Annotated in this window: 48 protein-coding genes; 17 read left to right on the plus strand and 31 right to left on the minus strand. The window is 41.4% G+C overall.

The window, feature by feature from the left end; genetic code table 11:
• Window positions 1–336: 336 nt before the first annotated feature.
• The 3 genes from LMH66_RS17705 to cydD all read right to left on the minus strand — a co-directional run bounded on the left by LMH66_RS17705 (window position 337) and on the right by cydD (window position 5,043).
• Window positions 337–1,143: a hypothetical protein gene (locus LMH66_RS17705; RefSeq protein ID WP_229371978.1), complete on the minus strand. Its 807-nt coding sequence runs from the start codon at window positions 1,141–1,143 to the stop codon at window positions 337–339.
• Between the two features lie 268 nt (window positions 1,144–1,411).
• Window positions 1,412–3,190, minus strand: a complete 1,779-nt coding sequence (cydC, locus tag LMH66_RS17710) for a heme ABC transporter ATP-binding protein/permease CydC (protein ID WP_229371980.1) — start codon at window positions 3,188–3,190, stop codon at window positions 1,412–1,414.
• A complete protein-coding gene (gene cydD, locus LMH66_RS17715) occupies window positions 3,190–5,043 on the minus strand; it encodes a heme ABC transporter permease/ATP-binding protein CydD (protein WP_229371982.1) in 1,854 nt (617 codons plus the stop codon). The genes cydC and cydD overlap by 1 nt, the downstream gene beginning before the upstream one ends.
• A gap of 425 nt (window positions 5,044–5,468) precedes the next feature.
• On the opposite strand from cydD, the gene LMH66_RS17720 reads away from it, so the two are divergent.
• On the plus strand, window positions 5,469–6,350 hold the full coding sequence (locus LMH66_RS17720; protein WP_229371984.1) for a sensor domain-containing diguanylate cyclase: 882 nt from the start codon (window positions 5,469–5,471) through the stop codon (window positions 6,348–6,350).
• Between the two features lie 104 nt (window positions 6,351–6,454).
• Here the strand turns inward: LMH66_RS17720 and LMH66_RS17725 are convergent, their stop codons facing one another.
• On the minus strand, window positions 6,455–7,507 hold the full coding sequence (locus tag LMH66_RS17725; RefSeq protein WP_229371986.1) for a DUF3626 domain-containing protein: 1,053 nt from the start codon (window positions 7,505–7,507) through the stop codon (window positions 6,455–6,457).
• Window positions 7,508–7,817: 310 nt separating this feature from the next.
• Window positions 7,818–8,048 (minus strand): hypothetical protein, encoded by a 231-nt coding sequence (locus LMH66_RS17730; protein ID WP_229371988.1) that lies wholly within the window; start codon window positions 8,046–8,048, stop codon window positions 7,818–7,820.
• Window positions 8,049–8,185: 137 nt separating this feature from the next.
• On the opposite strand from LMH66_RS17730, the gene LMH66_RS17735 reads away from it, so the two are divergent.
• The 4 genes from LMH66_RS17735 (at window position 8,186) to LMH66_RS17750 (ending at window position 12,203) form a co-directional block, all read left to right on the plus strand.
• Window positions 8,186–9,628: a DEAD/DEAH box helicase gene (locus LMH66_RS17735; RefSeq protein WP_102526476.1), complete on the plus strand. Its 1,443-nt coding sequence runs from the start codon at window positions 8,186–8,188 to the stop codon at window positions 9,626–9,628.
• A 226-nt stretch (window positions 9,629–9,854) separates the two neighbouring features.
• Entirely contained in the window at window positions 9,855–10,625 is a 771-nt protein-coding gene (locus LMH66_RS17740) for a hypothetical protein (RefSeq protein WP_229371990.1), read from the plus strand.
• Between the two features lie 256 nt (window positions 10,626–10,881).
• Entirely contained in the window at window positions 10,882–11,643 is a 762-nt protein-coding gene (locus LMH66_RS17745) for a DUF6445 family protein (RefSeq protein ID WP_229371992.1), read from the plus strand.
• A 155-nt stretch (window positions 11,644–11,798) separates the two neighbouring features.
• Window positions 11,799–12,203, plus strand: coding sequence for a hypothetical protein (locus LMH66_RS17750; RefSeq protein WP_229371994.1), 405 nt, complete (start codon window positions 11,799–11,801; stop codon window positions 12,201–12,203).
• Between the two features lie 117 nt (window positions 12,204–12,320).
• Here LMH66_RS17750 and dbpA read toward each other — a convergent pair whose 3' ends face one another.
• The 10 genes from dbpA to mpl form a co-directional block, all read right to left on the minus strand.
• Window positions 12,321–13,724, minus strand: coding sequence for an ATP-dependent RNA helicase DbpA (gene dbpA / locus LMH66_RS17755; RefSeq protein WP_102526473.1), 1,404 nt, complete (start codon window positions 13,722–13,724; stop codon window positions 12,321–12,323).
• Between the two features lie 430 nt (window positions 13,725–14,154).
• Entirely contained in the window at window positions 14,155–15,021 is an 867-nt protein-coding gene (locus LMH66_RS17765; protein WP_229371996.1) for a pirin family protein, read from the minus strand.
• A gap of 272 nt (window positions 15,022–15,293) precedes the next feature.
• Window positions 15,294–15,743, minus strand: a complete 450-nt coding sequence (locus LMH66_RS17770; protein ID WP_102526471.1) for an SMI1/KNR4 family protein — start codon at window positions 15,741–15,743, stop codon at window positions 15,294–15,296.
• Between the two features lie 254 nt (window positions 15,744–15,997).
• Window positions 15,998–16,300, minus strand: coding sequence for a MerC domain-containing protein (locus LMH66_RS17775; RefSeq protein WP_229371998.1), 303 nt, complete (start codon window positions 16,298–16,300; stop codon window positions 15,998–16,000).
• Window positions 16,270–16,404 carry a hypothetical protein gene (locus tag LMH66_RS20430; protein WP_267869213.1) on the minus strand — a complete coding sequence of 45 codons (135 nt, stop codon included), beginning with the start codon at window positions 16,402–16,404 and terminating at the stop codon, window positions 16,270–16,272. Before LMH66_RS20430 ends, LMH66_RS17775 begins: the two co-directional genes overlap by 31 nt.
• A 235-nt stretch (window positions 16,405–16,639) precedes the next feature.
• A complete protein-coding gene (locus tag LMH66_RS17780; protein WP_229372000.1) occupies window positions 16,640–17,410 on the minus strand; it encodes an ABC transporter permease in 771 nt (256 codons plus the stop codon).
• Window positions 17,410–18,345 (minus strand): ABC transporter ATP-binding protein, encoded by a 936-nt coding sequence (locus tag LMH66_RS17785; protein WP_102526468.1) that lies wholly within the window; start codon window positions 18,343–18,345, stop codon window positions 17,410–17,412. The genes LMH66_RS17780 and LMH66_RS17785 overlap by 1 nt, the downstream gene beginning before the upstream one ends.
• 175 nt (window positions 18,346–18,520) lie before the next feature.
• Window positions 18,521–19,051: a hypoxanthine phosphoribosyltransferase gene (gene hpt / locus LMH66_RS17790; RefSeq protein WP_229372001.1), complete on the minus strand. Its 531-nt coding sequence runs from the start codon at window positions 19,049–19,051 to the stop codon at window positions 18,521–18,523.
• Between the two features lie 39 nt (window positions 19,052–19,090).
• The gene (locus tag LMH66_RS17795; protein WP_153916177.1) at window positions 19,091–19,762 is read right to left on the minus strand and encodes a flavin prenyltransferase UbiX; all 672 of its coding nucleotides are present in this window, start codon (window positions 19,760–19,762) and stop codon (window positions 19,091–19,093) included.
• Between the two features lie 88 nt (window positions 19,763–19,850).
• Complete coding sequence (gene mpl / locus LMH66_RS17800; RefSeq protein ID WP_229372002.1) at window positions 19,851–21,251, minus strand: UDP-N-acetylmuramate:L-alanyl-gamma-D-glutamyl-meso-diaminopimelate ligase; 1,401 nt, start codon at window positions 21,249–21,251, stop codon at window positions 19,851–19,853.
• A gap of 275 nt (window positions 21,252–21,526) precedes the next feature.
• Here mpl and LMH66_RS17805 point away from each other — a divergent pair, with 275 nt between their 5' ends.
• A complete protein-coding gene (locus LMH66_RS17805) occupies window positions 21,527–23,326 on the plus strand; it encodes a glycoside hydrolase family 9 protein (RefSeq protein WP_229372003.1) in 1,800 nt (599 codons plus the stop codon).
• A 104-nt stretch (window positions 23,327–23,430) separates the two neighbouring features.
• Here LMH66_RS17805 and LMH66_RS17810 read toward each other — a convergent pair whose 3' ends face one another.
• From LMH66_RS17810 to LMH66_RS17820, 3 genes are all read right to left on the minus strand, one after another.
• Window positions 23,431–23,733: an AzlD domain-containing protein gene (locus tag LMH66_RS17810; RefSeq protein WP_102526463.1), complete on the minus strand. Its 303-nt coding sequence runs from the start codon at window positions 23,731–23,733 to the stop codon at window positions 23,431–23,433.
• Window positions 23,730–24,578, minus strand: coding sequence for an AzlC family ABC transporter permease (locus tag LMH66_RS17815; RefSeq protein WP_229372050.1), 849 nt, complete (start codon window positions 24,576–24,578; stop codon window positions 23,730–23,732). The genes LMH66_RS17810 and LMH66_RS17815 overlap by 4 nt, the downstream gene beginning before the upstream one ends.
• A 380-nt stretch (window positions 24,579–24,958) precedes the next feature.
• Entirely contained in the window at window positions 24,959–25,780 is an 822-nt protein-coding gene (locus LMH66_RS17820) for an ion transporter (RefSeq protein WP_229372004.1), read from the minus strand.
• A gap of 360 nt (window positions 25,781–26,140) precedes the next feature.
• On the opposite strand from LMH66_RS17820, the gene LMH66_RS17825 reads away from it, so the two are divergent.
• Window positions 26,141–26,554, plus strand: a complete 414-nt coding sequence (locus tag LMH66_RS17825; protein ID WP_229372005.1) for a MarR family winged helix-turn-helix transcriptional regulator — start codon at window positions 26,141–26,143, stop codon at window positions 26,552–26,554.
• 128 nt (window positions 26,555–26,682) lie between these two features.
• On the opposite strand, the gene LMH66_RS17830 is transcribed toward LMH66_RS17825, so the two are convergent.
• From LMH66_RS17830 to LMH66_RS17845, 4 genes are all read right to left on the minus strand, one after another.
• Window positions 26,683–27,363 (minus strand): Fe2+-dependent dioxygenase, encoded by a 681-nt coding sequence (locus tag LMH66_RS17830; protein WP_102526460.1) that lies wholly within the window; start codon window positions 27,361–27,363, stop codon window positions 26,683–26,685.
• A gap of 20 nt (window positions 27,364–27,383) precedes the next feature.
• Window positions 27,384–29,711, minus strand: a complete 2,328-nt coding sequence (locus LMH66_RS17835) for a TonB-dependent receptor (RefSeq protein WP_229372006.1) — start codon at window positions 29,709–29,711, stop codon at window positions 27,384–27,386.
• 252 nt (window positions 29,712–29,963) lie between these two features.
• Window positions 29,964–30,347 carry a VOC family protein gene (locus LMH66_RS17840; protein WP_229372008.1) on the minus strand — a complete coding sequence of 128 codons (384 nt, stop codon included), beginning with the start codon at window positions 30,345–30,347 and terminating at the stop codon, window positions 29,964–29,966.
• A gap of 67 nt (window positions 30,348–30,414) precedes the next feature.
• Window positions 30,415–31,671 carry a DEAD/DEAH box helicase gene (locus LMH66_RS17845; RefSeq protein WP_229372011.1) on the minus strand — a complete coding sequence of 419 codons (1,257 nt, stop codon included), beginning with the start codon at window positions 31,669–31,671 and terminating at the stop codon, window positions 30,415–30,417.
• Between the two features lie 398 nt (window positions 31,672–32,069).
• Between LMH66_RS17845 and LMH66_RS17850 the strand changes: the two genes are divergently transcribed.
• From LMH66_RS17850 to LMH66_RS17865, 4 genes are all read left to right on the plus strand, one after another.
• Complete coding sequence (locus tag LMH66_RS17850; RefSeq protein ID WP_229372013.1) at window positions 32,070–33,653, plus strand: alkaline phosphatase; 1,584 nt, start codon at window positions 32,070–32,072, stop codon at window positions 33,651–33,653.
• A gap of 13 nt (window positions 33,654–33,666) precedes the next feature.
• Window positions 33,667–35,595 (plus strand): alkaline phosphatase, encoded by a 1,929-nt coding sequence (locus LMH66_RS17855; RefSeq protein WP_229372015.1) that lies wholly within the window; start codon window positions 33,667–33,669, stop codon window positions 35,593–35,595.
• Between the two features lie 202 nt (window positions 35,596–35,797).
• Window positions 35,798–36,574: a hypothetical protein gene (locus tag LMH66_RS17860; protein ID WP_229372019.1), complete on the plus strand. Its 777-nt coding sequence runs from the start codon at window positions 35,798–35,800 to the stop codon at window positions 36,572–36,574.
• Window positions 36,575–37,288: 714 nt separating this feature from the next.
• Window positions 37,289–37,831, plus strand: a complete 543-nt coding sequence (locus LMH66_RS17865; protein ID WP_229372021.1) for a DUF4287 domain-containing protein — start codon at window positions 37,289–37,291, stop codon at window positions 37,829–37,831.
• Between the two features lie 158 nt (window positions 37,832–37,989).
• Here LMH66_RS17865 and LMH66_RS17870 read toward each other — a convergent pair whose 3' ends face one another.
• Both LMH66_RS17870 and LMH66_RS17875 read right to left on the minus strand, forming a co-directional pair.
• Window positions 37,990–38,739 carry a hypothetical protein gene (locus LMH66_RS17870; RefSeq protein WP_229372023.1) on the minus strand — a complete coding sequence of 250 codons (750 nt, stop codon included), beginning with the start codon at window positions 38,737–38,739 and terminating at the stop codon, window positions 37,990–37,992.
• A 182-nt stretch (window positions 38,740–38,921) separates the two neighbouring features.
• Entirely contained in the window at window positions 38,922–39,821 is a 900-nt protein-coding gene (locus LMH66_RS17875; RefSeq protein WP_229372025.1) for a LysR family transcriptional regulator, read from the minus strand.
• A 212-nt stretch (window positions 39,822–40,033) separates the two neighbouring features.
• Between LMH66_RS17875 and LMH66_RS17880 the strand changes: the two genes are divergently transcribed.
• Window positions 40,034–40,900 (plus strand): hypothetical protein, encoded by an 867-nt coding sequence (locus tag LMH66_RS17880; protein ID WP_102529641.1) that lies wholly within the window; start codon window positions 40,034–40,036, stop codon window positions 40,898–40,900.
• 89 nt (window positions 40,901–40,989) lie between these two features.
• Here the strand turns inward: LMH66_RS17880 and LMH66_RS17885 are convergent, their stop codons facing one another.
• Window positions 40,990–41,475 (minus strand): GNAT family N-acetyltransferase, encoded by a 486-nt coding sequence (locus tag LMH66_RS17885; protein WP_229372027.1) that lies wholly within the window; start codon window positions 41,473–41,475, stop codon window positions 40,990–40,992.
• 203 nt (window positions 41,476–41,678) lie between these two features.
• Here LMH66_RS17885 and rluF point away from each other — a divergent pair, with 203 nt between their 5' ends.
• Window positions 41,679–42,629, plus strand: a complete 951-nt coding sequence (rluF, locus tag LMH66_RS17890; RefSeq protein WP_324295188.1) for a 23S rRNA pseudouridine(2604) synthase RluF — start codon at window positions 41,679–41,681, stop codon at window positions 42,627–42,629.
• 76 nt (window positions 42,630–42,705) lie between these two features.
• Here the strand turns inward: rluF and LMH66_RS17895 are convergent, their stop codons facing one another.
• The 4 genes from LMH66_RS17895 to LMH66_RS17910 form a co-directional block, all read right to left on the minus strand.
• Window positions 42,706–43,338: an alpha/beta hydrolase gene (locus tag LMH66_RS17895; RefSeq protein WP_420709437.1), complete on the minus strand. Its 633-nt coding sequence runs from the start codon at window positions 43,336–43,338 to the stop codon at window positions 42,706–42,708.
• 42 nt (window positions 43,339–43,380) lie between these two features.
• Complete coding sequence (locus LMH66_RS17900) at window positions 43,381–43,722, minus strand: hypothetical protein (RefSeq protein WP_229372032.1); 342 nt, start codon at window positions 43,720–43,722, stop codon at window positions 43,381–43,383.
• 31 nt (window positions 43,723–43,753) lie between these two features.
• Window positions 43,754–44,314 carry a hypothetical protein gene (locus LMH66_RS17905; RefSeq protein ID WP_229372034.1) on the minus strand — a complete coding sequence of 187 codons (561 nt, stop codon included), beginning with the start codon at window positions 44,312–44,314 and terminating at the stop codon, window positions 43,754–43,756.
• A 210-nt stretch (window positions 44,315–44,524) separates the two neighbouring features.
• Window positions 44,525–45,739, minus strand: coding sequence for an MFS transporter (locus LMH66_RS17910; protein ID WP_229372054.1), 1,215 nt, complete (start codon window positions 45,737–45,739; stop codon window positions 44,525–44,527).
• A 150-nt stretch (window positions 45,740–45,889) separates the two neighbouring features.
• On the opposite strand from LMH66_RS17910, the gene LMH66_RS17915 reads away from it, so the two are divergent.
• Window positions 45,890–46,684: an AraC family transcriptional regulator gene (locus LMH66_RS17915; protein WP_229372036.1), complete on the plus strand. Its 795-nt coding sequence runs from the start codon at window positions 45,890–45,892 to the stop codon at window positions 46,682–46,684.
• Window positions 46,685–46,933: 249 nt separating this feature from the next.
• Here the strand turns inward: LMH66_RS17915 and LMH66_RS17920 are convergent, their stop codons facing one another.
• Complete coding sequence (locus tag LMH66_RS17920) at window positions 46,934–47,527, minus strand: hypothetical protein (RefSeq protein ID WP_229372039.1); 594 nt, start codon at window positions 47,525–47,527, stop codon at window positions 46,934–46,936.
• Window positions 47,528–47,880: 353 nt separating this feature from the next.
• On the opposite strand from LMH66_RS17920, the gene LMH66_RS17925 reads away from it, so the two are divergent.
• Window positions 47,881–50,397 (plus strand): putative Ig domain-containing protein, encoded by a 2,517-nt coding sequence (locus LMH66_RS17925; protein ID WP_229372041.1) that lies wholly within the window; start codon window positions 47,881–47,883, stop codon window positions 50,395–50,397.
• Between the two features lie 159 nt (window positions 50,398–50,556).
• Window positions 50,557–52,017, plus strand: coding sequence for an OmpA family protein (locus LMH66_RS17930; RefSeq protein ID WP_229372044.1), 1,461 nt, complete (start codon window positions 50,557–50,559; stop codon window positions 52,015–52,017).
• Window positions 52,018–52,107: 90 nt separating this feature from the next.
• Here the strand turns inward: LMH66_RS17930 and pyrC are convergent, their stop codons facing one another.
• A complete protein-coding gene (gene pyrC, locus LMH66_RS17935) occupies window positions 52,108–53,145 on the minus strand; it encodes a dihydroorotase (protein WP_229372046.1) in 1,038 nt (345 codons plus the stop codon).
• Between the two features lie 279 nt (window positions 53,146–53,424).
• Between pyrC and LMH66_RS17940 the strand changes: the two genes are divergently transcribed.
• Window positions 53,425–54,612 carry a BamA/TamA family outer membrane protein gene (locus LMH66_RS17940; protein ID WP_229372048.1) on the plus strand — a complete coding sequence of 396 codons (1,188 nt, stop codon included), beginning with the start codon at window positions 53,425–53,427 and terminating at the stop codon, window positions 54,610–54,612.
• The last annotated feature ends 180 nt before the right edge of the window (window positions 54,613–54,792 follow it).

The following is a 54,792-nucleotide window of genomic DNA, read 5'->3' on the forward strand; positions in this document are numbered from 1 at the left end:
CCGGAGCTGCGGGGTGTTCTAAGAGGGAGTCGCAGTTCACTCCCTTTTAGTCTGGGGTGGGCGAAGCGCCACGACTTTGACCTTAATCCAAACGAAGTTTGAAAATGAATTAAGGAGTGTAATTGTGCAATAATTAAGATTCTTTGTTTCACTCAAGCAGAGAAACTCAAATTAAGTTCTTTCAATAATATAACTCACTTCTAAGACTATAGCTTACTGTTAGTCTTCAACCATTAATGTACTGGCTTTCTGTTCTTATAAAGACCGTTATTATTCGTAAAGTTTACTCTGACCTAACTAAATTTTGCCTTAACTTTAGTTAGGATAATCTAACCTTTAGCTTGGATTGGAAAGGGGTTGGGATTCGTTCATATAAAGATTAGCTTCATCAATAATATATTGAAGATCTTTATCCTCAATTAATTTTTGTAAACTACAAGCCCACTCATTAACCTGCAAAAAATAAGTGAATGCTATGAAAGAAATTCTTTGCTCTGAAACGCGACTTTCATCTGCATAATGCTTAACTAGCTGACTTATTCTCAATAGTAACTCTACGCTCTTTGGCCAATAAGGAGCCGTACCTTCTTTAAGTTTTATGCAGACTTGTTCTCTAAGCTTATTCAAATCTTCTTCATGCCTTGTTCCAGAGTCTGATTCAATCAAATTCAAAATATAGTTAATCGTTTCTGGGTGCCCTTTAATCGGGTAAAGATAAAAAAACTCTTGTGCTAAATCAAATGAACGGCTATTGATATGTTCATCATACATTCTTATATGCTCATTTAAAGCTCGTGTTATTTCCTTCATTTTAAAATCTTTTTGAGCTAACTTAACTTGCTCAGCTAAAGCTGTAGCACTGTTTGCGGCTTCAATTCTACTAGCCTTTAGCTCTTGACGGGTTAACCTTAACTCAGACAATTGTATTTGCACTGACCATACTAATAATCCAATGGTTGCAAAACCTAAAATGGGATTTAAGGTCCCACCAACAAAGTCACCAAATTGAGCAAATGTTTCTTGTGTAGCTAAGGCATTATGAAAGAGAGCACTAAAAACAACTAGTATAAGAATTGCCAAGATGATTACAGATATTAAGCCTATTTTGAGAATGGTAGGTAATTTTTCATTTGTTTCTTGCATTGATAAAAGCCTTTATTATTTTAAAAGAATTCTAATTAGCAATAAAATCAGCTGCATCCCAATGATAAATTAGGTCATGGCCCAGAGTAAACTTTATTGCCTACCTAATTACCAGCCTAATAATACACTGCTCAAATTTAAAACAAAAAACGCTAATCGCTTGGTTTAATCCCAAGTCGATTAGCGTTTTTTGTTGCCATCATCATTTCAAAAGTGTTTTCCAGCCCCTTTCAAACGATAACAATCCTCTCTAGCGATAACCGTTCGATTAAACTTCTTTACCTAAATGCTTGTACAGACTTTGGTAATCAACACTGTCAGCCATTAATTGTTGATGGTTACCACTGTCAGTGATTTGTCCGTTATGAATCATATGAATGCAATCCATTTCAGCCATGGCGGTTAAACGATGGCTTATCATTAACATGGTTTTGCCTTTTGCTAAGGTAAATAATAAACGTAAGATTTCACGTTCTGTGCGCTTATCTAATCCTTCGGTTGGCTCATCTAATAACAAGATTGGCGCATCACGTAATAAAGCTCTGGCAACACCGATTCGGCGCTGCTCGCCACCTGATAGCTGACGTCCGCCTTCACCTATCCAGCTGTCTAGACCAACTTCTTCACCGCGATCTGTGGTGGTTTTTGAACTAAGAAGCACCTCTAAGCCGACTTGCTTTAACACTGCTGTTAATTGCTCGTCATTGGCGCGTCTTTTTTGCCCTTCAACGTATGGCAAAGCAATAGCTAAGTTGTCACGTACTGTGCCTGCAAATAAATGAATACGTTGGCTAACAACGGTCATTGAGCTGCGTAATGTCGCTTCATCAAACTCACTAATATCACGACCGCCTAAGCTGATTTGACCTTGCTGAGGTTGCCATTCTCGGGTGATTAAGCTTAATAAGCTCGATTTACCGCAGCCTGTTGCACCTAATAGCGCGACTTTACTGCCCTGAGGTAAATCTAAATTCAACCCCGTTAACACCTGCGAGTCAGCCTGATAACCGAAGTGAATATTACTGAGGCTAATCTCGGTACGCTCAAGCTGAGTTTCTTGACCAAATACGACATCAGGCGTTTGCTCGGTGACTTCTGAAATACGTTTTGCCGCTAACACACAACCTGATAAATGCTGGAATGCTCCTGAAATTGGCATCATCATTTCAATGGTGGCCATAGTGGCAAATACCATCATTGCCATTAGCGGGCCTGGTGGCACACTGTCACCCACGCCATGACCTGCAAAATACATCATCATCACAACTGCGGCGCCATTGACCATGATCAATAATGCCTGGCTTAAACCGGTCACATGCGCCATTGCGGTTTGGCTAGTAAATAGCGATAACTCAGCTTCACGTAGCTTTTGGCGGTAGCGATCATTTGCTGAAAATAATGTCAGCTCTGCCTGACCTTGGATCACATCTAAGATCAACACTCGAAAACGGCGTTTACTGTCTACCACCGCTTCACCCGGTTTTCTACCTAAGCGATAAAATACGAGCGGTAAAATCAGCCATGCTGCAATTAACAAAGCACACAGGCTTAATGCCAGTGATGCGTCAAACCAAGACAAGAATGCATAAAGGGCAACAACGGTCAGCAATGAGGCTGCCATTGGCACTAATAAACGTAAATAAAGATGATCCAGCGTATCAATATCGGCCACTAACCGATTGAGCATGTCGCCTTGTCTAAGGCCTTGCAGGTTACTGGCACTTAACGGCAGTAGCTTTTTCCACGACCAAACGCGAAGTTCTGTTAGCAGTTTAAACGTGGCTTCGTGGGTTGCTAATCGCTCACCATATCGGCTTGCTGTTCGTGCGATTGATAAAAAACGCACCCCACCAGCAGGAGTGAAAAAGTTAAACGCAAGCGCAGTTGCTGCTGTTAACCCTGCAATAGCCGTGGCCGATAAAAACCAACCAGACAACGACAATAAACCAATGCCAGCAATGATCGTTGTGCAGGTTAGCAATAAGCCAACCGACATCATTAGCCACTGACGTTTAAATAACTTAATGAAAGGCAGTAATAGTTTCATTACACATCCTCCCTTTGAGTTTGTTCATCGGTCTTTATTGGCTCTTGCTCATCAATATACAGCGACAAACCGTCATCATCTTGTTGCTGCATGTTTTTAAACAAGCCAGCTTGAGTGCTCAGCAAACCATAATCTCCTTGCTGCACAATTTGACCATGATCAACCACTAAAATGTTATCCAGGCTTTGTAACTGATCAAGTCGATGAGTCACCATCACACAAGTCTGTTGCTGCATCGCTTGTTTAAGGGAGTCTGATACCAGTTTTTCACTGTGGCTATCAAGGCTGGCTGTGGGTTCATCAAGTAAGAATAAACTCGCTGGTTGTGCTAACGCTCTTGCGAGGGCAATACGTTGAGCTTGGCCAACAGAGACGCCGGCTGCTTGATCGCTAATGACAGTATCTAAGCCTTGGGGGTGTTGATTAACAAATTCGGCAATGTTGGCTTGTTCAAGTAAGGCCATCACTTGTGCATCAGTTAATTCAGGATTAGCTAAGCAGACGTTTTCACGAATACTGCCATGGAATAGTTGAGGATCTTGCCCAAGCCAAGCTAAGTGTTCACGCCACTGTTTTTTATCCAGCACACTTAACTCAACACCATTGATTTTGAGCGAGCCTTTGTAGGGTAGAAAACCTAATAATGCATTGAGTAAACTGGTTTTACCCGCGCCGCTTGGGCCAACCACCGCGACTTTTTGCCCCGCTTGCACCTCAAAAGAAATCGGCCCAAGTAAAGCGGTTCCTTCCAATGTCAGCACTTCGAGCTCTGTCGCTGAAATGGCAATGTTATCTAACGAAACCTCATGCTGTTGCGCGGTTTGTTCACTGAACTTACCGTCGACCTGCTTTAAAGGGTTTGGATGCTCTAGTAATTCAACTAACGCCTCTGCTGCGCCAATGGCTTGCGCTTTGGCGTGGTAATGGGTACCTAAGTCTCGAAGTGGTTGAAAGAATTCAGGGGCTAAAATCAGAATAAATAGACCGGTAAACAAAGTGATACCAGCGCCATAATGACCAAAATTTAGGTGGTCTAAATAGCTAAAGCCAAAGTACACCGCCAGCACAGCAATGGATAATGCAGCAAAAAACTCTAATACCGCCGAGCTTAAAAATGCCATTCTCAGCACCGACATGGTTCTTTGCCTAAAGTCTTCTGAGGCCGTCTCAATTTTGTTCACTTCAGTCTCACCGCGGTGAAATAATTTAAGTGTACTTAAGCCTTTTAAGCGGTCCATAAAGTGGCCACTTAATCTTGATAATGCACTGAAGTTTTTACGGTTGGCATCAGCCGCGCCCATACCAACTAAAATCATAAACATTGGGATCAGCGGCGCTGTGGCAAATAGAATCAGTCCAGCTGCCCAGTTAAGCGGAAATACTGACACCAAAATAATCAACGGAATAAAACCCGCTAGCATCATTTGTGGTAAGTACTTAGCATAAAAATCATGTAAGTCTTCAACCTGCTCAAGCACGATGCTCGCCCATGCTCCCGCTGGCTTTCCTTTGATAAACGCAGGGCCTAAATCGGTGAGTTTGTTCAACACAGCTTCACGAATGTCACTTCGTAGTCGTTTACCCGCTTCAAAGCTTAATCGCTCACGTGCATAAGCTAGCCCTGCTCGCACAATAATCAGTGCAATTAACCCGATAAATTGACTGCTAAAGCTCGCCATGGGTAATTCGAGCATAATCACGCCGTGTAAAATATGTGCCAACAAATATGCTTGCACGACAATCGCCACACCGTTAAGTGCACCGGTAAAAATGGTGAGTTTCAAGAATATGCCGCAAGATGACTTCTGTTGTTTAAGCCACTGGCCAAGAGATTTTTCTAAGGTTTTATCCATTACATTCCTGAAAATGATCGCACTAAATGAGGAAAATTGCCGCAGTATCGCAAGCTAACAGCTTCGATAACAGCCGCTTATAGAGAAGTGTTAACTGATTCACACATTGCTAATAAACACTGTGTTAATGATGAACTATAATTCTACGCGATAGTCATCAGCAGGACAGTAAAAGAAAGGTAAATATTTGTTCATCAAATTGAATCAATATTTCTATTTGATAGTGAGTATTAACGTTCTTAAAAGCACAGAACTTTATGTTTTTTTTTGATTATAGTTTTAATCAATAAAGTTTCTCACTCAATGCTTACATGCAAGAAAGCGATTAACTAAGCAATAGCCATATCAGCTTACTTAGCGTAAATGACAATCACGATAAATTATACGATTGCACTTTCTAATAGGATGAAGAAGGTAATTAAAAAATGGACGTTAATCTTTCAGCCCACAGAGCACAAGCATTCAACTACTTATTTGACTCGGTTGTAGTCACTGATACCACAGGTATTATCATTGACTGGAACTGCGGTTCACAACAACTTTATGGCTACAGTAAAGATGAAATACTCGGCCAATCAGTGAGTATTTTACATGTCCCCGAAGACAGTGCCTCTATCACTGAGTTGGTCATTTCCTCGGTTGAACAACATGGCAAATGGACGGGCGAAATACGCTTTTTACATAAAGACGGCACTATCGGCTGGGTAGAGTCGATGTGTGTGCCATTGTTTGATGACGAGCAGCAATTTATTGGTGCTTTAGGGATTAACCGAGACATCACTAAACGTGTTGAAGATGCCCAACGAGTATTAAATCTCGCCTGCTATGACCAGCTGACGCAAATACCCAATCGCTATTTGTTAATGGACAGAGTTAAACAAACCATCGAACGCTGCAAACGCATGAACACTAAGTTCAGCTTGTTCTATATGGATTTAGATGATTTCAAGAACATCAATGATACCTATGGGCATTGCCAAGGGGATTCTGTTCTAATTGAAGCGGTAACCAGACTGCATAAAGTCATCAGAGAGTCGGATACTTTAGCCAGAATTGGCGGGGATGAGTTTGTATTATTACTGGAGGACATTACCGACAATAATGACATCTCGCGCATGGCTGATATCTTAATCAGTGCATTAGACAAGCCGTTTACAATAAACGCTCAACCCGTTTTGCTTAATTGCAGTATTGGTATTGCGACCTTTCCTGATTCCGGTGACGACTTTGATACCTTAATCAAAACAGCAGATTTTGCGATGTATAAATCAAAGCGCCAGGGCGGAGCTACTTATCGATTTGGCTAAGCTTGATAGTTTATTCGGTGTAAAAGGCAGTTGAAAAGTTAGTTGAAAAAGTGAGGTAAATAGTCATGAATGGGCTTTATTTAGCTAACGATTTGAATTTGCCATTAAACGCCAAATTTAACTAATACATGCCACATCAGTTTAAGCTGTTGTACTTGCTGAGCCTGCTTAGTTCTTTGACTCCAAGGCACTGGTTTTTCAGTAAGCACCTGTGCAGCTCTGCCAATAATATCTGCATTTATCTGCTTATCTCTAGCAATCACCTTGGCAAGTTCTGGCATTGTCGCCCCTCGAAAGTCATCAGGCACCTGCTCCACATCAAGCTGATAGCCTTGATGCCACAACAGTTCAATATCATACTCGTGGCACATTGACTGCATCAGCTCACCTATATCTGTATCTTTATAGCTTGGATCAGCAACAAGATAGCCAATATCATGCTCTAACGAGACTTCACCATGAATTTGCGCTTCAATATAATGATCAAGATTAGATAAAGCAGGCATGTCGAAACGCGCCCTCACACCTTGAGGTAACTGCTGCCACAGATGATTAACCATATCCGCAGGCTTAATCTCTTTCACTCCTAAAGCATATTGCCGCTCAAAACACTCGCTGAGTAACGCGGCCAAGATCACCTCAAAGCAACTTAACGTGCCTTTTTCTTTAGGTAAGCGATAGGAATCCATATAACTGAATGTACAGCGCGAAAGTACTTGAGTGTGGGTAAGAAAGTAACAACTGCCAAATCGAGGTGCCGGCCCCGTTGGGCATAGACCAAGATCTAATGCACCATACTTAGGGCGTAGTTTAACTCCTGAGTAACTATGACCAAAAAGTTGGTTTTCCCAGTGGTCTCTTGGGCCACCTAATTCCGGTGACAATTGCCCATTTGAGATATGAGTTTCAAACTGGCTTTTATAAACACCATCCTTAAGTAACCCAGCTGCGACTGATAATCCGCGGCTATCAATACGATCGGGGTGAAAATGCAAGGCCACTCGGCCATGTTGATGCAAGGCTTGCATAGCCTTATGAACCGCAGCAGTATCAATATTAGACATTAACAGGACATTTTTAATTACCGCACTTGAGTGCTCGCGCAAACAGGCAACGCTATGCTCGATATGGATTTGTGCTGCTGACTTTCGATTCATAACCTGCCCTCCTTTGCATCTGTAATTAACACTATCCAATATCTAACGACTTGCAGAATAAAAACAGCTAAGTGCTTGTATTTCATTGTATGTAAAATACACGGTTTTAGCACAAAAGATTAAAACTAATTCATCTATCTATGCGGTTAACCCTCATCAAGATGTTGAAACACCGTACTCACCATTCTTTGCAGAACAAAACCTCAAATAACTAATCCCTAGGGCCTGTTGATCTTTCAAGGTTGTTTTTGCAGCGAGTTGTTGGCCATTCTATGCATCAAGGGCGCAAGACAGAGACTTTGTGGTGTAGTTATTCTACATAAAGAGTCGATAACGCAGTAAAAATGACCAACAAACGCTGCCCAAAGGGTTCGACTAAAAGCGTTTTACTCTTTGTTGGATGCATTTTGCTTAGATGACTAGGCATCAACTCATCCGCCTCGATTACAACGCTTTTATTTCGAACAAAACTTAACCAGCAAAGAACAACAGGCCCTAGATACTGATGAAATAAGCCCATTGCATATGGCTTATATTCCACTAGTAACGGCCATTAAAGAAGAATATTTAAGCGATTAGATGGCGCTCTAGCAGTGTTTCAGGTAAGCTTCACGCCCGCCATTTCGTGGCCCCCTATTCAGTCATAGCAACGTATACGTTGCCCAAAGAGATCATTCTATGAGTTTTGCCTCACTAGGCTTAAGCGCAGCAATTTTAAAAGCTGTTGAAAAACAAGGGTATGACACCCCTTCAGCAATCCAAGAACAAGCTATTCCTGCCGTCCTAGAAGGCAAAGACGTAATGGCCGCAGCTCAAACGGGTACAGGCAAAACAGCAGGTTTTACCCTGCCATTATTAGAACTACTCTCAAAAGGTCAGCGCGCTAAGCGTGGCCAAGTTCGTGCTTTAGTATTAACACCAACACGTGAGCTAGCAGCACAAGTTGCTGAAAGCGTGTCGACTTACGGCGCAAACTTACCGCTTAAATCTGCGGTTGTATTTGGTGGCGTATCAATTAATCCACAAATTACCACCCTAAGAAATGGCGTCGATATTCTAGTGGCGACCCCAGGGCGCTTATTAGATTTATGCCAACAAAAAGCATTAAGCTTCAGCCAACTTGAAGTCTTAATCTTAGATGAAGCCGACCGCATGTTAGACATGGGCTTTATTCGCGATATTAAGAAAGTCTTGGCTATGTTGCCAAAACAACGCCAAAACCTAATGTTCTCAGCAACGTTTTCGGATGAAATCCGTGAACTTGCAAAAGGCTTAGTGAATAATCCAGTTGAGATTTCAGTTACGCCACGTAATGCGACTGCTAACACGGTTGAACAAAGTGTTTATGCCGTAGATAAGAGCCGTAAAGCGCGTATCTTAACTAAGCTAATTAAAGAAAATAACTGGCATCAAGTGTTGGTATTTTCTCGCACCAAACATGGCGCTAACCGCTTAGCGAAAAACTTAGATGCTGACGGCATCAATGCAGTGGCTATTCACGGGAATAAAAGCCAAGGTGCGCGAACCAAAGCCTTAGCTGATTTCAAAGCGGGTAAAGCACAAGTCATGGTTGCTACCGATATCGCTGCCCGTGGTATTGATATCGACCAATTGCCTTTTGTCGTTAACTTTGACTTACCTAATGTCCCTGAAGATTATGTGCATCGTATCGGCCGTACTGGCCGCGCTGGTGCAACGGGTTTAGCAGTATCTTTAGTTAGCGATGAAGAAGTGAAGTTATTACATGACATCGAAAGACTGATTAAGCGCACTGTCGAGCGTAAAGTCATCGAAGGCTATGAAGCATGTCATGACTTACCAGAAGCAAGCTTAAAAGGCGGTCATCGCGCGGCTAATCATAAAAAGCCAAACCCGAATCGTCGTAAGCACGCCAATCAAGCTGATGGACAAAAACAAGGTCAAAGCACTAAACAGGGCCAGCGCCCAGCGCCGAAAGGCAATTCAGACAAGCCAAGCCAACGTCAACGCGCCCGCGCTCGTGCAGAAGCTGAAAATGCTCAATCAGATGGTAATAAAAAACCACAAAATCGTCGCCAAGGTCGCACTGACAACTCAAGCTCACAAGGCAAGGTTGATCCTTACGCGAATGCGAGACGTTAATAGCGACTCACTGATTTAGCGTTAACTTAGCTCGATTTTCAGCAAATAGTTAATGATTAAAAGGCATGAAAGCCAAGCTTTCATGCCTTTTTTGTTATTCAAAAATACCAGCATAAAAACCTACACCTTGCTTACTCATTAACGATAAACACTTGAAAGTTGCCAGATCCACTCTCATCGTTCATGATAATTACACGGAATAAAGACAATTTTTCATGGAAGAGTTATGAAGTATTTAGGTGTATTGATTCTAATATTATTACTGGCTATTGCCAGCCTGTTTGTTGGTTTACAAATGGGAAAGGGCCAGCTTAATCAAGCAGAAGAGTCTCAAAGTAATCAACTGAGTAAAACACCAACAAGTGAAGGTGTTACCTCCCTGCCATCAGAGTTAGCCATAGAATCCAGTCATCTCGTCAGCGAACTGAAACAAGAAGTGCTACAACTTAAACAACAGCTTGCTGAAAAAAACAGTTTAATCGACGCTATGAACTCTTCAATGGGATTACTCGAGCAGCAAGTTGAACTGGCTTACACCGAGATAGATCAAGTTACAGAGCAAACCCATGACTCGCCATTTCATCCAGAGCCAGACAGCATCAGCACTGATCAAGCAAACCAGTGGGTTCCTGAAAATTTTGCCAATGCGATAGCTTCACAACAAGGAGACATGGTCGCACTATTTAAGCGCCATCACCAAGCTGACACCAATCAAGAATGGGCCACGGAGCGTGAGCAAGCATTAAAAGATTCTTTTGCTTTGAGTGAATATGCTGACATGGTCAATATCACCTCAGTCAATTGTAAAACCAGCACTTGTGAGGTTCGCGGTGAAGAGCTAGAACCCAATGGTTGGATGTTAGTAAGCCAGCGACTGCAAGAGACTTCATTAAGTAAAAATGCCAGTACATGGACCTATCTGATAGGAAACGAAGAAGGTGAAACCCTGATCCATATGTTGTCAGAAGTTGATGATTCAACAGTTGAAAATCAGTAATGACCTCAACGTGATGGATAGATAACACCATTCCGACTAAAGACTAATACTGCCAGCGTGATAAAACCAATATCATCAGCGTGCTTAAGTTCGTAAGTCATTAGTTTAAATATCACTTTATATTGATCTACGCCTAGCATCAGCTCGTAAGTTACACACGATGCTGTTAGCCCAGGATGCTGTTAGCCAAGGTGCTCCTGTGTAGGTAGCGACTTTTGAATTAGCGAAAAATCAATGTAAAGGAATACTGTTCACCATGACGATATCTTCAATTAATTCAGCAAGTAATGATACCCAAAAAACAGCAGCCCACTCAACAAGTTCAATCAATCCCAACTTGCACATCCAAGTAATGCTGTTGCCTAACTCTGAACATCTCATCTGGGTCATTGATGATTTCATTACTGACTTTGCGTCTCTTGTCGATTACAGCAAAACAAAAGCTTACTTCAATAATGTTGGCGCCGATGGAACCTTGTTCCCTGGCATGCGAGATGAAATGCCACGCCCCTATTATCAATCTTTATCATCGTTAATTACCTTACTGGCAAAGCAGCCTAAAGGTGAATACTTCAAGCAACATCAAATTGCAAAGTGTTGGTTATCTAAAGTCACTTTAAGTCCATTACAGCTCAATGCGAGTCAAACCATGCCACACTTTGACTCCCTTGCTGAACACGATATGGCAGCAGTGCATTATCTCAATGATGTCCAATTGGGCGGCACCAGCTTTTATCGTTATAAAGGCGCTGACAAACTGCACTTATCCCACGACGATAAAGACATTATTTTTAAGATGGTTGATGAGGTTAAGCAAGTTGCAGCAAGCCGAAAAGGCTACATCACAGATTCAGATGACTTATTCGAAAAAGTATTCAGTATTGACGCTAAGCCAAATCGCATCGTTATCTATTCAGGTAATATTCTTCACAGCGCCAATATTACTGATGAAGTAGAGTTTGATAAGCGTTCTGAACATAATCGCACATCAATTAACTCTTTCTTTAGTATCGCCTAAATTGTCAAAATCAACATTGTGGTTACTGTTAATAAAGTCATTGTTGTGTTTTTGAAAAACAGGTGATTAAGCTTCATTCATAAACGCTAGATTCACATTACTGGCAAGACTAAGATATGCGTTAAATATTTCTGGATGATATGGATGCCACCCTAATGAAATTTAAGCGCTTTGAAGAACACTCCCATCAACTTGAAAATACTCGAATTAAAGCAAACTACGACCGCCTTCTATGTCGCTTTCGCTTATTAACGCTGCCTGATAATACTCAGTCAGAGACTGAGGTTATTACAGATAAATACTTACTATTAAGTCCTTTTCACAATGGTAGTTTTACCCTAAACGACGTGGATTACCAACTCAAAATACGTTGGTTTCTTATTTGGCACTCATCCATTATAAAGCCCAATAGCCGCAGTCAAGATAAAGCAAAGCGAGACTCAAAAAATGTAATCATTCCTGAATTACTGCCCTATAAACGTAAAACATCCATCATGCTATGCATATACGTGTTTTTAATTACGTCATTAAAAATCGGCCTAAGCCTTTACGCAGTTTAATCAGCTCAGCTATCTAATAAACACAAAAAAGCGAATTCAGTAACCACTGAATTCGCTTTGTTTTAAAGCCTATTTATAAAAACTGGCTTACTAAAACTATTTTCTTACAAGCTAGGCTTATAAAAACCAGGCTCGGTAAGTTTTACCTTTAAGGCGGCCTTTGGTAATTTTGTTCAACGCTTTTTTAGAAGCGTCACGCTTAACGGCTACAAACGAACGAATATCAGTGACCTTAATTTTACCAATATCAGCACCATCAATACCGTTTTCACCGGTTAAGCCACCCACAATGTCACCAGGACGGATTTTGTGCTTTTTACCCGCATCAATTTGGATGGTGATCATTTCTGCTTCTTGCGGCTGCTTGTTAAGCACATTCATTGACGGTAAGGTTTCACCATCAATTTCTTTGCCAATCAGCTCTTCAATTTCAACCATTCTGTGGCCATCAGCATGGCTAAAGAAAGTGTACGCAGCGCCTTTACTACCTGCACGGCCTGTACGACCAATACGGTGAATATGCACTTCTGTATCGTAAGCAATGTGATAGTTAAATACCGCTTCTAAATCTTCGATATCTAAACCACGAGAGGCTACATCAGTAGCCACTAATACGCGGGCGCTCTTGTTAGCAAAACGCAGTAACATTTGATCGCGATCGCGCTGCTCTAAGTCGCCATGTAAAGCCAATACACTAAAACCTTGCTCAGCTAAAGTGTCAGCCACTTTTTGGGTTTCACGTTTGGTATTACAAAAAACCACTGCGCTTTCAGGTTGCTTTTCAAGGAGCAATAATTGCAATGCCTCTAAGCGAGCCTGATTGTCTTCTGTATGGTAAAAATGCTGCTCAATTGTATGGTTGTCGTGAGTCGCCTCAACTTTAACCATCAAAGGCTTATACATAATCTGTTCAACAACTTGTTGAATTTGCTCAGGGAAAGTCGCACTGAACAATAATGTCTGACGCTCATGAGGGGTTTCAGCAATGATTTGATCAATATGATCTTGGAAGCCCATTTCTAACATGCGATCGGCTTCATCTAACACCAACATATTGACGTTACTCAGATCTAAACGATTACGATCAAGATGATCAACGATACGTCCAGGTGTGCCGACAATAATGTGCGCGCCATGTTCAAGCGAACCGATTTGCGGCCCCATTGGAACGCCGCCACATAAGGTCAGCACCTTAATGTTATGAATACCACGGGCTAAAGTACGAATATCTTTAGCCACTTGATCGGCTAATTCGCGTGTTGGACACAGCACCATGGTTTGAATGCGAAAACGTTTCACATCAAGTTTGTTTAATAGACCTAAACCAAATGCAGCTGTTTTACCTGAGCCGGTTTTTCCTTGGCCAATCACGTCATCACCCGCAAGAATAGCTGGTAAGCTTTCAGCTTGGATTTGAGTCATAGACTCGTATCCCATGGTTTTAAGATTATCAAACAAACCTGGTTTAAGATTAAGTGATGCGAAAGCCGTATTAGCGGCCTGTTCAGTAGACTGACTCAAGGTGAATATCCTCTGATATCAAAGCAAAATGGGATAATAGAAACAACTCGGCCAAGGATAAAATACCTTGGCCAAATGTTTGAATGTCTATTGTAGCAATTTTATCCGTTAGTCGCTGACATTTATTCGCATAAAACGGATTGAGATAACCCTAGGGCCTGTTGTTCTTTATTGGTTAATTTTTATTCGAAATAAATGCGTTTTAATCGAGGCGGATGAGTTGATGCCTAGTCATCTAAGCCCCTTTTATTGGCAAAGATGCATCCAACAAAGAGTAAAACGCTTTTAGTCGAACCCTTTGGGCAGCGTTTGTTGGTCATTTTTACTGCGTTATCGACTTTTTATGTAGAATAACTACACTACAAAGTCTCTGCCTTGTATAAATGGCCAACAACTCGCTGCAAAAACAACCTTAAAAGAACAACAGGCCCTATACAATTTCCCCAAAACGTCCTTGCTGATAATCATCAATAGCCTGATTTATCTCTGCTTGGCTATTCATCACAAATGGCCCCATATGTACGATTTTCTCATTAATAGGGCAGCCTGCTAGTAATAAAATGCCAGTGTCTTGATTCCCAGCTTTGATAAGGGTATTGAGTTCTGGCTCAATAACTAATAGCTGGCCTTCTGTCGCTTTTACCTGCATTCCACTGGTATCGACGTACTCAAGCTCGCCTTGATAAATGAAAATGCTAACACTTTGATGTGTCGACAAATCAAGTTGTGCTTGGCCATTTTCATTTAGCATTAAATCCGCAATCGCACCATTACCCGCCAAACCTTGAATGCTGGCCGCTATGATTTGAGGGCTATCGGCAAACTGCCAGTCGCCTGCCAGTGCTTTAAGGTTAGCGCCGCTATCATTGCTTACGACTGGATTAGGCGTGCCTGTTGTGTCTTGATAAATCGCGGGGCGCATTTTATCTTTGGCTGGCATGTTAAGCCAAATCTGAAACCCATGAAGGCCTTCGTTAGCATCAGCAAGGGGCATTTCAGAATGCACTACGCCACTTCCTGTGCTCATCCATTGCACATCACCTGCACGAATAGCTTTAACATTACCGAGTTGATCTCGATGCTCAAAACCGCCTTTACGGATATACGTAAAGGTTTCAATACCTCGGTGCGGATGTGGTGGAAAGCCACCAATAAAGTCTTGCTGATCGTTTGATTTGATCTCATCAATCATTAAATAAGGATCAAAACGGGTATTCATAAAATCCGCTACCCGTTTAATGTTCACTCCATCGCCATCCATCGCTGGACGAGCGGTAAATTTGCTTAATACTTTCATGATAAAGCGCTCAGTTAACCTTTAATGAGATCACTTTATCAAGCATATAGTCGAATGAATATTGCATTAAAGCGTAGCTATCTTTCGATTTTATACTTGTATTAGATTATATAAAAATTGCTATTTCAGTGAAAAAATAATTAAAATCAAAGGCGTGGCGGTTTTGTTGTTTATAGCGAGTAACGATATAACAGTGTCGATTTTCATGTCTCCACTTGAAATTAATCTTCACGGAAAATATTCTTCACATAAGAATATTCATCACGGAAGTCTTACAGCTTATTAAACTCTTCTAACCATTCAATAAAAGCGTTTGAGACTTTCTCAACCGTCCCCAAAGCCTGGTTATAAAACCACACAGGTGCATCTTTTTGACTCGCGGCGCAGTCAGTTTGCTTAAAACAAAACATGTTGCCCTTACAGTCAGAAGCAAACAGAATATGGCCTTTCGGCATACCGCTCATTTCATATAAGTTTGATAATAAACTCACATCATCAAGACTTAAAAAGTCCTGAACTTCAGATATATCAACACCTAAATCACAAATCTTAGTTAACACATTGGGTGTATGCACTAAACCATAAGTGGCAATTAAATACTTATATGAGTCAGGTAAAACAGCATTTAGTCTTGATTCTAGTGCGTCGATATCATCACTTTTAATCGGTACCATGGCATGTTTACTGCCCCAGTTTTTGACAAAGAGATCAATGCTATTCATTTTAGAGATTCCAATATAATTTAAGGCGTAAACGAGAAAGGATTATACACTGGCTCTGATGATTAAAACGCTTAATACTGAAGGGTTATGGGAAAAGCGATTTGAGTGTTAGAGGAATATTGAACCAAGCTCATGCCATTAAATCATAGCATGAGCTAAAAATGCTGATTATTCAGAGCACTTTTTATTACAGCACTCTTTATTACAGTACTCTTTTTTGCAGCACTTTGTTTACGGCACTCTTGCTTAAGGTACTATTTTTTACAACACACTTGTTTACGGCATAGTTTAACATTACGCCAATGCGCGTAAGCAACAATAAATGCGCCAGCTAACGTCAGTAGTTTCTCACCAACTTCACCAACAATGTCATGTCCATAAACCGAAGATGCAACCAAAGTCAGCAGGCCAACAATAGCAAACATCAATACTTTAGCATCACGGTGGCGTTGACAGCCCATTAACACCGCTATCGTACTGGTAGGCAGTACCAACCACACCATCACCTCATGATATAAATGATCGTTTAATGGCAATGCAGATAACGAAGGTAACAAGGCAAGTAATATTGGGGTTGCAATACAATGTAAGGCGCAAAGACTTGATAACCCGATAACCCGATAGCCAGCTTATCCAGTAGCGATTGCATATTATTTGTCATGTGAAATCCTTTTATCTCTTAGTCGTGAGCGCCAATTATTGATTTAGCATCAGCTAAATTGGAGTAGTATTTAACACTGATTTAACTGAATAAGAAACAGTAACAAGACTTAATTTACTCAGTAAGCTCGTTAATTGATTTCACGATTTAATCGAGTTGAAACTATCCATTGAATAGGCATAAAAAAGAGCGCCGAAGCGCCCTTAAAAAATCGATTAAACATTATTTTTATCGTTTAACTACGAAGCCCGATACCACGGAAAATTAAGTAGTAAGCGACAAACCATAACGAGGCACAAAAGCCGACCATGATTGCAATCGATAACGGTACGCTGATATCAGCAAAGCCTAAAAAGCCGTAACGGAATACATTAATCATATACACCACAGGATTTAGCGCCGATACACCTTGCCAAAAATCAGGCAGTAACGATAACGAGTAAAACACCCCACCTAAATAAGTTAACGGCGTTAAAATGAAGGTCGGAATAATGCTAATGTCATCAAAGCTTTTAGCAAATACCGCATTAATTAACCCGCCTAATGCAAACAGCACTGAGGTTAAAAACACCGTCATAATCACTAAGCCAACATGGTGTAGTGATAAGTTCACAAAAAACATCGCCACCAGCGTGACAATCAAGCCAACAGCCAATCCACGGGCAACACCACCACCGACGTAACCAGCAATCATCACATAGTGTGGTACAGGCGCGACCATCAATTCTTCAATGCTGCCATGCATTTTTGCACTGAAAAATGATGAGGCTACATTTGAATAGGAGTTAGTGATCACCGACATCATAATAAGACCCGGGGCAATAAACTCCATATAAGACACACCGCCCATTTCACCGATTCGATTACCAATTAAGTTACCGAAAATCAAAAAATACAAGGTCATGGTAATGGCTGGCGGAACTAGAGTTTGCACCCAGATACGGGTAAAACGATTAATTTCTTTAGTCAGAATACTTTTAAAGGCAACCCAATAAAGTTGATTCATTATTTTGCCTCCTTGGCTTTTTCAACTAACTCAACAAACAACTCTTCAAGACGGTTAGCTTTGTTACGCATTGATAATACTTCAATATCTTGTTTACTTAGCTGAGCAAATAACTCATTTAAGTTTTGTGCTTTGGCAACATCCACTTCTAATGTGTGACCATCGACCAAGCGGCTATTCATGTTTTCCAACACAGGAGCAGCTTTAATATCTTGGCGTAAATCAAGAATAAAGGTTTCTACATCAAGCTTACTGAGTAACGTTTTCATGCTGGTGCATTCCACCAACAAGCCTTTATCAATAATACCGATATTACGGCACAGCATTTCCGCTTCTTCAAGGTAATGGGTGGTGAGAATAATGGTCACACCTTGGTTATTAATATCTTTTAAAAATTGCCACATTGAGCGGCGAAGTTCGATATCTACCCCAGCTGTAGGCTCATCTAAAATTAATAGCTTTGGTTCATGCATCAGTGCACGAGCAATCATTAAACGGCGTTTCATGCCGCCAGATAATGCTCTAGCTTGGCTGTCGCGTTTTTCCCACAAATCTAATTGGCTCAGATATTTTTTGGCGCGCTCTAGGGCAAGGTTTCTGGTCACCCCATAATAACCCGCTTGGTTAACTACAATTTGCAGCACGGTTTCAAACTGGTTGAAATTAAACTCTTGCGGCACTAAACCGATGCACATTTTGGCTCGTTCTAGGTTGTTATCGATGTCATATTCAAACACCTTCACGCTACCAGAAGACTTTTGCACTAATGAACTAATCACCCCGATGGTCGTCGACTTACCGGCACCATTGGGCCCTAACAAAGCAAAAAAATCACCTTGTTCAACGGTTAAGCTAACTCCTTTAACAGCGTGAACGCCGCCTTTATAAGTTTTTTGCAGGTTTTCGATCACCAAAGCATTGGTGTTGTTGCTCATTGTCATTCCTCTGATCCATAAATTGCGAATTACACGTTTACATGACTTGCTATCAATAGCCTATTGTAAACAAGGTATTGTAAATGACGCAGCGTATACGTAAAAGACGCAAAACTTTATGACGCCCAAAACAAAACTCCCGCCTATAGCGGGAGTTTACATTCAAAAGGTGACATTAATCTAATGGCACAACTTTCGCGATGTAAGGCAAGTTACGATACTGCTCAGCGTAGTCGATACCATAACCTACGATAAATTCGTCAGGAATGGTAAAACCGATAAAGTCGACAGGTACGTCTACTTCACGACGCTCAGGCTTATCCAGTAAAGTACACAGCGCTAAGCTTTTTGGCTCACGCAGTAATAGCATTTCACGTACTTTATTTAAGGTATTGCCTGAATCAATTAAATCTTCAACAATCAATACATCACGATCAGCAATCTCAGATGATACATCTTTTAAGATCTTCACATCACGTGTGCTTGTCATTGCATTGCCATAGCTTGAAACTGACATAAAGTCGATTTCAACATGGCCCTTAATACGGCGACATAAGTCAGCCATAAAAACCACAGACCCTTTCAATAAGCCGACCATTAACAAACGCTCGCTGTCTGCGTAATGGGCATTAATCCTTTCAGCTAATATATCCAGTTTTTCGTTGATTTCTTCTGCAGAAATCATCACTTCGGTTGTGTGTTTCATATTACTCTCAGTTGTCGTGATTTTCGGGCTTAACTTAAGTTAAATTGCGGTGTCGTCGCGAGACTTTTGTGAAGCATAACCCCAGCGATTTGTTAGCCCATGTTCAATACCCAAATGATCTAGAATTCGGGAAACCATGAAGTTTACCAGATCTTCTATCGATTGGGGATGGTGATAAAAGCCTGGGGCTGCTGGCATGATGGTCGCGCCGTTACGTGTAAGGCTCAACATATGCTCTAAGTGTATGGCACTAAAAGGAGTTTCTCGCGGAACCAAGATTAATTGACCACGCTCTTTTAATACCACATCAGCTGCTCTTTCTAACAAATTATTACTCATTCCGGTTGCAACCGCAGCTAAAGTGCCAGTTGAGCAAGGGCAAATGACCATTTGTTTAGGCGCTGCGCTGCCAGATGCAGGTGGCGAGAACCACTCATCTTTACCTAAAACCACTAACTCACCGATAGAAGAATCAGTCATGTCAAAATGATTCAATAACTGCTCATGAGCTTTTTCTGGGTTAGCACTAAGCTGTAAGCCTTCTTCAGTGGCCAGTACGACTCGTGCAGCGCTCGATATCATTAAAAACACCTGATAATCAGCAGCTAATAAACACTTTAGTAGTTTTAAACCATAAGGCGCACCTGAAGCGCCAGTCCATGCAAGACTGATCGCTTTAGATCTTTTGTTGTACTGCGTTGTGTTACTCATAAACTCTCTAAATACAGCTAACGATTTCAGTTAACCTTAATACGTTCAAAATACTGTTGTCGGTGCAATTTTATCAAAAATAGCAATACTATTTTAGTGCACTCATTAGCTTTTGATGAATACCATTAAAACCGCCATTACTCATGATAACGATCGTATCACCTTCACAAGCTGTTGCCGTCACTAAAGCAATTATGTCATTAATATCTGTCGATACTGCCACAGGAATACTGGCATTAGCCATATTGGTTTCAATATCCCAACCGATATTGTCAGCTTGGTACAAAAAGGCACAATCCGCCAATGACATAGATTCAGCAAGAGTATCTTTGTGAACGCCGCTTTTCATGGTATTTGAGCGCGGCTCAAGTACCACAATCAATTTACCTGAAGCCTTTTCGCCTGCACCTACTTTGGCACGTAAACCTTGTAGTGTCGTTTCAATAGCCGTTGGGTGATGGGCAAAATCATCATAAACAGCAATGCCATTAACCGTATCAAGTAACTCTAAACGGCGCTTAGGCGGGGAAAATTTGGTTAATGCTTCAATGGCATGATGAGGGGCTACGCCCACATGACGAGCCGCAGCTATAGCCATCACTGCATTTTCTATATTATGCTGACCGATAAGGCCCCAGTTTAAAATGCCTTGAGACTCACCATCAAACATCACTTCAAATTCATGTCCATCTGCAGCGATCGTATTGGCATACCAACCTTGAGCCACTTGCAGGCCTTTGGTTGGTGAGGCATAAAACTGCTCTTGCTCGCTCCAGCAACCAAGTTCGATGACTTCTTTAACCGCATCGACCTCAGCAGGCCAAATCACTTTGCCCTCGCCAGGAACAGTACGAATAACATGATTAAATTGACGTTGTATCGCGGCGAGATCGCTGAAGATATCGGCATGATCAAACTCGAGATTATTAATCACTAACGTGCGCGGACGGTAATGGACAAACTTAGAACGTTTATCGAAAAAGGCACTGTCGTATTCATCGGCTTCAACCACAAAAAACGGCGAGTTGCCTAATCTTGCTGATACACCAAAGTTTTGCGGCACGCCGCCAATCAAAAAACCAGGCTCGTAGCCACAATCTTCTAATACCCACGCCAACATACTTGAGGTCGAGGTTTTTCCATGAGTCCCAGAAACGGCAAGTACCCAACGCTCAGGTAAGATATATTCAGATAAAAACTGCGGGCCTGAAGTGTATTTAATGCCGCGATTGAGTACCGCCTCAACACAAGGGTTACCTCGGCTCATTGCATTGCCAATCACCACGATATCTGGCTGACTTTCACCTTCTTTACCTAATTGGCTTGGGTCAAACCCTTGGATGAGTTCAATACCTTGCTCTTCAAGTTGAGTGCTCATCGGTGGGTAAACATTGGCATCACTACCAGTCACTTTGTGTCCCATCGCACGGGCTAATAATGCGAGGCCGCCCATAAAAGTGCCACAGATCCCAAGAATATGTACGTGCATGCAATTGCTCTATTGAGAATGATTTATGGCTTATTCTAAAGCATTGCGCCCGAGATTGTCAGCTCACAATAACAAGCTTTAATCTTTAGCCATCACTAACGCACAACTTAGTTAGAACTATGTAATCGTTGCCAACAACGCCCAACGCTATTGTCCTTAGTACCTGAACATCAAGATTGTTAGTTATCCTGCATAATCAATTCTAACTGGTCATGTTTCTTTATTGATAAAAAAGCCGTAATAATGGCTTAGCCGATTTTCAACAAGGACTGAAAATGAATAACCTCATCAGCAATAAGACCAAGCAGTGGGTATCACCTTTTAAACGCTCAGCAAGCCTGTTGGCGTGTATGAGTATCACTGTACTAGTCAGTCACAGCAGTGTTGCCAATGAACAGGATATTCGTTTTAATCAACTTGGTTTTGGAGTAAATGCTGCAAAAACTGCCGTAGTCAGTAATACAGCATCTGAGAATTTTAGCCTCATTGAACAAACGTCAGGTAAAACCGTTTATCAAGGTAAACTCAGCGCCGCTAAAGTGTGGGCACCCTCAGCTGAAAGCGTAAAACTCGCTCACTTTGATGATTTTACTCAAGCAGGTGAATACCAGCTACAAGTTGACTCCCTTGCAACCTCCCATCCTTTTTCAATCTCTGAATCTCGCTATCATCAGCCATTAAAAACAGCAATGCGTGCTTACTTTTATAATCGCAGTGGCGCAGTTATCCAACAAGAATATGCAGGCATATATGCCCGCCCTGCAGCGCACCCAGATACCATTGTTCATGTTCATAAATCTGCAGCGTCAAAAACTAGGCCCGAAGGCACAGTGATTTCATCGCCAAAAGGTTGGTACGATGCTGGCGATTACAACAAGTATATCGTCAACTCCAACATTACCGTGTACACCTTACTCAGTGCACTTGCTGAACAAACTGATGCCCTATCGAACCTTTCGCTTAATATTCCTGAATCAAGCAATAACTTGCCCGACACCCTTGATGAAATCCTGTGGAATATGGATTGGATGCTCACGATGCAAGACCCCGCTGATGGCGGTTTGTACCACAAGCTCACCACCAAACGTTTTACCGGCGAAGATGAAATGCCGCACATGATGGACCAGCCCCGTTATATCATCGCTAAATCTACCGCTGCCACTTTAGGTTTTGCAGCGACGATGGCTAAAGCGAGCCAAATATTGGCTCAGTATGATGCAAACTTGCCAGTAACCTCCTTTGATAACACTCGCTACAGCCAGCAATTACTTCGCGCGGCCAAATATGCATGGCAATGGGCGATTAAAAATCCCGACATTCATTATCAACAACCCGATGATATTCACACAGGGGCTTACGCAACAGAAGGAGACAACCTAAAAGATGAATGGTTATGGGCTGCTGCTGAGTTATTTGCAGCCACTGGCGAAGATGAATACCTCAATACAATTGAGTTACCCAAACAACTACGAATTCCTGAATGGGATAAAGTCGAAACCTTAGCCCTGATCACCATAGCAACGACTGACAAGTCACCCCAAAAATTAAAGCAGCAAGCCCAGTCACAATTATTGAAATTGACCGATAGCTGGACAAAGGTGGGCGAAGACTCAGCTTACGGCCTTGCGATTAGTGAGCAAGATTTTGTCTGGGGCAGTAACTCCAACATGCTTAATAAAGCAGTGACTTTACATCGTGTTAGTCAGTTATTATCCACCACAGAACAACAAGACAGTTTATATACCAAACATGCAGAGGCCATTGTCGATTACATTTTTGGTCGTAACCCTTTAGGAATGTCTTTCGTGACAGGTGTAGGGCTCATGTCACCGATGAATGTTCACCACCGAGCCTCTATGGCTGATGGCATTAAAACGCCAATCCCAGGTTTTTTAGCTGGCGGGCCACAACCGGGGCAACAAGATGCTGGCGACTGTAAAAAACAAGGCGGTATTTACCCGTCGAAACATCCAGCCAAGTCATATATCGACCATGGTTGCAGCTATGCCAGTAATGAAGTCGCCATTAATTGGAATGCGCCACTGGTATACATGCTAGCGGCGCTTTCTCAGTAAAATGAACTGAAGCAACTGAAGCAACTGAAGCAACTGCAGCAACTGAAGCTAAGATCCATATTGTTAACGTGCCCGTTAGCTTCGTTTGCTAGGTGTGAAAAGTGCTAGAAAAGGATAAAGAATAATCCAATACTGAGTACGGTGGTCAATAAAGTATTACCAGTGAAATACGCAAGTAACGTGGCCACCACACCACAAACTAAGTAGGTATTATCAAACGTTAAGTTCAACTGGCCTTCGGGCACAAATACAATCGGAGCTAAAATGGCGGTTAATACTGCTGGCGCCGAATAACTCAAAAAGGTCAGCGTTTTATCGCTGAGTTTTAAAGGCAATTTAGGCTCTAACAGTAAATAGCGGCTAATAAAGACCACCGCAGCCATAGATAAAATAATCAACCAAGTCATGACTGCTCTCCAGTTGAGTTAACTTTAGCTTTTTCATCTGTAGTCATTCTTTTATGTTCATTAGTCAGTTTGGCATAAGCAAAGCCTGCCCCCATCCCAGATAGTGAAGCAATTAATAACCCTGCTTGAATCTCAAATACTGCACATATCACAGCCAAGGTTAATGACACCAAGACACAAATCAGAATCGAAGGCTTTTTAACGGTAGGAACCAATAAAGCAATGAACGTTGCGGCTATTGCAAAATCTAACCCTAGTTCACCTAAGTTATCAATGGATTGACCAGCAATAATGCCCAGTAAGGTGGCAATATTCCAACCAATATAAAACGTCAAACCACCACCTAGTGCGTACCAACGGTCAAACCTGTGTCGTTGGCTTTCAGGCGATTGCTTTTCGGTTTTTAAGCCCTCTTGTTTCTCTTTTTGGGGATTAAGGCTGTCGGGTTTTGATCGCGCAGGGGCCTGACTATGATTTGAAATCGCGAATAGCTCATCGGTAAGTAGAAAGCCAAGTCCCAAACGCCATTTAAGCGGTAATGGGCTAATCTGAGTGCGCAATGCCATGGCATAGAGTAAATGCCGTGAAGTAATTAATAGAGTGGTAATTAAAATACTGCCTAAGCCCACACCCGCTTTAATCATTCCAAGTGCAACTAACTGCGCACTACCGGCAAAAATAATCGCCGACATTGCTTGGCTTTGAGTTGCTGTTAAGCCGATTTCTAATGCTAAAGAACCCGCTAAAATTCCCCATGGGATCACGGCAATGGTTAAAGGCAACACCGCCAATAGTCCCTTGATAAAGGATTGGCGTTTTTGTTTAGCCTCCCGATTATCGAGCATATCATTCGCGGCATTAGTATCATCAACATTAGTATCATCGGCATCAGTATCAGGCATAGTTTCGGTACTTCCTTGTTAAGAACACTTTTCATATTTTGACTGCGACACATATACGGGACAATAAAGTAAGGTCGCTAACAAACGTCGAAAACCATTGAAAATTAGCATACCTGAATAAACAGTTTGAGGAGAAGTAAAGCGTGAAAAATAGAATAATCTGCGTTGACCATTAAGCTATTAGCAGTAAAGAATTAGCGACTATTATCCTGTTATACAATATTCAGCCATAAAAAAGACTTCCAAATAGAAGCCTTTTTATTTAATGATTCATTTAACAAGTCGATTGGCTAGCTCAATTAAGCGAGCTAAATCCCGCTGTATTAAGCTTTCTTGGCCAGCATCTCAGTCAACTTATCTATCTTATCATTGAGTAATTTTATATCTTCAGCCGTTGCGGTTTGCTCATCTGGCGAGTCATTTTCATCCGCTTGCTCTTCACGCATGATTTTAGTTTCTTCGCCCATCACATCTAATACGGCGCCAACCATCATGTTCAGGAAAACAAAAGTGGTTAAAAAGATAAAGGTTAGATAGTAAATCCAGCTTAATGGATACACTTCCATGGTTTCATACATGATGGATGTCCAAGACTCAAACGTAGAAATACGAAACAAGGTCAGCATCGCAATGGAGACATCACCCCATAAAAAGTCATTTACATGAGCAAAGAACATGCTGCCAACAGCGCCGTAAATATAGAAAATCACGAACATTAATAGCGCTATATAACCCATGCGCGGAATGGCTTTGAGTAGCGCATTAATCAGCATTCGTAGCTCTGGCACCATAGAGACCAACCGCAGTACTCTGAATATACGCAGTAAACGCGCCAGTAATATCGTTGAGCCGCCTAACGGCACTAAACTACCAATCACAATGATGGTATCGAAGATATTCCAGCCTTTCGAAAAAAAGGATTTAATGCCATCACTGGCCATAAACCGAATGATAAGCTCAAATAAAAAGAAAGCCGTAATCGCGATATCGAGAGCCCATAAGCTTTGCTCAAGCCAAGGGGGTAAATGATAGGTATGCGCACCAATCGACAAAGCCGACACGATAATGACAAAAATAACAAAGCCCTGAAAGGTTTTACTTTGATCAACTTTTTTTAAAACAGATAGCACACCCGTAGCTTGCATGATGACGTCTTTTCTCCCAGATAACCCCTCAACTTTTGAGGATCGCAGAGCCTACTTAACCAAACTTAAAATAGGCTTAAAAATCACGGTTTTTACGGTTAACTTTTATCCATGACAAAATAGCCAAGATATTCTGCCTCAAGCAGACTCACAACATGGAGCCGCACATCTAAATTACGTTTTCAAAACGGCTTATCGACTGTCAAATACAGCAATAAATATGAATGTGATACAAAGGCATTAAGTATTAAAAAGTGCAATAGCAACTTATACGTTTGCATTTAAAGTTAGATTGATCAATACTTGACTAATCAAGTAACCAGCAATTAAATTAATTATTCTAATGTAATTGAGAACACTATGTCAGAATCACTATCAGCGTTAATGGCACTTTCAAGCGCCTTTGGCCGCTTTAATAAAAAAATTGACCGAGCATTGAGTGTGCATGGAATAAGCTTTACTGAATTTCAAGTACTCGAACACTTAGCTCAATCTCCAAATCTAATGATGAGCCGTATCGAATTAGCTGAAGCCACTAACCTTACAGCCTCAGGAATAACTCGCCTGTTAATGCCTATGGAAAAGATTCATTTAATCGAAAAAGAAAAAAATAGCCGAGATGCGAGAGTCAGCTTAGTAAAATTAACTGCGGCTGGAACTGAGATTTATCAAGATGCAGCTGTAACAAGTCAGAATTGCAGTAACAGCCTTACTCAAGATTTAACCGCTAAGCAAGTAGACCAATTACATCTGCTACTCAGTAAGTTAGGTTAAGATCCTGATAAGATTCTAATATCAACTATGCCCTTAATTACAGGTATTTTTCTACCAATTTAAGTAGCACTTAAATACTAAAAAGCCCCAGAGTTATAAACTTAGGGGCTTTTATTAGCAGTTGATAATTATAACTGGGCAAATTGCCGTATCAAGTTGTGATAAACGTGATGCAACTTATCTAGCTCGGTGCGATCGGTATTACCTGCTGCAATTAATGCTTGGATAGACTGATCGAGCTGATATAAGTTTTGTCTTAAGCCTGAATCTGCCACCATACTTTGCATCCAAGTGATCGCAGCTACACGTTCGCCGCGGGTCACGGCAGTCACTTTATGCAAACTACTTGATGGATACACCACAGCATATCCGGCAGGTAGCTTAATAGATTGCTCGCCAAATTCAGTGGCAATAATGAGCTCACCACCGTCATACTCTTCCGGCTCAGACAAAAATACCGTCATTGACACGTCACTACGAAGCACAACTTGAGTATTAGGTACTCGCATCACAGCAGCATCAACATGAAAACCGTACTCTTCTGATTCAGAGTAACGATTAAAGCAAGGCGGGAAAATCTGATGTGGCAGTGCAGCAGAAACCACTTTTGGCGTAGCGCCAATTTTAGTGAGTAACTGATTAGCTAAATGTTGCACATCAGGGTCGCTAGCCAGTGCTTGGCGGTTGCTTTTCACATCAGCCGCCATGCCCATGGCTGTATTGCGGCCATCATCCCAATTTACTGTTTGCAGTTGCTTTCGATATAAAGCCACTTCTTGTTTCGACAGTATTTGCTCAATCACAATCATAACGACATTAAACTCTGTTATTAAAATTCATAAGTAGCTGATAGTTTAGCATTTCTTGCATCACCTAAATACATAAATGAGCCAGAACGGTATGCCGCCGTAAAGTACTCTTCATCAAGTACGTTACCCACATTTAAACGGAAAGTCAGCGCCTCAGTTGCATTGTAATTAGCAAATAAGTCAACCACTTGATAGTCAGGCACTACGATACTGTAACGGCCATTTTCGGCATCATAACCTGCTGCTGTATCGGGTTGTCCGCCGTACATTTCGCTTTGGTAGGTGTAACCTGCACCAATCACGAATGCATCATTAATTTGATAACGTAGCTGCAGGTAAGCACTTTCATCAGCAAAGTTACTTAATGCAAGACCCACGTTTTCTTCGGTAAATGACTCCAGCACTTCTGAGTCCATAATTGCGGCAGAGAACTGAACACTAAATGCTTCAGTGATGTTACCAACCATACCGAATTCAACACCTTGCACGCGGTTTTTACCGGTATTTAATGTTCCTAGCGTCGAGTAACTATCACCTACACTTTCCATTACATCACTTTTAGTGATTTGGAATACCGATGCTGAAAACATAACTTTGTCTTCAAATAGCATCCACTTAGTGCCTAGTTCAATGTTTTCTACTAATTCAGGGTCTGCTGCACGGGCTTGTTCAACATCACCACACACGCCACCATAGCCACAACTTGCGCCTAAATCAGACTCGCCACCATTAATATTGGTTGCCGTGCTGTAATTGGCGTAAATATTACCTTCATCTGTAATGCTGTACACTAAGCCGATATGACCGTTATACATAGTGTCATCGTACTCATAGAGTATGTCGCCATTACGTGTACTTGATGTATCGTTTTGATAATCAAAACTATCCTGTCTTACACCAAAGAAGAGTTCTACATCCTCAGTTAGCGCAACAGTATCCATAAAGTAGGCAGAAACGGTTTCGATTTGGTACTCAGCATCGTTAATGCCTTTACTATATGTACGCCCCATTAACTTATCGATGTTATCTACAGTATTGCCGTCGCCATCAAGAATACAGTATGCGCCAGCATCACCACGGCGGCCTGCCGTTATACAGTTAGTTTCATTGGCGTATGCGATGTCGTAAATGCCGTTATCAACTTGCTGATCGGTATACTCAAGTCCAAATACAAATTTGTTTTCCATACCCAAGATTTGAGTATTCCAAAACAGATTGAACTGAGTGCTAATGTAGTCAACTTCTTGATTGCCCTGGTGCGTACTTAGCGTCAAAGTATCTGCACCTGGTGCTTCAAGGTCAGTTTCGCTCCTTGTTGTACCGCGCACACCCGTGGTGATGTAACCATTTTCGGTTTTACCAACTCGAGTCGCGTTATAAAAAGTCAGGTTATCATTGATGTCATATTCAGTACGTAGAGTAAATGTCATTACCTCTGAATCTAAAAAGTCAGATTCTTGGGCATAAACAGGAATATCTGCAATAGGTTCACGTGTTGTTTGATCAAAATAGCTGCCTAAGTCAGCCACATCTTTGGCATCTAAATAGTAACCATCAGCGGTAAAAGATAAGTCATTGCTTGGTTCAAAAACTGCCGATAATTGCACACCATTACGCTCGCGGCTAATGCCCTCACGCCCAGGTTTATCTTCATCAGACAATAAGCCATTAAATCTCACGCCAACTGTATCTGAAATAGCGTGGTTATAATCCACAGTTAAGCGGCGGTGTTCATCAGTGCCTAAACCTAAATCAACGCGGCCTAAGTTATACGATGTTGACGCTTTTTTAGTAACGCTGTTAATCGCACCACCAGAAGAGCCACGACCAGCAAATGTTGAGCTAGGGCCTTTGGTTATTTCAACAACTTCTGTGGCAAAACTTTCACGCGTCGTCATACCTGGGTCACGCAGGCCATCAACAAACACATCACTGCGCGCTTCATGACCACGAATAATATAACGATCGCCAAAGGCATTACCGTTTTCACCCGTGCCTAATGTAATACCAGCCTGGGCAGATAAAATATCTTTTAAATCGGTCTTACCTGACTCTTGGATCTGATCTTGTGTCAGTACGGTAATCACCTGCGGAGTATCAACTAAATCTGCCACTCGGCGTAAATCACCAGATGATTCAGAAAGATAAATCGAGCTCTTAACGCCATGAACCTTAATCCGTTCAATCGCCTCAGCTGATTGATTTTTATCACACTCAACACCACTGACTTCTGGGTTACAGCTTTGCTGACTCACTTCTTCAGCTGATGCGACTGGGCTACCAAACACTAGTGCGGCAGCAACGGCTTGTGCGCCTAATGATAAGTTTTTACTCTGTACAGGTTTCATCTTATGAACTGTCCTTTGTTAACAACGTCCTAAAAATTAGGCGCATCCTAACAAAGAATTAACATTAATGTAAATCGTTATCATTTAGATTTACATTAATAATTAAGTTTATTTTAAATTAGCTAACCATTAAGTGAAGATTCAAAATAATAAACAGGGATATAAAGAGCCTAAATAATTATAAATACTAGGCTTTTATTTCATAGTAATGACTGGGTTTAACAATAAGGGAGGGAGGATTAAAAATACGAATTACACTTGGTAAATCTCTAACGGCAAATCATCAGGGTCACTAAAAAATGTAAACTTTTTACCTGTGTACTCGTCCACTCTAACAGGCTCAACATCAATACTGTGACTGACTAAATACTCAACAACCGCATCAATATCATTAACCTTAAACGCCAAATGGCGTAAGCCTTGCGCTTCAGGGTAGCTAGGTCTTTGCGGTGCATTAGGGAGTGAAAACAACTCTATTTGACTGCCATCAGGTAAGGCTAAATCGAGCTTATAGGAGTCTCTTGCTTCACGGTAATTTTCGGCGATGACGTTGAAACCTAAAATCTTAGTGTAAAAATGCTTGGACTTAACATAGTCATTGCAAATAATCGCCACATGATGAATTCCGTTAAACATATAGCCCCTGTTTTTATAAGTTTATTGCCGAGAGAATGAAACTAAGTTGCGTTGACAAATACCTTTTTTAGCGTTGCTTTTTGGCAGATTTTGCCAGTGCTTTTTGGCGCGCTTGCTGCTTCAGTGAGCCTTTTTTAGTTTTACGCGTCACAGGCGCGACTTGGCTTAAATCAGGCTCAAAACCGCTATACCATTGCTGTGGTAATCGCCTGTCTAAAAAGGCTTCAAGCTTTATTAACTGTGGCTCATCATCAACACTTAGCAAGGTAATCGCTTGGCCTTCTTTGCCAGCCCTGCCCGTGCGGCCAATACGATGAATATAGTCTTCATTTTGAAATGGCAGCTCAACATTAACCACATAATGCAATTCATTAATATCTAAGCCTCTGGCCGCGACATCGGTAGCCACCAGCGCTTTAACTTCACCCGATTTAAATTGCTCAAGCACGGTTTCACGCACCGCTTGCGATAAGTCAGCATGAAATGCCGCCGCATTAACGCCCGCTTGCTCCATTTGTTTTGCAAGCTTATCCGCACCTTGTTTAGTACGGCTGAACACTAATGCCTGTTGCCAATCTTCTTTTTTAATAAGGTGGCATAACAAAGGCAGCTTATTACTAGCATCGACGTTATAGACTCGCTCCACAATTTTGGCTGCCGTTGTATTGCGCTCACTCGCTTCAATCACATGGGGTGATTGCAGTAATCGCTTACTAAATTTAAAAATGCGATCATCCAATGTGGCTGAAAAAAGACATGTTTGGCGAGTTTTCGGTAAGCGTTTCAAGATGTCGATGATTTCATCTCTAAAGCCCATGTCTAGCATGCGGTCAGCTTCATCAAGCACTAGATAGTTAATGTCAGATAAAGACAAAACCTGCTGACGAACTAAATCCAGCAGGCGCCCAGGCGTTGCAACAATAATATCAGCGCCACGTTTTATCGCTTCGATTTGCGCTTTAATAGCAACGCCGCCATAAACAGACACTGTCTTAATAGGCGTTAACTTAGCGTAGCTTTCGACACTTTGGCTTACTTGCTGCGACAGTTCTCGGGTTGGAACCAATATTAATGCTTGAGTTGAACCAGATTTCGGAGCTGCTGAGTGTGGAGTCGCTGGTTCAACCTGATTAAGTAATTGCTGCAAGATAGGTAATGCAAACGCCGCCGTTTTACCTGTGCCAGTTTGCGCGCCAGCTAATACATCTTTACCAGCAAGAATGACAGGTATTGCTTGTTGCTGTATTGAAGAAGGCTGTAGATATTTCAACTCGGTTAAACGTTGTAAAAGTCGAGTCTGAAGCTCAAGTTCGGCAAAAGGCATTAATCTATCTCCAAAAATATTGACCGTTATTTTACCATGTCAGTCACATTTTCACGATGCAGCTGTGATCATTTCCGCCACTAAATTCTCATCATAAACGTCACTCTCATGCAAAAAATTTAAATTTTATTCAAAAATATCACTGATTCAATGGGAACAAAAATCGCCACAAATACAGTATGTTATAACATATCAAAAAATTATTCCTTTATAATTCAGACATTAATAAACAGATTATATCAGTACAATTTATTCAGTTTTAAGTGGTCACATTTCGGTCATCAAAACATCAAATAACTGCAAGCTAACATTCACAACATCTGATTAACCTTTGTGCGTTTTCATTGGGCAGCTAACTCTGCTTTCAACCACCACTCGTCAATAGGATAGACAACATAATGAATAAGACCTGGAAAGCATCATATGGTGTGCTTGCTTTAGTCATTTCAAGTGCCTTAAATGCTGAAGTGCTACCGTCATATCAAACTGAGAATGCTTGGTTTACTGATGCGCAAAGCGCAATCGACACAAAACTGGATACTAATAATCAATTTAAAGCCAAAAACGTGATCATTTTTGTCGGTGATGGGATGGGCGTTTCAACCCTAACTGCATCGCGCATTCTTCAGGGACAAATGGCAGGACAACCTGGTGAAGAAGGTTACTTAAGCTTCGAAACATTCCCTCACACTGCGTTAGTGAAAACCTATAACGTTGATGCTCAAACGCCGGATTCTGCGGGCACGATGACAGCCATGATGTCAGGCCTTAAAAGTGATGCAGGTGTTTTAGGTGTCGATGAAGATATCGTTCGCGGTGACTGTTCAACGGTTGCTGGAAATGAAGTGGTCACTGCACTTGAACTAGCTGAAATCAAAGGCTTATCAACGGGTGTTGTTTCAACGGCGCGTATTACCCATGCAACACCAGCTGCAACCTATGCCAAATCAGCCGATCGTAACTGGGAAGATATCTCAGACATGCCAGAAGATGCGGTAACTGGCGGCTGTAAAGACATTGCCGAACAACTGGTGAATTTTGAAGCCAATCTAGAAGCACGTTTTCAAGGTGTGGATATCGATGGTATCGAAGTCGTCATGGGTGGCGGTCGTCGTCATTTTTTACCAAAAGACGCCACATTTAACAGCGCAGATGCCGTGAGTGAAATTGAAGGCGATCGCACAGATTCACGTGATTTAACCGCAGAATGGCAAGCCAAATACAGCGAAGGTGTTTACGTCATGGATCAAGCAGGATTTGATGCCATCGACACTGAAAATACCAAGCAAGTCATGGGACTATTTAATGAGTCTCATATGCAGTATGAAGCAGACCGCGGCAATGATGTGGCAGGTGAACCTTCAATTGCTGAAATGACCGGTAAAGCGATTGATATTCTTGATAACAATGACAATGGTTTCTTCTTAATGGTGGAATCAGGTCGTATTGACCATGGTCATCATGCTGGTAGCGCTTATAACGCATTAACTGACGCTATTGCCCTATCAGATGCTGTTAAAGAAGCTGTCGCAAAAACTGACCCAAGCGAGACCCTTATTTTGGTTACTGCAGACCACGGCCATGTATTTACTATTGCAGGTTACCCAAAACGCGGCAATCCAATTTTAGGTAAAGTCGTCGCTATTGGCGAAACCGAACCAACAGTGGCATCTGATGGCTTACCGTACACAACACTCGGCTACACCAATGGTAATGGTTTCCATGATTTAGGCGACGAAACCAATGCCGATGCTGGTTATGGCGAAGACGTAAATGCTGGTCGTCAGGACTTAACAAACGTTGATACCACTACATCAGGATTTCACCAAGAAGCCTTGATTCCAATGAGCTCAGAGACCCACTCAGGTGAAGACATTACTTTGCATGCACAAGGCCCTGGCGCACAACTTGTGCAAGGTGTTGTTGAGCAAAGCGTAGTATTTCATCTTATTGAACAATCTCTCGACTTAATTCAGGAATAAGCAGGAAATGAATATGAAAAACTTAAATCTATCTCTTGTCGCCCTTGCTGTAATCGGTCTATCTGCTTGTTCAGACGGTGATGATGGCGCTAACGGAACCAATGGTACTGACGGAACAAATGGTGCTGATGGTTCAAATGGTTCAACGAGTCTTATCGTACAAACAGCATTAGCCATTGGCGACGCTAACTGCCCTAACAGCGGTGTACAAATTGATTCAGGTATTGATGCTGACAGTGACGGTGCATTACAAACCGCTGAAATCACAGCTACAGAATACGTATGTGCCCCAGGTAATACTGAAGTTAGTACCAGCGAAATCTTAACCAGTGTTAATAACGACTGGTTTGTAGCGGGTCAGCAAGAAATCACCACCGCACGCCAAAATTGGCTGAATGCAACCATGCCAAATCTAGCGGCAAGTAACAGCGCTAAAACATCAGCGCAATCAGTCGCTGCAGTGAATGCTAGCGCCTTAAATGAATTACGTGGTAGTGCTAAAAACGTGATTTTGTTTGTTGGTGACGGTATGGGTATTTCAACTGTCACAGCAGCGCGTATTTTAGAAGGACAAATGCAAGGTAAAAACGGTGAAGAGCATAACCTTTCATTCGATACCTTCCCATTTGCAGGCCTTGCTAAAACCTACAATGTTGATGCACAAACGCCAGATTCAGCAGGCACCATGACTGCGATGATGAGTGGTGTGAAAACCGACGCGGGCATTTTAGGGGTTGATGAAAATGTTGAGCGTGGCGATTGCAGCACAGTCGCTGGCACTGAGTTAATCACCGCATTAGAACTGGCAGAAATAGCGGGTAAATCAACGGGTGTAATCTCAACTGCACGTATTACCCATGCAACACCCGCTGCTACTTATGCTAAATCTGCCGATCGTAACTGGGAAGATATCTCAGATATGCCTGAAGAGGCCGTTACAGCTGGTTGTAAAGATATTGCTGACCAACTGGTTAACTTTGAAGCCAACCTTGAAGCGCGCATTAACGGGATTGATGTTGACGGTATCGACGTCGTTATGGGTGGCGGTCGCCGTCATTTCTTACCTAAAGATGCAGCTTACAACTCAGCAGATGCAGTCAGCTCAGTTGAGGGCGACCGCACCGATGGCCGTGATTTAACAGCTGAGTGGCAAGCGACCTACACAGATGGTGTGTATGTGATGGATCAAGCAGGCTTTGATGCCATTGATGCAGCTAATACGACTCGTGTGATGGGCTTATTTAACGAGTCTCATATGCAATACGAAGCTGATCGCGCCAACGATGTTGCCGGTGAACCTTCTGTCGCTGAAATGACTGCTAAAGCCATTGATATCCTAGATAACAACGATGAAGGTTTCTTCTTAACGGTTGAATCTGGTCGTATCGACCATGGTCATCACGCAGGCAGTGCGTATAACGCATTAACTGACACTTTGGCATTCTCAAATGCGATTGCCAAAGCAGTTGAAATGACGGATATGTCTGACACATTAATCATTGTTACTGCCGATCACGGCCACGTGTTTACCATTGCAGGTTACCCAAAACGCGGTAACCCAATCTTAGGAACAGTCGTTGGCATTGGTAGCGAAGAACCTTCAACAGCTTCAGATGGCATGCCATACACCACACTGGGTTACACCAATGGTCGCGGCTTTAAAAACCTAGGTACAGAAACCGATGCAGATGCAGGTTACGGTGAAGACATTACCGCTGGTCGATTTGACCTCACTGATGTCGACACAGCCTCTTCTGGTTTCCACCAAGAGTCATTAGTGCCTACCAGCTCTGAAACTCACGCGGGTGAAGATGTTGGGATCTATGCTTACGGCCCAGGAGCAATGTTAGTCAATGGCACCAATGAACAGAGTGTGATTTACCACATCATGGACTTTGCTGCTGATTTAACTAACAAAGCTAACGCTGCGCAAACCAACTAGTCATTACTGTAATTGTACTAAGAGCTGTAATAAGAGCTGTAATACTAGCTTTAATAAGATCAGTTCTTTGAACAGTAATACGAGCAGTTGTAATAAACCCTTTGGCTGTAACCCAGTTGCAGCCATAGGGTTTAATAAATTATTTAGTCTTAACCTATTTACACCGACATTGAGCAAAATAACCAATGTCATAGGAGTTTTTGTGAAGTTATCACTGCCTTTATCATTCATGCTATCAAGCTTACTCATCACTTTATCAAGCGCTGCTGAGGCTCAATGTGAGTTATCACCATCAAACTTGCAGGCAAGTTATCAACTCACCTCCTCTGATAATTCGCCAAACTTATCGAGTAAAAATTCGAGCCACACAAGCCAGCTAAACCTATGGCGTCAGGGAAACACTGTCGCACATCAATATCCGCAAACAGACATTACCGAATCGTGGTTTTTGCTCAATAATAAGCAAATCAAACCCACCCGCTTTTTTGATCATTATCAACGCGGTATAGAATACCAACCCGGAGAAGTCGTACACGGGAAATCTGAACACGACTGGTCATATCGTTATCAATTTATCTCTGACAAGCTTATTTCACAGTTAACCCTTAGCGCCGAAACAGGCAAAGGCTGTGAGCGTCAGCAAGTATTAACTCAGACCTCTGCCAACAGTAAAATTGAGTTAGTTTGGTTACCAGAACTTCAACTTATTAGTCGTTTTAGCTGGACAAAAAACCAAGGAAAACATCAAACACATGAGCAATGGCAACTGACTGAGCTCAGCCATGATGCAAATAAAATCGCGACTTTTTTCAAACAGCTTAATCATTATAAAATGACCGATTACGCCGATATTGGTGACGATCATAGCGATGAGTTTTTAACTAAAATGGTGACGCTAGGGTTTGTTGAGCACGGCGCATCTGGGTTTTATGACACAGAAGGAAAAGCAATCAGTGATGGGCATTCACATTCTCATTAACATGGACATGGACATAAACATGGACATAAACATGGACATGCTGATTAAACATTCAGTTTATATAGTGTTTCCAAACCAGTTTTGAGTTAAAGGCGCTCTTTATACCACGCTTTAAAAGGGAGTTGCTCGTAACTCCCTGCTAATCTTGCTTATAAGCAATCAACAAACTTGAGTGATCAGTTTCATTCCGGTCGACACTCCACCCTATCTTCTACAACCCGCCCTACCTTCTACCTTCTACCTTCTACCTTCTACCTTCTACCTTCTATCTTCTATCTTCTACAATCCGCCCCTACCTTCTAGTCTGCAGTCGTCTATGAGGCTTGATATAAAACAAGTGCATTATTGAGTTCAAATAGCTACCTTTATACATATAAGGATAAAGATGATATTTAGGGCCTGTTGATCTTTCGAGGTTGTTTTTACAGCGAATTGTTGATCATTTGTACAAGGCAGAGACTTTGTGGTGTAGTTATTCTACATAAAAAGTCGATAACGCAGTAAAAATGACCAACAAACGCTGCCCGAAGGGTTCGACTAAAAGCGTTTTACTCTTTGTTGAATGCATCTTTGTAAATAAAAGGTGCTTAGAAGACTAGGCATCAATTCATTCGCCTCGATTAAAACGCTTTTATTTCGAATAAAACTTAACCAGCAAAGATCAACAGGCCCTAATCATTCGCAAATAAATGGAACAGAAAATGGGAGAGGCAAATGGATAAAGCACTGCAAACCATGATTGATAACATGCCAGAAAAAACCGGCAAGTCATTACCAGAGTGGCTCGACATACTTGCACAGCAGAATATTGAAAAGCATGGAATGGCAGTTAAATATTTAAAAACCGAACATGGAGTAACCCATGGCTTTGCCAATACGATTGTGACCTTATCAAAACAAAAAGATGAATCTTCTGATGAGTTAGTTACCCAACAATATCAAGGTAAAGAAGCACTGACGTCAATTTACGATTTACTGATTTCTATCGTAAGCGGCTTTGGCCAAGACGTAGTAATAACCCCTAAAAAAGCGACAGTGAGCATCATTAGGAAAAAACAATTTGCCCTGATAAAACCAGCCACCAAAACCCGTATCGATCTTGGCTTAAAAATTAAAGACACCGAGCCCCAAGGTTGCCTAGAAGACTCAGGGCCTTTTGGCGCAATGTGTAGCCACCGCATACAGCTCAAAGATATTAGCGATGTGAATGATGAAGTAAAACAATGGCTACAACTTGCTTATCAGCAATCGGTTTAAAGCTCATTATTTAAGTAACAGTTTGAACGCATAAGGTGAGAAAGCTAATTAAGCGATATATTTTAAGTAGGTTGTTTGGGTAACCTAAGAGTGAATCATGTCCCTTGCTTTGAAGGGACATGATTAATCGTTAGCTTAAAGCCTATTAATCATAAAACTTAGAAATTAAATGCTAACCCGAACTCATAAATATTTTCACTATCTGCAAAATAACTGTAACTAAAATATGGCGCTAATTTCCAGATTTTACTCGTGATAGATAGTTTATGATAATTCATACTCCCCTTCCCATATAAATAATGATGCTTATGGCTAACACCATATTCAGGTAAGGTAACATCAGTATTTAGGCTGGCACTTTTAGTCTCATAGATTTGGTTAAAACTATAACTAATACCTAAATACTCATAGGCTATCCATAACATTCCAAGTTGTATATCCACTGAATCTGCGGGTGTATAAACACTACTAACTCTGTCCGCCTCAATCGATAAATCGTTGGTATTCCAGTTGTAATTAGCATCAGCAAATAGTACATAATCTTCTTGTAAGGGCATCGCCAAAAACGTCCCTGCGGAAAAGCCATAACCACTCGCTTTTGCAGACAATTCAATCGCAAAAGCTTGAGTATAAAAACTTTTACCCACGCCTACTTCCCAGTAATGCTCATTGTTATATTCGCCAAACACTCGCCAAGTCTCACTAATATCGACACTAGCATTCGCAGTATAAATAGCTTCACCATCGTGCATAGAGGCATCAAATCCGACAGATTTATACAAGGGTTCAGATTGTTGATTTATCTCCATTTCAGGAAACATCACCGCAATATCATTGCTAATCGAGGCGCCATGAGCTGCACTTGTTATACATAACAACGCAATAGATAAAGTTGAAATAGATTTCATAAGCTTGAAGACTTCCAATTCAGATATACCATGGTGCTCTCTTTAACAAACTAAGAGTCACGTTATGAATGCAAGTCTATCAAGTTGAGTGATATTGATAATTAGAGCGAAGGTAGGTTGATACATTCACAGTGTAAATGCATAAGTCAGAAGCTTGAGATTGTTTATTCACATTAGATCAATTATAAAATTGACGTAATAGTATCCCGTAACCATTTATTGGCTTTATTTTTCGTCAGTTTATTTTTCCAAAACATACACACTTCTAAGGGTGGAGCTTTAAATGGTATAGGAAATATTTGCAATCCGAATACTGTTTTGTATTCATCTGCATAGCTTTTTGGAATGAGCCCAATAGCTTCACATTTTGATACCGATGCCATTATCCCTAAAAATGAAGATTGCTCTCCATGCAGTTCACGTTTACTCATAATCGGTATATTTAAGGCTTGAGCCATTGGTAAATTATTCGTTCGGCCACTGAATAATATATGTTTCTCTGCTAAAAATTGCTCAACAGTTAGCTCATCTTGTAATCTTGGATGATTTAATGCGGCTACACAAACCACCTCTTCATCAATAAGCTTTTTACGGGCAAACATTTTTAACTCAGAAAAATCCAAGTGCAACACTAAATCCACTTGCTCAAACATTAATGAAGATTCAATTTCAGCTTCATTATGAGGCGTTTCTTTAAAAATAATTTCAATGCCAGTATTAGCGAGGAGCTTATCTAGTGCTCCTTGCAATCTTCTAATAACGACATCGTTGGCTAATACTGTAAACCTGCGTTGAGCTTTCCGGTAATCAAACTCTTCTAAGCCCATCAATACTTGTTCAATGTCTTCAAGGGGCTGGTGCAACTGTTGGTATAACTCTTTTGCAAAAACTGTTGGCTGAATTCCTCTGCCTACCCGCACAAATAACTCTTCACCAACTATGGCTTTTAAACGACCTATTGCATTACTGACTGACGATTGCGTTAATTCCAACTCCTCTGCCGCCAGAGTAAATGAACCGCGATGACAAACGACGTTAAATACTCGTAATAGATTCATATCAAACTGTTTTGCATTAGCCATCATCACTCACTTATTCACAGTGTAAATACATCAACTAAAGCTAACCCTAATTATCAATGAGTTCAAGTTGTTTAATATGTATCCAACTTCACGAGGCAACGGGCTTCTGAAACTTAAAACCATATTGCAATTCATCATGCTGTGCTCTTAATGCGAAACCGCAAATGGAGTTGAGGTCAGCAAATGAATCTCTTAACAAATTGAGGAAGACTATGTCTATCAACAAACTTGCTGTTTCAACTCTTGTGTTATCAAGCCTTTTCATTAGCGGCTGTTCATCAACAAGCTCTACAGAATCTGCTACGCCAACGCCAGAGACACCAAATTACACATTAAGCGATCAAGCTAAAGATGCTTATGCAGCAAGAGTTGACGGTGGTTGGGGACTAGACAGTGGTCTTGATAACCCAATTGAGAAAGAAACACCGCCTAACCAGCCTAAATACACGATTGCAGATCAGCTAAAGGATGCATATGCAGCACGAATTGATTCTGGTTGGGGGCTAGGCGGAACACCAGTAAACCCGATTGAGCATGAAAAAGAGTTACCTATTTATCTTGAACCAACAAATCCAATTGAAATAGAAAAAGAGTTACCTATTTACCATGAGCCAACCAATCCAATTGAGAAACCTGACTATGGTGATACACCAGAGTTTGGCTTATATAAAGTGGTTTATGATGCAGATAGTGGCCAATTGAAAATTTATGATCGAAGTAATCAAGATGCAACTGTTGCCATTATAACTGTTGAACAGGGGAATGATGACAACCCAACGGTTGTAATTCGACATGGCGCAATGGAAGACGATAATACTTATGCCATTATCAAAACTGAAGATGGTATTGCTATCGATTGGGATAGCCCATATACCAAAATCGACAACGGTTTTGATGGACCATTAGCTACAGACACTGTGGTGGCATTATTAAACCGCCCAGCATTAACAGACCAACAAGTGGCTAATGTTAAAGCTCGTTTTAATAACCCTGCTAACAAAGCTCAGTTAAACAAACAGAACATTAACCAACTGAAAAAAATAAAATCACAGCTTAATATGCCAAGCCAAATGCGCTAATCATAGGTTTAAGCTGTAGAGAAAGGGCGAGCAGACAAAACTGCCCGCCCTTTTTCAAGTTAAATAACCTGAATTAGATTATCCACCTGTTAATTCGATAACTTCATTTCAAGCAAAGGGTTTTGCGAGTTTTGACTAAAGTGCTCACTCTCTTCGACTGCGCCGCAATGCTCAAAACCTAGTTTTTCTAAGATACAAATAGAGCCTTTATTTTGGCTGGCAACCTCAGCAATAATCGGCCTTTTAGAATGGCTTTTAACAAACATGCTTACTGCTTGACTGGCTATGCCCTTGCCCCAAAACTCACGTCCGAGCCAATAACCTAAAAACCAATCAGGGTGGGCGCTAGTCGCATTCATCGACCATAACAGCACACTGCCCACCAGCACGTCATCTGCGATTATTCCCTGGGCAAAAACATCCTCTCGGCCTAATACATTGGTGCGCCAATGTTCAAAAAAACTGTCTCGATCTCTTGCTGGAAAGTCCGCCATTTGATTAGCGACTGGATCATCTTGAAATTGATAAAGTGCCTCTAAATCTGCTTCGGTTAAATCTCTAAGTTGGATCAACATGAATTATCCTTATTCATTTTAGCAAAGCCCGTTTCATCACCCCACTTAAGAAAGTTCAGTAAAAATGATAAACTGCTCTGCTTTTTTAGACTGCTGTTTTACAATACACGCAATTGCCTAATGCTAAATAAAATTGAATTGAAAGCATGTCTGTTTTCAATCTGTTCTTAGCTGCTTTTTAAATTTTTAATAGGACGACCCAAGTGACCGACTCATCAATGCGCCTTAATAAATACATCAGTGAAAGTGGCATATGTTCACGCCGTGATGCCGACCGTTTTATTGAGCAAGGCAATGTGTTTATTAACGGTAAACGTGCACAAGTGGGCGACCAAGTTTCTTTTGGCGATAAAGTTAAAGTAAACGGCCAAGATATTGAGCCAAGAGATGCTGAAGATTTGGTGTTTATCGCACTGAATAAACCTGTCGGTATTGTCAGTACCACAGAAGGCACTGAGCGAGACAACATTGTTGATTTCGTCAATCACTCCACCCGTATTTTCCCTATTGGCCGCTTAGATAAAGACTCCCAAGGTTTGATCTTTTTGACCAATAACGGCGACTTAGTGAATAAAATCCTCCGTGCTGGGAATAATCACGATAAAGAATATATTGTCACGGTGAATAAACCGATTACTGATGACTTCATTAAAGGCATGGGCGCTGGCGTACCTATTCTTGGCGTAGTGACTAAAAAATGTAAGGTTGAACAAGTCTCGCCTTACGCATTCAAAATTGTGCTTGTGCAAGGTCTTAACCGTCAAATTCGCCGCATGTGTGAATATTTCAATTTTGAAGTCACTAAGCTTGAACGTCAGCAAATCATGAATGTCAGCCTAAAAGGGCTACCGATTGGCGAATGGCGTGACTTAGACAAACAAGAATTAGATGTGTTATTTGAGATGATCAAAGACTCATCATCTGAAGACAAAAAAGCAGCACCAAAGAAAAAGCCTAAACCTAAGCCCAAAACAGCTTCAGAGCGTGGAAAGATTGAAGGCCCAGAGCACTTTATGCAGCATAACCGCAGCACCAAACATAAAGGCCAAGCAAAAGGTGGCGGCAAAGGCCAAACCAAAGGTCAAGCTAAGGGAGCTGGTAAAGGCGGCAAAGGTAAACCTAGTGGTGGTCGTAAGCCAAATCGCGCGCGTTAATAACGAGTTACAGCTGATATAAATAGGGCGCCAGTAGCAATACTGGCGCCCTACTTTTTTAGATTTGATAACAAAGTTATTTGCCTAATAAAAACGTCATCGGAATATTCAAACGTTCAGCCCAATCACTTTCATTATGGGCTTTACCTTTAAAGAAGTGGGTTTGCCAAAGGGCTTTATCATAGCCTGAAGTCTCAAACAGTTTATCTACCTCAGCCTGCAAAGGCGGATACATGGCATCTAAAGTTTGATCGCCATAATCAAAGTACAATTTCACTTGGGGATTAGTGGCAATCTGTTTCGCCAAATACTGGTTAAACACCTGTGGGATCGGGTTATCTTCTTCAGCGAAAGAGCCTGGCCAATGGGTCGATAAGCACGCCGCACCGCCAAAGACTTGTGGATATTCTAGCGCTGTATACCAAGAGATTAATCCGCCCATACTTGAGCCCATAATGAAGGTATTTTGCTTGTCCGTTGCCACCTTAAAATGTTCATCAATATAGGGCTTTAACTCAGTAACGATAAACTCAGCATATTTATCAGAATACACTGCTTGAGCTAATAACTTTTCAGTTGCATTGCGCTGGGTTTGATACAAACTGGTTTGCGTGTCAGCAGTTAAGGATTCAAAAGGTTTTTGCGGAAAATATTCGCTATGACGAGACTGCTCAGCATTATGAACCCCCACAACAATAAACGGCTTAATATCTTTACTCTTATTAAGACTTGCTGCGGTTTCATCGACTTCCTAAGCAGTACCATTCCATGACTGATTCGCATCATATAACACCTTGCCATCATGCATATACACCACGGCATAAGGCGCTTTAGCAGGATAATCCTCTGGCAGCCACACATCAATAGGACGTGGTTTTATCAGCGTAAATTCGATAGCGGCTTCATCAAGGCGTTGTAATTTCCCTTGGCTGACAACAGGTAATGACTCTTGTGAAGATTCAGTTGCTGCGCCATTGGCTGAGTGCGAAGTATTATCAGCCATGACTAAATTGACAGGTAAAAATGAAATGATAGATAAAAATGAAAGAGTACAAACACTGTTCCTTGCTTTCTTGAAGCTTAAGCACTCCATAATTATTCCCTTATATTCTCGATAGCTCCAGCTATTTTGATTGAACAAAATCATAACTTACATCCAAGTCATTAACGACAGGGTTAAAGTAATAAGCAAACCTCACTACCCCTTCTGAGCTATAAAACTCTTTACCAGTATCATCCACAATAAAAAACTGTGGGTATTCTATAAGATAGGCATAATTTGCTTCAATAACTTTATCTTTACTATTAATCTTACTGTTAAGTCTAAAAACATAAGTTAATTTATCAGTAAAGCTTTTACCATAGCTCCAACTAATCTCTTTATTATTGCCATTGGTCAAAATTTTCGAATGCTTAGAGAGTGTTAAATCATAAAAAGTATCAAGCTTGTAATTTTTTTTAAGAACGTCATTAGGATTAACTGTTTGTTCAACCTCTAACGCACCATCCCCATCTTTGGGAAAGTTTAAAATAAGTTGTTCATCAAACACGTACGAATTCTCTCTTACACCTCTTATCAATAAATTAATGTGTTGCTCCTTTCCATTTCCATAGGGCGCAACCAAATCACCAACTTCTAAATCGTAAGAGTAAAACACATTCTTTAAAGGAAGCTCAACAGTCACCAACTTGGCATACCTATTATTATTAACCTCCTCAATTTTATTACTACTGCATCCCAACAGGACGAAGCAAAGTGATATGGGAAAGAGTATTTTTAAACTCAATAATTTCGAAAACTCCATTTAACGACCTCAACAATCCAATTTTTATAAGACTGATAATACCTAAACAAGGTAAATTCTCGAATATTTATCACCTAGCCACTTAATTTTCTATTTTCCTCTTAAAGTCGTGTTACGCCCACAGCCTAAGCCAAACATAGCGCCGATGATGCTAGCCCCTGCACAAAGCCATAATGCAGCAGCCCAATGACCTGATAGCGAAAATGCATAACCCGCCAACATAGGGCCAATAGCAGCAAGACTATAACCAAAACACTGAGACATTCCCGACAATGAAGCCGCCTGATGCTGATCATCAGTTCGTAAGCTAATAAACGACAAACCTAAGATAAAGCAGCCGCCAGAACAAAACCCCACCATCATAGTCCAATAAAGGGCAAACTGAGGCGCATATAACAGTCCTAAACTGGCTGAGGCTGCAAGCATCGCTAACGTGAATGCAAGATAACGCTGATCCTTGAGTCGTGACATTAATGGGATCAAAATAATCCCAGGTAAAGCCGCAGCCACTTGAAACACACCATGGATCATGCCCGCTTTTTCAGGACTATAGCCTGCATCCACCAAAATACTCGGCAGCCAGCCAACAATAATGTAAGTCAGAAAAGAGTTAAGCCCTAAAAAGAGGGTGATCTGCCAAGCCAATGGAAACTGCCAAATACGACTTTGTTGGTCGCACTCTAGCACCTCAATGGTAGGTTTCGTTTTGGAGCGCAGTTGCGGCAACCACACCACCAGACTCACAATCGTCAGTAATGAAAAAGACGCTAATGCGGCCGACCATCCCAAATCATTATATTGAGAAATAGGGAAAGACAAACTCGCATATCCTCCTGACACTAACCCCATAATCAACACATAGCTGCAGGTAATTAACGCAACCTTGGTTGGGAAGTCACGTTTGACTAAACTTGGCAGTAATACATTGCCAAAAGCAATGCCCACCCCGATGACCCCTGTACCAATAAATAACCAATTGCTTTGCTCTATCATCCGTGAAGCGCCGCCAATACCAATCAACAATATGGCAATGAATAAGCTAAATTCTAATCCGAAACGTTTAGCGATCATTGCAGCAATAGGCGATGCGATCGCAAATGCAATTAAGGGTAATGTAGTAATCATGCCAGCGAGGGTTTCTGACAACATAAATGCAGCGGTGATTTGATCTAGCAGTGGTCCAACACCTGTAATTGGCGCCCGTAGATTCGCTGCAATAAGTAAAATTCCCAACACCAATAAACAGCTACTCGCAAGCGAACGAGTGCTAATACTAGTACTAATAGGTTTTTCAGGGGACGGCATAATGTCACAGGTGTGCTCTACAGATGACAAACTCAACACTCCAAAAGAGAAACAATTTTCCCGTATTATAATCAGGGATAATCAAATTTAATTTAGCAATAAAGACAAAAAACAACTAAATTAAGACAATCATATTTAAATAGAGTCAATATGAAATCACAGACACCGCTTACCGCCTTTGATATGCAAAGGTTTAATGCCCGCTCGGAACCTGTCATAGCGATATTAGAAGATGCGGTGCTTTCCAACGAATTGCCTTTACACACCCATCCACAAGGTCAGTTAGTATTTGCCCATCAAGGATTTGTCACCTGTGATGTAGCCTCTACCATGTGGATGGCTGCAGCCAACAGTGCGATTTGGATCCCAGCAGAAACGCCACACTGTAACCGTGCATCCGATGATGCCAAGCTGTTTTATCTATTTATTCAAAATAACCTACGGGATTTGCCCACCAGCACCTGTACCTTAAGCATCTCACCGTTATTAAAAGAAATGATTTTGCATCTCACCACTGTGTCTCAGCACTATAAAGCAGGTGACGAAACCTCAAGGTTGGTAGAAGTATTATTAGATCAACTGCAACAAATGCCACTTCAGGAATTAGGTTTCCCAATGTCTGAAAACAGCATTATTCAAGCCATAGCAAAACAACTTATTAAGCAGCCAGACGATCGAAAAACCTTAGCTCAATGGGCACATTTACACGCCATGAGTGAACGCACTCTTGCAAGGCTAGTAAAAAAAGAGACCGGACTCAGTTTTGGTAAGTGGCGTAGCCAGCTCCATGTCATTGTGGCCTTGCAGTTATTATCACAGCAGCAATCAGTGCAACACATATCAGAAAAGCTCGGTTACGAATCAGTGAGTGCTTTTATCACCATGTTCAAAAAAGCACTGTCAAAATCACCCAAACGATATATGAAAGAGTTAGCTCAATCATGATGTTTCCGACTTCTCTGTGTGCTACTTTTTAAAAATGACAACAAGCAGCCATGGAGCTCATAACGTTATTGAGCCGGTATTTTATAAGGGAGTTACTCCAAGCATTTAGGTGTTATCTAAATTCTGGAATAAGTTGTTTTAGCGGCATTAACAACACCAATCACTTCAGATAATCAGTTATGAGTAATAAGAAATATCTGAAATTAATCAGCAGCTGTGGTTACACGATAATGAACCTATCAGCATCTACTAATTATCCTGTTTTTCTTCAGCCTTCATCCGCTCAACATCTTCTTTAGTGAGTCCCATCGCTTCTGGCATATAACAGGTTTTCACCAACTGAAACATTTGCACTAAAGAGCTCAATTGCCCTGCATGCATTTGCAGGTTTAATAACGCCATGGCGGCGCCTAGTTCATCGCCATCAGCAATCTCAGGCACGTTACTTAATGCTTTATTGGCTTGCGTAAGCTGGGTAATCATACCTTGGTATTCTGTGACTTTTTCAGGCAGATAACAGGTCGACGTTTCAGGGAGTTGCGCTAAAAAGTGTTCGAATTCAGTCACAAATAAGTTAGCTTCAATCAGAGTTTCATTCCCCAATAATTGTAATTGCTGCACCTTGCCACTGTTAAACACCGCGCTAGCGCTCTTGCCCGCTTCTGCCATTTGATTAAAGTCATCCATTAACTGGACCTGCATGTCTGAAAGTAACTGACTTCTTTGTGCAATGGGTCTGACTTTAGCATCAAATTCGAGCATCGCTGCTCGGTTATCGGCATAAGCATTAATACTCAACCCAGCCATGAGTATTGTTACAGCAACATACTTAGCAAATGTCATTCGAATGGTTCCCTTAAAAATGTAGTGCTGGCACTCTGAGTGCCATTAAACGAGTTAATTCATAGTCACAGAATACCAAAAAATTGAATAGGATTTTAAAATAACAGTATCCTTTTTTACTCTTTAAAATACGGACATAATTAACAATGAAGGCTAATTCTATTGATGCTAACTCCCCCGCTGAATATAGCGATATCGACATATTTGATACGGCGATGGCTTTAATTACTCATATTTCCAGAATTACATCACTAAGTATTATTTATATAATAATTAATAACTTATAGAATACGAAAGTCGTTACTCAACTGGTTAAATTTGAGTACTTTATATTCAAGGATTAGGAAAATAAAATGGATTTTACCCCCAATTGGCGCCCGTCAATCATCGCGGCTGCGCTTTCAATTGCATTAGTTGGTTGTGGCTCATCAGACTCTGATGACAGCGCTCCAGAACAAGACAAGAATATTGCACCTCAAATAACTTCTTCGGCAATCGTTACTGCGATTGAAGATATAGCATATAGCTATCAAATTACTGTGACAGATCCTGACGACAGTAATAATGGAACAGATCTAAACTATGAATTAACCAACGCTCCTGAAGGCATGCTTATATCAGATATGGGGCTCATTACTTGGATGCCAATTGAAGGAGTTCTGACATCAGGCTCTGTGACAATAAGTGCTTCTGATGGTGGTGAAGACGGTGCCACTGCTGCAACTCAAAATTTTGAAGTCATTGTTACACCTGTCAATGATAGCCCTTTGATAACTTCCACCCTAATGCTGACCGCAGTAGAAGACATACTGTATACATCTCAAGTGGTTGTAGAAGACAGTGATGACCTATTAGAAGGCTTAAATTTTTCGTTAGAAAATGCACCAGAAGGCATGGTTATTGATGCGACTGGACTTGTTTCATGGACACCAACTGAAGGTGTTCTTACTTCTGGCGAAGTAACTCTAACAGTCGCAGACGGTGGTGAAGATAACGCTGTTGCTGCAACAGATATATTTGAAGTCATTGTTACACCAGTCAATGACGCTCCAACGGTATCGTTAATAACAGAACAAACCGTTAATGCGGGTGAGACATTTACATACCAATTAGCGGTATCTGATGTTGATGATTTAAATGTTGAAAATGATATTAGCTTTGAAATGATTTCTGGCCCAGCAGAATTAACCATTTCTGCAACAGGCTTAATCAGTTATAACTCTGCTGTAACTGAGACCACATTAACTGATATATCCATTAGTGTGGCTGATGGTGGTGAAGATGGCGCTGCACCTGCAATCGTTAGCTTTAGTCTTGATGAGAAGTTTTTTGTGGCTGTTTCAGGTAGCACAATCAACTACTTCAATGGCGAAAACATTGTTGACAGTTCCGTCATGCTATCTAACGGTGATACCCTGTCGCAACTGGCCACTTCTGATGCTGATGGAAATTTTTCAATCTTAATTCAAGATACTGAAATAACTGATCGCTTAACTTTATCTGCTGATGCAACTGGTTTCGCTGAAGCAGCCATTAGCTTCTCTAGTTCAGAATTAGCTCAAGCACACAACTTACTCTTATTACCTGTACATCAGACGGTAAGTTTTGATGCCTCACAGGTTAATGAACTCAGTGTTGAAGATACATTATTAGTCACTTTACCTGAAGATAGCCTAGTTAATGCCAATGGCGATTTAGCTGAAACTGCAGTTCTCGCTGAGCTAACAATCATTAACCCTGCCATTGATATAGAAATGATGCCAGGTGACATGTTGACCATAAATGAAGCTGGCGAGATTGTGCCGATTGAATCATTTGGCGCAATTACCGTTAGCTTTGAAGATGAAAATGGTAATCCACTACAACTCGCCGAGGGGAAAACTGCAGAAATTCGAATTCCTGCAGTCGGTAGCTTCCCCCCTAGCACTATTCCACTTTATTACTTTGATGAAATATCGGGGTTATGGGTTGAAGAAGGCGAAGCAACTCTAATGAATGACAACGGACAATCTTATTACGCAGGTAATGTGAGCCATTTCACCACTTGGAATGCTGATAGAATTTATGAAACCGTATTCATCAATGGCTGTGTTGCAGATGTTGAAGGCACTCGTCTTACAAGCGCTAGATTAAATTCAGATGGCCGAGATTATTTTGGACGCTCTGTCACTTACTCTGACTCAAATGGTGATTTTAGCTTGCCAGTACGTCAAAACTCTTCAATGTTAATCGGCGCATCATTGGGCTTTCAGAGTAGAACAGAAATAATGGCAACAGGAAGCGAGGATATCACTTTGCCTGAGTGTCTAGTGCTTTCTGAAGCATTAACGAAAATCACCTTAAATTGGGGGGAAGCGCCTCGGGATTTAGATTCACACCTCTTTATTAGCCAAGGTGATACTGAACTAGGACATGTTTATTTTGGAAATCGTGAAGTGACTATTGAAAGTAGTGTCATTTATCTTGATGTTGATGACATCACAAGCTATGGACCTGAAGTTATTTCAATACCTAGCTATCCTGTTGCGGGTGTTTATGATTACTTCGTTTATAACTACTCTAGCTCACCAGCGATAGACCCAGCAACGACTCGAGTAGAAGTTATTTTTAATAATGAGCAATACTTATTTACTCCACCAACAGAAGATATCACTCTATGGTGGCATGTTGCTCAAATAGAGAAGTCTGCTGAAGGCATTCTAACATTTACTCCGATGAATGAATGGGTCGACGCGCCAGACAGAACGCCGCAATCTTTGTCTCTGCCTTCGTCTTATTCGACTCAAGCTGCACCACTAAAAGCGTTGCCTTTAAAAGCAATAGATTCATTAGTGAATGAGCTGATTAACAGTAAATATTACGTCAAATAGTATTAGCTTAGTTCGCTTTCAATTAGGAAATAGCTTTAAAAGGGTTTAGTTCATCAATTAAATCCTTTAGTCATCCAGATTGAAACGTACACAAATTTATTGTCGGTTAAAGCCATGCGCCCGTATTTGTACGGGCGCATTTATTGTTGGACCCTTAATATGTTTTCACCATTTATATCAACCAAAATGACAAAATCAGTCTTTATTGCACTCATTATTTCAGTCTCTATTCCTATACAGGCAAAAATTAAAGCGCCACTATTTAATCCACCTGAAGAGGTGAAAAAAACGGAAAGTTTAGTCCGAAACTACAGTCCTTATTCGTTGATCAATCAAACGGTGAAGTCGATTAACGCTTTACCAGTAGAAGGCAGATTGACACGAATTAATTATCGCTTAGACCCGAAATTTACACCTCATAACTTACACAATAATTATCTTGAGCAAATTAAGGACTTAGGTGGTGAGATCATTTTTAGCTGCATTAATAAAGCCTGTGGTAAAGAGTCGAAACTTAAGAACTATATTGAGCCAATTGACAATGTCGGTGGTCGTAACCCTGCCTTAACCACTTCAAAAATAACACTTGAAAACCATGATGTGTACGTATCGATATACATCAGTGACTGGAAAAAAGCCACTAATATTCAATTGGATATCATTGAAGTTATTGATGAGCCCTTAGATATAATTGCTATTGATAAAGACTATCTAAAAGCTGAAGTGAGCGAAATTGCCGTAAAGGATAACAGTAGCAAGGATGAAAGAGACTCGAGCGATCACCCGATGCTCACTCGAATTCCTGGGGCTTACATTCAAGACTATAAGACCTTTCAATTTGGCCAAACCACTGTCGCTTCTAAAAAAGTCGGTAAGAAATTCACCACAGAAGTCATTGAAGGGAAAATTACCGATATTGCTTATCGATTACCTCGCAGCTATTCAGAATACGAAGTGGATGCAAACTATCAAGCTGCACTTAACAAGCTAGGGTTTATCGAGACTTTTAGCTGTATTGCAAAAGAATGTGGAACCGATAGCAAGTTCCAAAGACACTTCAATGCACTCGCCACAAACGGCACCACAGAAAGCCAATTCTATCGCCTTTATTCACTAAAAAAGCCAACAGGCAATGTGTATGTGATGACGTACATAATTGGTTATATTAATGGCCTTTCGAGCGAATTACGGATCATTGAAGAAAATACATTAAACACTGAACGCTTAACCATTGATTTAGATGGCCTAACAAACAAAATAGCGCAAACAGGCCATGTTGCGCTTGATGGCCTATTGTTTGAATTCGACAGTGACAAACTGATGCCAGAGGCAATGGAGGTTATAAAAGTGGTTGCAGAGTATCTTATAAATCACCCTAAACAAGGTTTCTATGTTGTTGGCCACACTGACGATCAAGGCGGGCAAAGTTATAATAAAGCGCTGTCAGAAAAACGCGCCAAAGCGGTTAGGAATACATTAATAAACAACTTTAATATTAAGCCTTCGCAAGTTGAATCAGCAGGGCTTGGTGAATATGCGCCTGTTGCTAGCAATATGAATGATGCTGGTAAAACACAAAATCGCCGAGTCGAGCTGGTGCTGAGATCAGATAATAAATAAGCCCTATATTAAATCGCAGGATTACAGACACAAAAAAACCAGCATCTCTGCTGGTTTTTTCTTAAGTTAAAACAACATAATCGAAACTGATTAAGCTGTTTTCACTTTCCAGTTTACCGTTTCGCCCGCAAAGAAAGGCACGATTGGGTTCTGGTTTGGCAAGATGATTTGCTCAGGAACAACCCACTCTTCTTTAACTAAGGTCACTGTACCTGTATTGCGCGGCAGGCCATAAAAGTCTGCACCATGTAAGCTGGCAAAGCCTTCTAACTTATCTAACGCACCTAAGTCATCAAACACTTGAGCGTAAAGCTCTAATGCAGACCATGCGCTGTAACAACCCGCACAGCCACACGCAGACTCTTTACGGTGTTTTTCGTGTGGCGCAGAATCTGTACCTAAGAAGAACTTGCTAGAACCCGTTGCCACAGCAGCTTGCAATGCTTGCTGGTGAATATTGCGCTTCAGCACCGGTAAGCAGAAGTTATGTGGGCGTACGCCGCCAACTAATAAGTCATTACGGTTTAACAATAAATGCTGCGGGGTAATCGTTGCTGCAATATTGCTTGGCGCTGATGCCACAAACTCAGCGGCATCTTTGGTGGTGATATGTTCAAACACGATTTTAAGCGTTGGCATGGCTTCAACAATGCGCGCCATATAGCGATCGATAAACTCTTTTTCGCGATCAAAAATATCAATGTGCGATTCAGTCACTTCACCATGCACCAGCAATAACATGCCTTGCTCTGCCATCACTTCAAAGATTGGAAATAATGCATCTAATGCTTTAACCGCTGCATCAGAGTTAGTGGTGGCTCCTGCTGGGTATAATTTTGCTGCAACAACGCCTGCCGCTTTGGCATCAATGATGTCTTGCGCAGTGGTATTGTTGGTCAAAAATAGCGTCATTAATGGCTCAAATGAGCTACCTTGCGGACGCGCAGCTAAAATACGTTCACGATAAGCTGACACCATCGTAGCGTCAGTAACAGGTGGCACTAAATTTGGCATCACAATAGCGCGCTGAAATAAACGAGCGGTGGCTGGTACGGTTTCAGCTAACATGTCTCCATCACGGAAATGAAGGTGCCAATCGTCCGGCGTAGTAATAGTGATTTGCGTCATTTAGGTTCCCTAAAAATCGATTACGAATAATTGCGCGCTATTGTGCCTGAAAACCCGTTTTCTTGATAGACACGTTATTTAAACGCTGACTTTGCTACAGCAAAAAATCCCTACAGTTATTACTGTAATCACAAGTTATTTATCAATCACAAGATTGTATTTTTGTCATGACTCCGTGCTAAATTAAATCAACAACACGATTTGATATTGACGCATAATGCAAAACACAACTAGAGCTAGTCGTTCGGTAAGCTTATCGTTATAAAGGGAATTTTATACGTGCATCATTTTTCGCTTTCCAAAGTCACCTTAGCCACAGCCTTATTGCTATGCGGTCAAAGCGCGCAGGCCAATATCGACTTTTTTGATCCCATTGATGGCTACTTTGATGCGGGCGAATACCTTGCAGAAAACGCCTACGGTTTTTTACCTGTGCCTAGCATTATTACTGAACCCTCTGTTGGCACAGGTTTACTATTGATGGGGATTTTCCTCCATGAGACGCCCGAACAAACTGAGCTACGCCAACAAGTCGCGAAAGAGTCAGTGGATGGCGGTGCCCAGCTCCTTACACCCGGTATTTCGGCAGCGGGAATTGGCGCTACCGATAATGGCTCAAAGTTTGGCTTTTTAGGCCACCGTGAAACCTGGAAGCAAGATCATATTCGCTATCTTGTCGGGGGTGGCTATGGCGATGTAAACATGAACTTTTATAGCCAAGCTGACTTTGGCCAAGATTTATCCTTAGATCTAAATATGCAAGGCTATGGTCTGATGCAAAAACTGCAATTTAGGCTATTTGATAGTTCAGTATTTCTAGGTGTGACCCAAAAATTTGCCCAGGTCGATTTAGCCAGCAATAAAGACACTTCATTATTACCGCCTGAGTTAGTCGATCGCCTCACTGACATAATCGATCTTTCCCCTACAGTGTCATCCCTTGGCGCCGTGCTGCAATACGACAGCTTAAATAACTTTTTTATGCCCACCAGCGGTTATGACTACACCTTAGAATACGACTGGTTTAATACTGCCATCGGCAGTGATTACGACTACCAAACCATCAAAGCTACTGGGATTAACTATTGGCCACTCATAAAAGATGTCACCTTAGGCGTTAAGCTAAATTATCAAACCATCAGCAGTGATGTTCGCTTACCCATCTTCACTTACCCCTATATTGAAATGCGTGGTATTCCGCGAAACCGCTATCAAGGTGAAGCCGTCTCCACCGGCGAAGTTGAACTTATGTGGCGCATAACCCCAAGGTGGATGGTGTTATCTTTTGTCGGAGCTGGTCTTGCGGGCGACAGTAATAGCAACATGTGGGACAGCGACGAGCAAACCGCCTATGGCGCTGGCTTTCGCTACACTATAGCAAGGCGTTACGGTTTGCATATGGGGATTGATGTGGCTAAAGGCCCAGAAGATACCGCATGGTATATCAATGTCGGCACAGGGTTTTAATGTTTGCTGGCTTGAACTGGTCGTTGCTACTGTGATTTCCAAACTTCGTTTGGATTAACGTCGTCGTTCACTCACTTTGAATTGATGTCTCTGAAATTGTGATTTTCAAACTTCGTTTGAAGTAGATCAAAGTCGTGGCGCTTCGCCCACACCAGACTAAAAGGGAGTGAACTGCGACTC

This window comes from Shewanella sp. 10N.7, assembly GCF_020806285.1.
In the GTDB taxonomy this organism is placed as follows: domain Bacteria; phylum Pseudomonadota; class Gammaproteobacteria; order Enterobacterales; family Shewanellaceae; genus Shewanella; species Shewanella electrodiphila.

Excerpts from the sequence above, each read along its gene's own strand:
- LMH66_RS17705 (WP_229371978.1), bottom strand. The coding sequence starts at position 1,143 with ATGCAAGAAACAAATGAAAAATTACCTACCATTCTCAAAATAGGCTTA.
- cydC (WP_229371980.1), bottom strand. The coding sequence starts at position 3,190 with ATGAAACTATTACTGCCTTTCATTAAGTTATTTAAACGTCAGTGGCTA.
- cydD (WP_229371982.1), bottom strand. The coding sequence starts at position 5,043 with ATGGATAAAACCTTAGAAAAATCTCTTGGCCAGTGGCTTAAACAACAG.
- LMH66_RS17720 (WP_229371984.1), top strand. The coding sequence starts at position 5,469 with ATGGACGTTAATCTTTCAGCCCACAGAGCACAAGCATTCAACTACTTA.
- LMH66_RS17725 (WP_229371986.1), bottom strand. The coding sequence starts at position 7,507 with ATGAATCGAAAGTCAGCAGCACAAATCCATATCGAGCATAGCGTTGCC.
- LMH66_RS17735 (WP_102526476.1), top strand. The coding sequence starts at position 8,186 with ATGAGTTTTGCCTCACTAGGCTTAAGCGCAGCAATTTTAAAAGCTGTT.
- LMH66_RS17740 (WP_229371990.1), top strand. The coding sequence starts at position 9,855 with ATGAAGTATTTAGGTGTATTGATTCTAATATTATTACTGGCTATTGCC.
- LMH66_RS17745 (WP_229371992.1), top strand. The coding sequence starts at position 10,882 with ATGACGATATCTTCAATTAATTCAGCAAGTAATGATACCCAAAAAACA.
- LMH66_RS17750 (WP_229371994.1), top strand. The coding sequence starts at position 11,799 with ATGAAATTTAAGCGCTTTGAAGAACACTCCCATCAACTTGAAAATACT.
- LMH66_RS17765 (WP_229371996.1), bottom strand. The coding sequence starts at position 15,021 with ATGAAAGTATTAAGCAAATTTACCGCTCGTCCAGCGATGGATGGCGAT.
- LMH66_RS17770 (WP_102526471.1), bottom strand. The coding sequence starts at position 15,743 with ATGAATAGCATTGATCTCTTTGTCAAAAACTGGGGCAGTAAACATGCC.
- LMH66_RS20430 (WP_267869213.1), bottom strand. The coding sequence starts at position 16,404 with ATGACAAATAATATGCAATCGCTACTGGATAAGCTGGCTATCGGGTTA.
- LMH66_RS17780 (WP_229372000.1), bottom strand. The coding sequence starts at position 17,410 with ATGAATCAACTTTATTGGGTTGCCTTTAAAAGTATTCTGACTAAAGAA.
- LMH66_RS17785 (WP_102526468.1), bottom strand. The coding sequence starts at position 18,345 with ATGAGCAACAACACCAATGCTTTGGTGATCGAAAACCTGCAAAAAACT.
- hpt (WP_229372001.1), bottom strand. The coding sequence starts at position 19,051 with ATGAAACACACAACCGAAGTGATGATTTCTGCAGAAGAAATCAACGAA.
- LMH66_RS17795 (WP_153916177.1), bottom strand. The coding sequence starts at position 19,762 with ATGAGTAACACAACGCAGTACAACAAAAGATCTAAAGCGATCAGTCTT.
- mpl (WP_229372002.1), bottom strand. The coding sequence starts at position 21,251 with ATGCACGTACATATTCTTGGGATCTGTGGCACTTTTATGGGCGGCCTC.
- LMH66_RS17805 (WP_229372003.1), top strand. The coding sequence starts at position 21,527 with ATGAATAACCTCATCAGCAATAAGACCAAGCAGTGGGTATCACCTTTT.
- LMH66_RS17810 (WP_102526463.1), bottom strand. The coding sequence starts at position 23,733 with ATGACTTGGTTGATTATTTTATCTATGGCTGCGGTGGTCTTTATTAGC.
- LMH66_RS17815 (WP_229372050.1), bottom strand. The coding sequence starts at position 24,578 with ATGCTCGATAATCGGGAGGCTAAACAAAAACGCCAATCCTTTATCAAG.
- LMH66_RS17820 (WP_229372004.1), bottom strand. The coding sequence starts at position 25,780 with ATGCAAGCTACGGGTGTGCTATCTGTTTTAAAAAAAGTTGATCAAAGT.
- LMH66_RS17825 (WP_229372005.1), top strand. The coding sequence starts at position 26,141 with ATGTCAGAATCACTATCAGCGTTAATGGCACTTTCAAGCGCCTTTGGC.
- LMH66_RS17830 (WP_102526460.1), bottom strand. The coding sequence starts at position 27,363 with ATGATTGTGATTGAGCAAATACTGTCGAAACAAGAAGTGGCTTTATAT.
- LMH66_RS17835 (WP_229372006.1), bottom strand. The coding sequence starts at position 29,711 with ATGAAACCTGTACAGAGTAAAAACTTATCATTAGGCGCACAAGCCGTT.
- LMH66_RS17840 (WP_229372008.1), bottom strand. The coding sequence starts at position 30,347 with ATGTTTAACGGAATTCATCATGTGGCGATTATTTGCAATGACTATGTT.
- LMH66_RS17845 (WP_229372011.1), bottom strand. The coding sequence starts at position 31,671 with ATGCCTTTTGCCGAACTTGAGCTTCAGACTCGACTTTTACAACGTTTA.
- LMH66_RS17850 (WP_229372013.1), top strand. The coding sequence starts at position 32,070 with ATGAATAAGACCTGGAAAGCATCATATGGTGTGCTTGCTTTAGTCATT.
- LMH66_RS17855 (WP_229372015.1), top strand. The coding sequence starts at position 33,667 with ATGAAAAACTTAAATCTATCTCTTGTCGCCCTTGCTGTAATCGGTCTA.
- LMH66_RS17865 (WP_229372021.1), top strand. The coding sequence starts at position 37,289 with ATGGATAAAGCACTGCAAACCATGATTGATAACATGCCAGAAAAAACC.
- LMH66_RS17870 (WP_229372023.1), bottom strand. The coding sequence starts at position 38,739 with ATGAAATCTATTTCAACTTTATCTATTGCGTTGTTATGTATAACAAGT.
- LMH66_RS17875 (WP_229372025.1), bottom strand. The coding sequence starts at position 39,821 with ATGGCTAATGCAAAACAGTTTGATATGAATCTATTACGAGTATTTAAC.
- LMH66_RS17880 (WP_102529641.1), top strand. The coding sequence starts at position 40,034 with ATGTCTATCAACAAACTTGCTGTTTCAACTCTTGTGTTATCAAGCCTT.
- LMH66_RS17885 (WP_229372027.1), bottom strand. The coding sequence starts at position 41,475 with ATGTTGATCCAACTTAGAGATTTAACCGAAGCAGATTTAGAGGCACTT.
- LMH66_RS17900 (WP_229372032.1), bottom strand. The coding sequence starts at position 43,722 with ATGGAGTGCTTAAGCTTCAAGAAAGCAAGGAACAGTGTTTGTACTCTT.
- LMH66_RS17910 (WP_229372054.1), bottom strand. The coding sequence starts at position 45,739 with ATGCCGTCCCCTGAAAAACCTATTAGTACTAGTATTAGCACTCGTTCG.
- LMH66_RS17915 (WP_229372036.1), top strand. The coding sequence starts at position 45,890 with ATGAAATCACAGACACCGCTTACCGCCTTTGATATGCAAAGGTTTAAT.
- LMH66_RS17920 (WP_229372039.1), bottom strand. The coding sequence starts at position 47,527 with ATGACATTTGCTAAGTATGTTGCTGTAACAATACTCATGGCTGGGTTG.
- LMH66_RS17925 (WP_229372041.1), top strand. The coding sequence starts at position 47,881 with ATGGATTTTACCCCCAATTGGCGCCCGTCAATCATCGCGGCTGCGCTT.
- LMH66_RS17930 (WP_229372044.1), top strand. The coding sequence starts at position 50,557 with ATGTTTTCACCATTTATATCAACCAAAATGACAAAATCAGTCTTTATT.
- pyrC (WP_229372046.1), bottom strand. The coding sequence starts at position 53,145 with ATGACGCAAATCACTATTACTACGCCGGACGATTGGCACCTTCATTTC.